Genomic DNA, 57,671 nt, shown 5'->3' on the forward strand with positions numbered 1-57,671 from the left:
GGCTTCTTGCCGACCCACAAACAGCTTATAAGCTGAACAAAAAATAACTCGCACCAAAAGTCTGTTAAAACCAGAATGGTTCGGCTATGCTCAAACAGTTTTTTGTTCCTATCGCTTATCTGCGCTGTGTGGGTACCCCGTCAATTAACCAAATGTCACGTTTATACCCGTCAGGCAGAACGGCTCTGTAGGAGACGCGGCAGTAAAAAACAGGTCGATTAAAAACAACCGATTGATATTATTTATAAAAACAACACAACAAACAACATTAAAAACTTATGAAAAAGAGCAGTTTAATTTTATTGATTTTTTTAGCCGTTACGGCTCTAAAAGCACAGGTGGGTGTGAACACGGAAAACCCGCAGGGTATCTTCCACATCGACGGGAAAAGAGACACAAATGGCAGTACAAATATTGCAGATGATGTGATGGTAGATACTCAAGGTAGAATTGGAATAGGAACGAATGCGCCACAGACCAAGATTGATATTCGAACGACAACAAAAGGTGGAGGCTTTCGTTTGCAAGATGGTTCACAGCAAACAGGAAAAGTATTGACTTCTAGTGCAAACGGAGAAGCTACATGGGAAATGCCGGGATTTAGCAAATTCGAAAAAATACCGACAGCTACCTGCCCTATTTCTACAAGTTATAAAGTAAGTAACGTTTTTAGGACAATAATTAAACTTCCAGGAGGAAATCCATATATAATTCCACTTCCCGAAACAGGAACTTATGCTCTAACTATGGGATTACAATTAAATCTAAGCAATGTACCTAGTGATGGAACTGTCTCAAGGGCTATACTACAGCTTTTACCAGATAATGATATTGAATTATGGAACAATAACACGATTCCAAAGTTTGAAGGTGCATATGAAATTTATGGAACAGTAATTACAGAATCAGATATCAGATTTTATTTAAGTGAAAATATAACAACGACAATATCCACAGGAAATGATGTGTATATAGCATTAGCGGTTGTTATAACTGGTACGAATATACCTACTACACTTACCGGAACAATGAATATAGGGCAAGGAGCTAGCGTTTGCAAACATTGCTCGGGAGGATCATTTGTAAAAATCAACTAGTAAAGTATTAAACAACAAACGCATCAATATAACCAGTATCATGTGGATTATTGATGCGTTTTATTTTAAAATTCTGAAATTTAATCTATCACTTTATAGCCTTTCCAACCATAATAGGCACAGAAAATGAAGCATATTAGAGGTATTATGTAGGCAATTTGATAAATGTGTTCATTTTTGTGCATTATGTATGCCGTAAGTTGAGGCAGACAAGCATTTCCCACTATTGCCATTACAAGGAAAGCCGAACCGCTTTTTGTTTTACTACCCAAACCCTCCAATGCAAGAGAGAATTGAGTGGGATACATGATCGACATGAAGAACGATACACCCAACATGGCATAAAGTCCAACCATTCCGCCGAAAGTCATGATTACGCCACAAAGCAAAATGTTCACAACTGCATAAACAACCAACATGTTCTGAGGTTTGAATTTTACCATCAACATCGTACCTATCCATCTGCCCAACAAGAAAGCCAACATATAAATCCCGAAGAAAGTGGTGGCTGTGCTTTCTGCCATACCTGCATAAGTGCAGCAATATACAAGGAAAAGGCTGTTGATTGCCGTTTGTCCTCCATTGTAGAAGAACTGAGCTATTACACCCCAACGAAGATGAGAGCGTTTGAGCACTCCAAAATCAATAAGTTTTTCTCCTTTTACATCTCCTTCTTCGTGTTCGCCCTCTTTTATCTTAGGAAGATGAGAGAAAATGAAAACAATGGCAATAACGATCAGCAATCCGGCCAAAATCAGATAGGGGAGTTTCATCGAATCGGTTTCGAATTGTATATAACCTTCCCATCCTCCGGGATAGTTTATGGGTAAAGTTTCTCTGGTATAATCGTGTCCGCTCAGTACCAATTTGCTCAGAAACATGGCTGCAATGAACGCCCCCAGGCCATTGAAAGACTGTGCAAGATTGAGTCTGCGAGGAGCTGTTTTAGGATCGCCCAATACTGTTACATAAGGGTTTGCTGCCGTTTCGAGGAAACACATACCTGTGGCAATAACAAAAAATATACTCAAATATGCCCAATATTCTTTGATGATAGCAGCAGGAAAAAACAGCAGTCCACCCATAGCAGCCAGTAACAAACCGAATATTATTCCCGCCTTGTAACTATACCGCTTCATGAACATGGCTATCGGGATAGGAAAAATAAAATACGCCAACCAGTAAGCCGTTTCGGTGAACGAGGCTTCAAATGTGTTCAATTCGCACGTTTTCATCAATTGCCTTATCATTGTGGGCAACAGGTTGCTGCTGATAGCCCAAATAAAAAACAGGCTGAATATTAAGGCCAAGACGATGAAGTTCTTATTGTTTTTCATGGTTCATTTACATTAAGAATTTATATTGAATAATGGTGGACAAGGCAGAAGCCCGGTTCCTGTATAAAATTTGTCTACTCGTAACCAAGCAGAACTACTCTGACATATTTTTAATATAAGGCAGATCAATAAGTTTATCAAATCGATAAAAATTTTTCGCATTCAGTCCTAGGAACATCACCTTTTCTTCTTCTGACAGTAAATTTGATTTTACTACAAAATCGTACGACATCCGATAGGTGATTGCAGTTATTGTTCTCGGATAATCCGACCCCCACATCAGTTTTTCCATGCCAACCAGAGACGCTGCTTCCTTGATAGCCCACACCGCACCGGTGAAGGGATAGAATTCATCATTGAATAGCCAGGTGATTCCACCCGATTCTATCCTGACATTTTCGTTCTCGGCGAGTTTTATCTGTTCTTGCCAATTGGGGCGGGTTACCATACCAAAATGCCCGATAGCAATCCTCAGTTTAGGGCACTCTGCTATAATCTCTTTCATTTCGTCAACCTGTATGTCTCCGTCTGCCAGATCGATGGAAAGGAGAATGTCTTTTTGCTCCATCAATTTGAACATTTGCATCATTTCCCCGTCTGTCAGGTAAATACGTTTATCCGACATTATGAAACGGTTTGCAGGCAGCTTGATGGCATTGAATCCTTGTTCTATAAGCCGTTGTGCGTGTTTGCCGTATTCAGGCAGCCGCACATCTACCATGCCGCAACAAAGAAACCGGTCGGGATATTTACTTTGAACCTCCCACAAATACTCATTTTGAATGCCATCTATATATTCTTGCGTTACAACGGCCGCCGACACTTGGGCGTAGTTCATATTTGACAAGAATATTTCTGCCGTATTTCTCCCATCGGTGATGAAGGGAGGAACCATTTGCCTGACTTCGCCCATAAAAAACGATTTCCCGTTTTCCATAGTCCGGATTTCTTTTCCGTCCACAATGGTATTTTGAGTCAGCCAAAGATGAGCATGGGCATCTATTATTTTGAAGTCCATAAGTTTAAAATTCTACTAATATCCTAAAAACTTTTCCCGGATCGTCGGCCCATTTTTCTAAGGCTTCTTGCACATGTTCGGGTTTGTATATTTTGCTTATAAACTCTTCCGGATAACCGCCTCGTTTTACATATTCCATAACAGCACGGAAGTCTTCGGGCATGGCATTACGCGAACCTCGTATATCGAGTTCCTTTTGTACGAATTTTTTGGTTTCGAATGCTATTTCCGATTTTGCATATCCAATGCAAACTACCCTTCCTGTAAATGCAACTTCATCTATTGCCATCTGGTATGTAGGAGCAGCACCTACTGCTTCAATAATAACATCGGGCCCTTTGTTGTCGGTGAATGCCATCAGGCGCAAGCGTGCGTCTTCAGTTTTAGTGTTGATCGTGTATACCGCTCCGAGACGTTTGGCTAAAGCCAGTTTTTCGTCATCCATATCCACAGCAACAACTTTTGCTCCTCTGACCGCCGAACGTATTATTGCTCCTAATCCGATCATACCGCAGCCTATTACCATCACAATATCAAGATCAGTGATCTCAGCTCTGTCCACGGCATGAAATCCTACACTCATTGGTTCTACCAGAGCAAAATCTTTCGGACTGATTTCCGGATCGGCAATCACCTTTTGCCACGGAACAGATATGTATTCGCACATAGCTCCGTCACGTTGTACTCCGAACGTTTGGTTGAACTGACAGGCATTTGGCCTTCCATTGCGACACGCAGGACAGTAGCCGCAGTTGGTATATGGGTTAACTGTGCACGGCATTCCCACCTGAATGTTTGACGGAACATCTTCTGATACTGCTGCTATCTCCGCTCCAATTTCATGACCCGGTATGACGGGGAGTTTTACCATCGGGTTTTTTCCCAGAAAAGTGTTTAAATCTGATCCGCAAAAGCCTACATATTTTATTTTTATCAAGACTTCACCGGATTTTATCTGTGGTTTTTCTCTTTCTATAAGGGCAGTTTTGTGTTCGCCTAAAATTGCTACAGCTTTCATTTTGTTATTATTCGTAAATATTAAAAATGCGATCCATTTATTTCCACGATTATAAGAAGCTTGTTGCCTGAAAATTTGTCCAGAGCAATCAGCTATTCAACCATGTGTCTCTAAAACGGGGTTCCAATATTTTATGAACCTCATTCAACAGTTTTTCATCGAGAGGGGCATCCGCATAGGCGATGTTTTGAAGTACTGCTTGCGGACGTGAGGAACTAAACAAAGTTGTGGCAATCCGAGGATTGTTGACAGCATATTTCACGGCCAATTGTTCTATCGATTTGCCCTGATCTTTACAATATTGAGCCGCTTTCCGGCATAGTTGCTGCAATGGTTTGGGTGCAGGGTGCCAATCGGGTGCACCTCGCTCGGTCAACAAACCCATCGAGAACGGAGAGGCATTAATGACTCCTATACCTTTTTCTTCAAAATAGTCGAGATAATCGACCAAAGCATCATCATTCAGGCAATAGTGACAGAAAGACAAAACACTCTCCACAGTTCCTTCGGGCACATTGTCTATTATGTATTTGAAATGGCGGAGAGTGAGATTTGTTATCCCCACATGTTTAACAATGCCTTTATCTCGGAGTTCTGTTAACGTGGGAAGTGTTTCCTTACACACCAGCTCCAGATCTGCAAATTCGATGTCGTGTACATTAATCAGGTCAACATAGTCTACATTCAAGCGCTCCATGCTTTCGTACACGCTTTCCGTAGTTTTTTTTCCGGAATAATCCCAATAATTTTTTCCATCTGCGCCGTATCGTCCTACCTTGGTCGACAAGTAATAGCGGTTCCGCTTGATGTGTTTTAAAGCCTTACCTAAAACTATTTCAGCTTTGAGGTGTCCGTAGTAAGGAGATACATCAATAAAGTTTATCCCGTTATCCACGGCTGTGCATACAGCCTCTATTCCTTCTTCTTCTTTGATAGAATGAAAAACACCACCCAATGAAGATGCACCGAAACTTAAATTGGAGACTTTCATCCCTGTTTTTCCGATTTCTCTGTATTCCATGTATTTTCTGGTATTTATAAAATTGTCATTTTCCAAAAATATGTATTGGGTATGTTAATTGAAAGAAGATGAATGTGAAAAACAACGCAAAGGTTTGCGTAAATATCGTTGAGGTTGAAGTGAGAATTATTCCCTCTGTGATTCGTTTTTTGTTATAGCCTAAGATATGGTAACAGGGGCTAACGGAAATCACTTTTTTTGTAACCAATAAAACCAGTTCTCCAAAAACTGTTTATTTATTTGGACTTGTCTCTGGAGGAGCATCCTCTGCAACCTGGCTACATGTAGGTGTGGGAGAACCTTTCATATTTGTGGCATATTGATTTAATGAAAATATTATTGTTTTTAACTAGGACAAAGAGAGAAATTTTTCTTTCTTTGTCCTCTCTTTTTATATAAAATTTAAGGTTGAGGATTTATCTATATTTTTTATGACAGAACCTTTAAAACATGAATGCGGTATAGCAATGATTAGGTTGTTGAAACCGCTTGAGTATTACCAGGAAAAGTATGGAACCTGGCAATATGGACTGAACAAACTATATCTTTTGATGGAAAAACAACACAATCGCGGGCAGGAAGGTGCCGGATTGGCTGTTGTTAAACTAGATGCAAAACCGGGGTCGGAACTTGTTTTCCGTGAAAGAGCCGAGGGTTCGGCCGCCATTCAGGAAATCTTCGGGATTGTGCACAAAAATTTCGAAAAAGTTCCTCCCGCAAGGCTAAACGATGTCTTCTACGCAAAAGACAACCTGCCGTTTGCGGGAGAATTGTTTCTTGGGCACTTACGTTACAGCACCACAGGAAAGAACGGGCTTTCGTACGTTCACCCATTCTTGAGACGTAACAATTGGACTTCACGCACTTTGGTGTTAGCCGGAAATTTCAATATGACCAACGTAGACGAACTTTTCGACGAACTGCTCAGGGAAGGTCAACATCCACGCGTATATGCCGACACGTTTGTTTTGCTAGAATCGTTGGGACATAGCCTCGACAGGGAAGTGCAATACCAATACGACAAAGCCGTAAAAACAGGAGCCAAAGGTCAGGAACTAAATGATATAATCGAGAAAAACCTGGACTTGAATTTCCTTTTGAGCAAAGCCAGCCAAAACTGGGACGGCGGATATGTTGTCTGCGGTATGCTCGGTTGTGGCGATGCGTTCACTTACCGTGATCCTTGGGGTATACGCCCTGCATTCTATTACCATGACGATGAGATTGTTGTGGTGGCATCGGAACGCCCTGTTATCCAAACGGCAATGAATCTTGGTGTTGACGATGTGAAAGAACTTCAACCGGGTCAGGCAATTATTGTTAAGAAAGACGGAACCATTTCTTTGCCTCAAATTCAGGAGAAAAAGCCTAGCTTTGCGCCGTGTTCTTTCGAACGGATATATTTTTCAAGAGGCTCGGATGCTGATATATACAAGGAACGCAAGCAATTAGGACGTTTGTTGCTGCCTCAGATATTGAAATCGGTAAACAATGATATTGATAATACCGTATTTTCATTCATCCCCAATACGGCGGAAGTTGCATTTTACGGGATGACCGAAAGTTTTGACGAATATCTTCAGGAAGAAAAGCACAAAGCAATACAAAGCATTGGGAAAGGAATTAAGGATGAAGATTTGTCGAAAATTCTTGCACGTAGAATACGTACCGAGAAAGTAGCGATAAAAGACATAAAACTAAGGACTTTCATCACGCAGGATAAAAGCCGTGACGATTTGGCCGCCCACGTATACGACATCACTTACAATTCGATCGTACCTCACCAGGACAACTTGGTGGTGATTGATGATAGTATTGTTCGTGGAACAACATTGAAACAAAGTATCATTAAGATACTTGACCGTTTGCATCCTAAAAAGATTGTGATCGTTTCCTCTTCTCCACAAATCAGGTATCCGGACTGTTACGGTATCGACATGTCGCGTATGACAGAGTTTATCGCTTTCCGTGCGGCAATTGAACTGCTGAAAGAAAACAATCTGCAACATATTATCGACAGTGTTTACAAAAAATCGAAAGCACAACAAAACAAGCCGAAAGAGGAAATCGTGAATTATGTAAAAGAAATTTACGAACCATTCACTGACGAACAAATCTCAGCGAAAATTGCCGAAATGTTGACTCCGCAAGGCACTAACGCCGAGGTGGAACTTGTTTTCCAAAGTGTAGAGAACTTGCACAAGGCTTGTCCTAACAATAAAGGGGATTGGTATTTCTCCGGTAATTATCCTACTCCGGGAGGTAACCGTATGGTGAATACTGCCTTTATAAATTATGTGGAAGGTGTAGATCGCAGAGCATATTGAGAATCAGTTACTCTAAAATATCAAGACCCAAGTTCAGATCACATGAGCTTGGGTCTTTTATTTGATATTTAGGCCTACTTTCCTTAATTCTATTTTTGACTGTTCAACAAATCTTCCAATCTTATCAATTCATCCCGGTATTGAGCAGCTTCAAGGAATTCTAGTTTTCTGGCTGCTTCGGTCATCAATTTCTTGGTTTTGGTTATGGCTTTCTGCAAATCTTCTTTGCTTCCATATTCCGCCTGAGGTTCGGCGGCCATTGGCAGATTGTAGTCTGGCTCGAAGTATGGCTGAGGTTCTGTCGCAGCTTTATCTTTGTTCAATGCTGAGGTCTTGGCTTTCTTTATTTGAGTGGGAACTATACCGTGTTCGGCATTATAAGCCATCTGAATTTCCCTGCGCCTGTTTGTCTCGCTTATTGTAAGATGCATACTGTCAGTCATCTTGTCGGCATAGAAAATAACCTTTCCGTTCACATTACGCGCCGCACGACCTACTGTCTGAGTGAGAGAACGGTGTGATCGCAGAAAACCCTCTTTGTCGGCATCAAGTATTGCAACAAGAGATACCTCCGGCAAGTCCAATCCTTCACGCAAAAGGTTCACCCCGATGAGGACATCGAACAAGCCATTGCGCAAATCGTCCATAATCTTCACACGCTCAAGCGTATCCACATCCGAGTGTATATAGTTACACCTGACGCCATGATTGGCAAGGTATGTGGTCAATTCTTCCGCCATGCGCTTGGTCAGGGTTGTGACCAATATCCTTTCGTCTCGTTCTATCCGTTGTTGTATTTCCTCCATCAAATCGTCAATCTGATTCAGGCTGGGACGCACATCAATGGGTGGATCTAACAGTCCTGTCGGACGAATAAGCTGCTCCACAATCACCCCTTCCGATCTGATCAGTTCGTAATCGGCAGGAGTTGCGCTGACATATATCAATTGCTTGGTAAGCGATTCAAATTCTTCAAACTTCAAAGGACGATTGTCTATCGCAGCGGGCAAACGGAACCCGAATTCTACAAGGTTTTCTTTCCGAGAATGGTCGCCGCCATACATCGCCCGTATCTGAGGAACAGTGACATGGCTCTCGTCTATTATGGTGAGATAATCGTCCGGAAAAAAATCGAGCAGGCAGAACGGACGTGTTCCCGCCTCACGATTGTCGAAGTAACGCGAATAGTTCTCAATACCCGAACAATGCCCAAGTTCCCGTATCATTTCCAAGTCATAGGTAACACGTTCATACAGCCGCTTTGCCTCCAAAGGTTTTCCTATCGAGTGGAAAAACTCGACCTGTCTGCCCAAATCTATTTCAATTTCGGCAATTGCCCGCATCGTACGTTCCTTTGTCGTAACAAAAAGGTTCGCAGGAAAGATGCGGTATTCGTCAAATCGTTCAATTCTTACGCCGGATATAGGGTCTATGCTTTCTATGCTTTCAATTTCATCTCCCCAGAATACAATCCTGACAATTATATCGTCGTAAGCCAGAAAAACATCTACGGTATCACCTTTCACCCTGAAATTGCTCCTTTCCAGTTGCATCTCGTTCCGTGAATAGAGACTATCGACCAAATGACGAAGAAAAACATCACGTACAACTTTCTTCCCTACTTTTATTTCGATCAGATTGCTGTGAAAATCTTCCGGGTTACCAATGCCATAGAGACACGAAACGGAAGATACGACAATAACATCCCTTCGGCCCGACAGCAACGAGGATGTAGTTGCCAGACGAAGTTTTTCTATTTCATCATTGATAGAGAGGTCTTTTTCGATGTACGTATTTGTTGAAGGAATATATGCCTCAGGCTGATAATAATCGTAATAAGAGACAAAGTATTCGACCGAATTATTCGGAAAAAATCCTTTAAATTCACTGTAAAGTTGCGCAGCCAATGTTTTGTTATGGCTGAGAATTAATGTCGGTTTCTGCACTTCCTGGATGACGTTCGCTATGGTAAAAGTCTTACCCGAACCTGTCACCCCAAGTAGTGTTTGGTAAGGCACATGTTCATTTACCCCTTCGGCTAGTGCTTTTATCGCAGCCGGTTGATCCCCGGTAGGTTTAAATTGAGAACTGATTTGAAAATCCATTTATTGAAATCCTTTCACAAATATTGTGATATAACGTGATTGTTGCTTATATAGCGTACCAGATATATTCCGTTTTCGTATTGAAAAAATACATACCATTGTGTATTTTTATTTTTTTATAAATTGCCTAATACAATTCGTCACCATACTTATCGAAATATTTGGGAGCTTCCTTTTTATGCTTTCGGGGTAATGAGGTTTCTATTTTGTCGTACAAGTCAAATACATATTCCACAGCAGGGTCTTCAAAATTGAAATAACCTTCGTTGTGTAGTATTTGAATAAGGTCGATAAGATAATCGTTGACCTGCTTGGTTAATAGTACCTTCATCGGTTTATTTTCTGAAGATTTCCCTGATTCGAGGCTCTATAATCCTTTTTGCCTCATCCACAGTCATAGCATCTGCTATATCTTCTTCCGATATTAACGATTGTTTTGTTACAAGTTCAAATCTGTTTTTACCTCTGGTTATAACAATCTTTTCGTTTTGTGCTATATCCAGATATTTAGATACATTTTTTTTTAATTCTAATTCTGTTATGACTGTCATAATTATATCTGTTTAGCTTATAACACAAACATACTAAAAATAATAATACCCCGACATAAATCAGGGTATCATTTATTCATTAATGCCAATCAGTAGTTGAGTTTATTACAATAAAAACGTTCAATTACATTAGTCGTTTTGCGTGACTCGGCATAATCAAAACGAATTTTGCTTCTGCTCTCGCTACTTAAAACGTTCTTTTATATTCGACGTTTTTTTGCTGCCGCGTCTCTTGCAGATGCCGTTTCGCCTGACGGGTGTAAACATGACATTTGGCTAATTGATGGGGTACCCACACAGCGCAGATAAGCGACAAGAACAAAAAGCTGTTTGAGCATAGCCGAACCATTCTGGTTTTAACAGGCTTTTGGTGCGAGTTATTTTTTGTTCAGCTTATAAGCTGTATAGTGGGTCGGCAAGAAGCCTTAGTCACAGAAAGCCTTTTTGATTCCTTTTGCGGCTTAGGGCAAAAGGGATGCAAGTAATCTTTGATTACGCGCAGTGTATTGTATAAAATAAATGAACTCTTTTGTTATTCAATAATGAAAAATATCAGTATAAATAACAAATATACAACTCTTAAAATTAAGAACCAAAGCGTTTTTTAAACATAATAGGTAAAGACAATATGTATACAATATTCTTCACATCCTCCTTTTTTTCTTTTAAATACAACATTTTATTCGCATTTTTCCTTATATTTACGAAATAATGGTAGCAAATTTTCATTTTGTATAATGGGTTATTCTTTAAAACATATCATCAAAGAAAAGGTAAAGAGCTATTACAATGATATAATTTCCGATTATAAGCATTTTCATCAACACCCCGAACTGTCGTTTCATGAATTTGAAACAGCACAATACATTTGTTCGGTTCTCAATGATATTGGGATTCCATATGGAGCTAATATCGGAAATTATGACAATGGCAAAACAAAGATCAGCGGAACCGGAATCTTGGCTTGGATCGAAGGCAAAGAACCGGAATCCAAAACAATAGCCTTGAGGGCAGACATGGACGCTCTCCCGATAAAAGAGGCTAACGAAATAGATTTTGCCTCTCAGAATGAAGGTGTTATGCACGCTTGCGGACACGACGCCCACACAGCCAGCCTGTTGTCAGCTGCTAGGATAATAAACGACTTGAAAGACCAAATCAGAGGAACCATTCTTTTCATTTTTCAACCGGGAGAAGAAAAAGACCCGGGAGGAGCAAAGCTGATGTTGCAAGATGGACTTTTCGACAAGTTTAAACCCGATCTAATAATCGGGCAACATACTTATGTCGATTATCCGGTAGGAACCGTCGGCTTCGAAAGTGGTATCATCATGGCATCGGCCGACGAGGTACATATAAAAATTAAAGGAAAAGGTGGTCACGGAGCCATACCTCACGAACTGAACGACACGGTATTGGCAGCCTCACAAGTCATTGTTTCTATGCAACAAGTGGTTAGCCGGCGTTCAAATCCGTTCAAGCCGATGGTGCTTTCTTTCGGCAAATTTATTGCCGACGGCGCCACCAATGTCATCCCTGATGAAGTTGTTTTAGCGGGTTCGTTGAGATGTATGGATGAAGACGAACGCAACAAGGCGAAACCTATAATCAGAGATATTGCGATAGATGTAGCCAAGGCCTACGGATGCGATTGCGAAATAGAGATAGGCGACGGATATCCTTGTGTAGACAACAATGCCGAGGTAACAGCTCTTATGCGATCGTATGCCGGAGAATATCTGCCGGAAGAAAATGTGAAAGGATTACCCAAAAGAATGACTGCCGAAGATTTTGGTTTTTTTTCTCAGCAATACCCATCAACGTTCTATCGTTTTGGGGTGAAAAGTGAAAAATCCGGAACCGGGTTGCATACATCAACATTCCTGATTGACGAAAAAGCCCTTGAAACATCGGTGGGTCTTTTGTCTTATCTGGCGGTGAGATATTGTTCTTGAGGAACAAAATGTTGATAAGTTTTTATTGTATTGTTAGCTTAGTTTTACATAAAATGTTAAAAAAAGGGTATATATTTGTATTCTAGTTCTTGGCATAAATGTAATTTTAGCTGATGGATTCGATAATTTGTTTTGAATAAAATGTGATTTATATGAAAAACGACCAAATAGACGAATTAGATCAAAGAATATTGAAATTGATAGGAGAAAACGCTCGTATCCCGTTTCTTGAAGTGGCCAGAGAATGTAATGTTTCGGGGGCGGCTATTCATCAGCGAATAACAAAGCTAATGGAAACAGGCGTTATTCAAGGATCGAAATTTATCTTCGACTGGAACAAGATCGGATATGAAGCATCTGCCATGATTGGCGTAAACATTCCAAGATCGAAACCATACAGCGAAATCATTGAGCAATTGAAAGAAATTCCGGAAGTTATTGAGTGTTATTCCGTTTCAGGAGAACATGATTTATTGGTGAAAGTAGTTGCCCATACAAATCGAGACCTTCAGGCAATTATACAAAACAAGTTGTATCAGATAGGATTTGACAAGCTGGAAACAATAATCCTTTTCGAAGAAATATTTTGTCGTCAGATACCCCTTTAACTAACTTATAATCAATTCGATCATCTAACCCGGCGAGGATTTGGCGCACCAAATTCTTTCCCCGTCATAGATTCTATTTCAACAGACCATACCTTTACGTTTTTAATAGCGGGATCGGAATATTCAAATTCACGGTCTGAATAATGTTTCATCAAAATATTTAATGCCTTGATTTTATCTTCCGAATCTTCAGGGAAGACAACCTTTCCCCGGCAAAGAACACTTTTGCTTTTCATCCGATAGCTACAAGCCACTTGTTCGTGCATGTAATCCAACTTTGCATCGGGACAAAAAGCGATACATACATTCGGGTTCATATTCAGAGCTTTGATGCTTGACCCTTCGGGTGCAGAATGCATATACACAATGCCATCCTTATAACCAAAATTCATGGGAATAACATACGGATATCCCTCTGTGTCAACCATGCTGACAAAGCAAATATCACATTTTCGGATTATCTCCTCCAGATGTTCCTTTCCGTCCAGATCAATAGTAACCATATATTCTCAAAACAATTTAGTATAATACGTCAACCGGGCATAAATATTTCGGTGTGCCGACCGTGAAAACACATCGGTTTTGCTGTTTTTATAGATATCGCCCAACCCGAAAGAGTATCTTCCTTCCAACGAAAAATTGCCTATGCCTGTGCGGAATTCAACCCCTAGTCCTCCCATAAGAGCATAGTCGAACTTGATGTCGGTGTTTTTTCCATACTGATAAGTAACCTTGTCTTCGGGCACGTCTTCCGAATCGAGAAACTCCCGGAGGGCATTATTCATTTTTTCCTTTCCCCCGATATTAAACCCGAATTTAGGGCCGAGATTTATTATGAAGCGAACCTTATTTCCTATGTATATGTGTGTAAGTATCGGCAGTTCAATATAGTCGAGTGTTCTGGTATATTCGTACCCTTCAATATTGTTGTCGCCAAAATCTTCTTTCCACCCCAATTGACTGTAATTCAGTTCGGCTAGCAGTCCCACATTCTTGTCCGATATATAACGAACAGCCACTCCTCCCTGAAAACCGTTTGTATAACTCGTGTTCAGATACGTACTTGGTCTGGTAGGGACAAAACTCACCGAGGAAAAAGTGGGTCCGAAACCAATTCCGACATTCCACTCCGGATCGGGTTTGTTTTGCGTTTGAGCATAACCATTCCCAATCAAGAGCAGCGACAATGTAAGCAATAAAATATATTTTCTCATTATTTACTTTTATCTGTTCTTTCCACGCCCAGGCTGTTGAAGTTGACAATATACAACCCGTCGTTCATATACCCATTATTTTTATTTTTCACAAAATGAAATGCCGTTTGTATGGGTATAAACCACATTTTATTCACATTGTCCTCAAAGTCCTTTCCATAGCGCGATATGGCCGTAACAAAGAAGATTCCGGTATCGTACCCCAACATGGCATATTTGGGAAACGTGTTCATCATTTCTTTACCATACGCATTCATATATTTACTGTCGAATTGCTTGGTCTTATCGTTGTTGGGCACAAAGAAAGATGAATAGATAGATGTGTTGAACCTTTGCATATCGGCATACAATTGCTTGTACGCTTGCCAATCGGGATATCCGAACAGACTGATGTCGTACATCGCATCCTGCAAATTTGCAGCCTTAGCCACGGCTAAAGCTCTGGTCAGCATCGAATACGAACTTGATGAAGGTATCAGAATATTCCGTTTGCTGTTCGACAATGCCTGACGCACCGATGTGTCGAAATTTGTGCCGGTTTGCACTTCTTTCACCGCAATGTTTTTTTGTTTGCATTTTGCTTTCAGCAAATTCAACAGGTCGGACTTTTCATTGTTGCTCTTATCATTGATCAAGATAATGTTGTCCGAACTATAAGTGTCGACAAACAAATCCACAATCTTGGGATAAAGGATTGAATGTGATGTGCTTACCTGGTATACATTACTGTTCAATGCCAGAGCATCCGATTTTGCAGGGAAAGGTATAATGTATTTCAGGTCTTTTTCATTTGCATAATTTGCCAAAAGACCGATCTGCTCGTTAGACGAGCCTCCTATAATTATGTGAAGGTCTGCGATATCACTTGTGCTGAGAAGGTCTTTCAATTTTTTAGTGTTATCTTCCGCACCCAAGTCGAAAGTGTAGACCTCAAGCGAATGTCCTTTTTTCTTCAGTTCATCAATTGCCAGAAGCATTCCCTCGTAGTATTCAACATAGCGTTGATTAGGATTTCCCGATTTATCGAGAAAAGAAAGCATGACACCGAGTTTTATAACCGATTCTTTCTTGTTGTTTGTTTTTTCTTTCGTGATTGCTTGCGCTATCTCGGTTGCTGTTGTATTGTTTCCTGCTTGAGGTATATTGATAATCATATCTGTTTTCAAACCCTCGCTTAACTGAGGATTTGCAGCAACCAGTTCGTCGATGGTCACATTATATTCTTTCGAAAGGCTGTAAAGTGTTTCTTTAGGTTTTACCCTATGTGTAGTTGCCTTTGATGCACCGGCTGTTGTGGTTGACGGTTTAGCCGGATTTTTTACTTTTTGATACGAAACAACAGGCACTTTGATAGATTTTCCTTCTTTCAAACCATCTGTTCCCAACTTCGGATTCAGGTTTAAAATTTCTTCCACCGTTGTGTCATATTCTTTTGATATGGAATATACAGTTTCGCTTTTCTTGGGTTTATGAGATTTATACTCCACTTTTTTTATAACAGGGATAACCAGTTCTTGCCCAAGATGTATGCTTTGCTCCGCACTCGGATTTAATTTATACAGGTCTTTCAGGTCAACGTCATATTTTTTTGCTATGGAATATGACGTTTCTCCTTGCGCAACTTTGTGAACAACATACTTGTTGTCATTGGCAAGGGTGCTTGCGTTTGCAACTGAAACTCCCGCCTTGCAGGCGACAGTCATGAAAGGAATGGCAAAGCAAATAGAAAGAATTAGTATCGTTGTCTTAAATCTCGATTTCATGTAGCTTAATCTATTAAAATTATATGTGTATGTGTTATTTGTATTTATCCCACAGGTCGTCATAAATGATCTCCCTTGTTTGGTTCATCAGTTCAGATATTTGTTCTTCACTCATATCTTTGGTTTCAATAGGCTTATGTATCACCAACTCCAACTTTCCCGGGCGTATAAGCAACGATCTGATTTTCAGAACATCATACGAGCCGTTTATTGTCAACGGCACGATGGGCAATTTCATTTCTTCGGCAATTTTGAATGCTCCTTTCTTGAAACGCCCCATTTTTCCGGTTTCTGTTCGTGATCCTTCGGGAAATATTGTCATGGAAATGCCATCTTCCAATTCATCTTTAATTTTGTTAATGGTATTCATTATCGCTTTTGGGCTCGAATTGTCTACAAAAACATGCCCTATTGTTTCGCAGGCTTTGCCCACCAGCGGAATTTTCCGCAGACTTTGCTTTTGCACCCATTTTGTTTTTAACCCCAAATATGCGTAAATGAGGAAAATATCGAACGCTCCTTGATGGTTGGCCACAAAAACATACGACTGATTCTGATCCAGTTCAACTTCCCTTTTCACAGAAACACGGCACAAAGCCAACAGGCATGCCAGCTTAGACCAATATCTGGGAGGAATATATCCCCAGAATTGCCGCTTGCCAAACAATGACCCTAAAATGGCAACAGTAGCCGTTATGATAGTCGCTATCAGAAACAGGGGAACAAATATAAATATTTCATATATAGCTGTTAAGATTGTTTTCATTTCTGAATATTACACATTTTTCATAAATAGGATACTTCTTACAAAAGTAGTTTATTTATTTATTTTAGCCAATGAAGAAAGCCTCTTTATAACTGTTAAATCATTCATTCGAATGAAATGTAGTGAATCAGCATATCCACATCGCGAGGACTGAACCCATCGGCTGAACGAAGGTCGTCTGCTGTGCCTATCTTTTCCCGATCACGCTTTTGGACAATGTTTTGCGCTTGTTTTTCTGAGATATAAGGATGTTTTGAAAGCTGTTCCGCCGAGAGTTTGTTTATCCTCATTTTCCTCACTTTCTTTTTTATGGTGAAATAAGACGAGAAATTTTCCAATTTCTTTTTAGAGATGCCTTGCACTTCCAACAACTGTTCGATATTTAAATAGCCTCCCAACAATTCTCGGTATTCTATGATTCGTTTCGCATAAGCGTCTCCTATTCCCGGCACTTTTTTTAATGCCCCTATATTTGCAGCGTTGAGATCAACGGTTTGGCCTTCTGTCAGTTTGGTGCTATTCGTTTTCGTGTTTTTGGGTGATTTTGTCGCTGCAAATTCTCCATCTTCACCGGGTTCGGTTGCCGATTCGGATTGATAATAAATTGGCTTGAGGTTTTTCTGGAAATCATCAAATTCCGATTGAGCCAATAAATCTTCTTCGTTATTGTTTTGATTGTATGTGTAGATGTCGGAAATAAAATACAAAATGGACGAAAAAACAATCAGTATCAATAAAAAAATTACGGCAATCTTTTCATTTCTACGAAAATAGAACAAATCTTTCCACCCCATCAATTTACACCTTTATTAACAACTTGCTTCAAATATATACATTTTTTGTTATCATGCATAAATAAAAAAGTCCCTGCTATCTCAAATATAACAGGGACTCCTTGCAATTAATATTTTAGCTATACATTTTGGCTTTCAATGCTTTTATATCGTCCGAGAAGATATAATCGTCATAATCCATAATCTTATCAATTACTCCGTTAGGAGTCAGTTCGATGACACGATTACACACGGTTTGGATGAATTCGTGGTCGTGCGACGACATCAAAACATTCCCTTTAAACTGTTTCAGAGTGTTGTTGAATGCCTGAATAGACTCCAAATCGAGGTGATTGGTTGGTGAATCCAGAACCAAGGTGTTTGCGTTCTTCATCATCATGCGGGCAATCATGCAACGCATTTTTTCTCCTCCCGAAAGAACTTTTGCACTTTTCAGGATTTCTTCGCCTGAGAAAAGCATTCTTCCCAGAAATCCTTTCAGGTATATTTCGCTCGTATCGTCCGAAAACTGAGCCAGCCAATCGACCAGATTCAAATCATTATCAAAAAATTCTGTGTTGTCGAGCGGCAAATATGCCTCCGTAATTGTTTGCCCCCATTCAAAAGTTCCCTTATCGGCTTCCATGTTGCCGTTGATAATCTCGAAGAAAGCTGTCATTGCACGGGGATCTTTGGATAGGAAGATAATTTTATCTCCTTTTTCAACATTAAAATTAACATTGTCGAAAAGAACCTTTCCTTCAATAGACTTACTCAGTCCATTCACTTCCAGTATTTTATTGCCCGGCTCACGATCCGGCGTAAAGATAATTCCCGGATATTTGCGTGACGATGGCTTTATTTCTTCTATATTCAGTTTTTCCAGCATCTTTTTGCGGCTGGTAGTTTGCTTCGATTTTGCCACATTCGCACTAAACCGGCGAATAAATTCTTCCAGTTCCTTCTTTTTTTCCTCAGCCTTTTTGTTTTGCTGTGCCTGCTGGCGTGATGCCAACTGACTGGACTCGTACCAGAAACTATAATTACCTGAATATAAATTTATCTTGCTGTAATCTATGTCTACAATCTGCGTACAAACCGAGTCGAGAAAGTGCCTGTCGTGCGAAACCACGAGCACTGTATTTTCAAAGTTAGCCAGATAATTCTCCAACCAGTTAACAGTTTCTATGTCAAGGTCATTTGTTGGCTCATCCAGCAACAAATTGTCGGGTTTACCAAACAGTGCTCTAGCCAACAGGATGCGGACTTTCTGTTTTCCGCTCATATTTCCCATAAGTTGGTTGTGAAATTCTTCGCTTATACCCAAACCGCTCAGGAGGCTTGCGGCATCGCTTTCGGCTGTCCAACCGCCAAGTTCTGCAAATCTCTCTTCCAGTTCCGAAGCTCTCACTCCGTCTTCGTCGTTGAAATCTTCTTTTGCATACAAAGCGTCTTTCTCTTTCATTATTTCGGACAATGTAGTGTGTCCTTGCAAAACTGTGTCCAACACCGTCAGGTCGTCGAAGGCGAAGTGATCTTGCGAAAGAACAGACATACGCTCGCCCGATCCCATGGAGAATGTACCTTTGGTTGCATCTCTCTGCCCGCTCAATATTTTCAGAAATGTAGATTTTCCTGCGCCATTCGCGCCAATGATGCCATAGCAATTGCCATTGGTAAACTTAAGATTCACATCTTGAAATAATACTCTCTTGCCAAATTGATGGGTTAAATTTGAAACTGTAATCATTTTACCTTTTAATAACAAAACGGTGAATGATTGAGCATACAACCATTCACCTTTTTAATTTTATATAAACAACTTATAATTATTACTTAATTTCCACACGTACCGAACTTCTGATTTCGGGAGTAACATTGAATGTTCGTTTTTGCCCCCTGGTTGCTACCTCAAACGATAGTTTGTTAGATGAAGTCGGACTGATATATCTTTCGAAATTATACAAATAAGAAAAATGTGTCATATAGAAATTCTTCTTAAATTCTTTCGCTATTTCGCCATACTGGTATTTGTCCCAGAACATGCAGTCGGGGAACCCGTTAGCATCCGTAAATCGGGTTACAGGATCACGATATACCATCGTTTCCACCAAAAAGCGTTTGTAAGCGTTGGTCAATTCGTCTTTCGAAACATTAAATTTATAATTTCCTATTTTCTGCAAAACATCACCGCCCCTTACTCCTGCAAAATAGGCAGGAGAGTTTTCATCAACATCTGTTATCGTACGCATATTGTCGGACGAAATATGAATACCTGTGTAGTTGTGTTTCTTGTATTTAACCACAAAATCTACGGTAGTCTTATTTGTTGAATACGGAAATGTCATTAGCATCAATGGTGTATGAACGCGTGTGTATTCTTCCAATTGATATTTGTCGGAAAGATACTCCGTAGAATGGCAATCCCATATCTGAGTCAGGTTTTTGCTGTCAATATATTTCTTGTCGAAAAAGCGTATCCCCAATTCCAGAACAAACTGCCCGTTAATTGCCGCATTAGGAGCATCGCCCGGTATTATAGGCAATTTGATCATAATTTTGCGGGTAGGGTCATATCTCCACGAGCTTAATGCCGATGTTGGTTTGGCTGCAGCATTGAATCTTGCGTTTGGCTGATAGCTGTAATATGTTTGCACAATGAAATCAGGGTCTTTTGTGTTTCTGGTCAGACCTTTCTCCACAAGGCATTGCTCTATGATGGCGCTGATTTGCCCGTCGATGGCAGGAGCATCGGGTTCTCTCAAAAAGTCGAATGTGTGATAGTCGGAATAATCAACATCGTTGTTTGTCAAAATTTGCAATGGCATCACAAACTTCCGATCGTTTGTGTTTTCCAAACTATAAAATGAAAAACTGGTTGCCAACTCCGATTCCGACAACGAGGCCATCGCATTGCACTCTCTGCGCAATGTGTATGGAGTGAAATAATTTGTCAGGTTTCTTATCGTAAACGTAGTTTCGGCAGATGTATTGTCAAAAAACTTGCTGGCGATAAGATTGTAGCTGCGCAGATATGTTGCTTCGCCATCTATCTCCATGATAATATCTCCTACTTTTATCCCTGCCTTATCGGCAGCAGAAAATGGCTCCACAGAAGTGACAACAGGCTCTCCATATCCCCAACATGTGTTGTTGCTTATTTCGAAAGTCAACCCGAAATGACATGCACGGTTGTTGGTTTGTGCCTTTACACATAATGATGTGATTAATAATATTAAAACTAAAGACAATTGTTTCATTATATAATATCAATTTGTTAAAAGTTTGCTTCAGGAAATTTAGAAATGCAAAGATAAGTTTTTTATCTTAAAAAGGATAACGATCGGCGAGATTAATATCCCAGACAATCGCTAAATAATTATACATTTCTATCAAAAAGTAGTAACTTTGAGTTCAATTTAAAATCATCGGAAGAATTATGTTCTCAGGCATCGTGGAAGAAGCTGCCCAAGTGGTAGCATTGGAAAGAGAAGGTGAAAATCTGCACCTGACTCTTAGTTGTTCATTCGTGAACGAGTTGAAAATTGATCAAAGTATCTCACACAACGGAGTTTGCCTTACTGTGGTTAAGCTCACTGACGACACCTACACCGTTACTGCAATCAAGGAAACATTGGACAGGTCGAATCTGGGACTGCTAAAAGTGGGCGATAAGGTGAATCTGGAAAGAAGTATGTTGATGAACGGACGCTTGGACGGACACATCGTGCAAGGGCATGTAGATCAGACTGCAACTTGTCAGGAAATTCGTGAGATGGACGGTAGTTGGTATTTCAAATTTGCTTACAAATATGACAAGGATATGGCTAAAAGAGGGTATCTGACTGTTGACAAAGGCTCCATAACCGTGAATGGCGTAAGTTTAACTGTGGTTGACCCTACGAACGATTCTTTCGAGGTTGCTATAATTCCTTACACTTACGAGCACACTAATTTTCATCAGTTCAAGATAGGCTCTGTCGTAAATCTGGAATTCGATATCATAGGCAAATACATCAGCCGGATAATGGCTCAATAATTTTAAGCTGTTTGCTGCTCTTTCGGGGTATGTCAAAAGTCTTTGCAGTTAAACCGAGAGAGCAGTAAAGCTATTCCTCTTAAAGGGATTCACACAAACCTTCGTTTGCCAGAATAGTGTTTGGGAACACCGTTTGGGCCTCTTTCAAAAGGACAGTATTGTCTGTGTAGCGGGAAGAAAAATGTCCGAGTATTAATTTTTTCGCATTGGCTTGCTTTGCTATCATTGCAGCCTGCCTTGCAGTAGAGTGCCCTGTTTTCTTTGCTCTGGAGATGTCACTCTCGGTGAAAGTTGCTTCGTGATACAGCAAATCCACACCTTCTATTATATCTACAATATCTTCTTTGTAGGCAGTATCGGCACAATATGCGTAAGACCGGGGCGTATCCGCAGGACGTGTAAGCTGGCTGTTTGGAATTATTTTCCCTTCATTCGTAACAAAATCGGCTCCTTGCTTGATGTTCACCCTTTCTTTGACAGGCACATCGTAGAAATCTATTTTTTCCCTGATCAAGTGGCGATCTGCTTGCTTCTCCTGAAAAAGAAATCCGGCGCAAGGCACACGATGTTCTAAAGGAATCGTAGTAACTTTCATGGAACGGTTTTCATAGACAACCTCGCTTTTCTTAGGGTCGAAAGTATTGGTCAAAACCTTGTAAGACATATCTTTACAAAAATAATCCAGTTGAGGTTTCAATATCAGCTCCAGATCGGGAACTCCATGTATAACCAGATCACCTGTTCTGCCCAGCAAACCTAAAGTTGAAATCAGTCCTATCAAGCCAAAACAATGATCGCCATGTGTGTGGCTAACAAAAATTTGATTCAATTTCCCGAAACCCAGTTTGCTTTTCCTGTATTGAAGTTGGGAACCTTCGCCACAGTCAACCATAAACACTTTTTCGCACATTTCCACTACCTGGCAGGACGGGTTGTGTTGCAGTGTTGGCAAAGCCGAGCCACATCCTAATATGTTGACGTCAAACTGTTTCATTCAATATCAATCAGTTTGTGCATTTGAAGACTCAACAACCATTCGGGGTGTGTCAGGATATACCCTACTACATATTCCACATTTGCTTTTACAATTTCTTTTCCATCAAAAACAGGACTCAGGAAATACTTTTTTGCTTTCGGGAATATGCTGATATCGGGAATACTATCGCCCGATTTCACAGGAATCCTTATCTCGTCAACTTCGGGCAGAAGTTCTTTTACTTTACCATAGTTTTGCTTCGGACTGCAAGTTATATAATCAATCAGTTCAGGCACACGATGTGTTCCGTTCGTTTCTATGGCTTGTTTGTATCCTTTGTCCCTGAAAAACTGCAAATGCTCGTTTCTCAGTTGAAGAGTTGGCTCGCCACCTGTCCAGATTATCCATTTGGACGGATATTCGCTTATGGCATCAAATATTTCATCCGGATTCATATCCGAACCATTAAGGAAATCCGTGTCACAAAAAGAGCACGACAGATTACATTTTGCCAAACGTATAAAGACAGAGGCTTCACCCATTCTGCCACCTTCTCCCTGCAACGAATAAAATATCTCCTTAATATTCAGCTTCATATATGGCCGAAGTTTTAGGTGTTTCCGATACTTCCACGGCAAACAATTCCGGGATATCCTTTTTAAATATATCGTACAGGTATTTTGCCAGATGCTCGGCTGTTGGGTTGAAAGGAAGTATGTCATTCAAATGCCTGTGATCCAGATTATCATCTATATAATCTTTCACACTTTGCAATGCCCTGTAATCGCGGACAAACCCGACATTGTCCAACTCCCCGGCTTTCAAATGCACCGTCACCACATAGTTATGCCCATGTAGTCGGGAGCAAGGATGCTCGCATGGCAACCCTTCAAGGACGTGAGACGCCGAAAAAGAAAATTGTTTACTTATTTTATACATTAAAGTTTATATTATCGTTATTTTTTATTCTCGTCGGGCGTAAAAATTTATGCCCCTACTTTTACTTATCCTCATCATTAAACCGCAAATATGTCCAAAGCGGATAATGGTCGGAATAATTGACCTTGTCTACGGTGCAATTGTACGACGTAATATTGCGGGTATGGAAAATATAGTCGATTCTGAACCAGAAAAGTCTTTCATTGAAGGTTATTCCCATGCCCGACCCCGTACTGCGGAAAGCATCGACCATATTGCCTTTTATTTTCTTGTACGAATAAGAAACCGGAGGGTCGTTAAAATCGCCGCAGACAATAGTAGCATCACTCTTCTCGTTGGCAATCATGTCTGCTATGATATCAACCTGACCGGCACGCTCCTTATACGCAGTTCCCAATTTTGTGGTGAGGCTGTTTGTCACAATATCCAACTCTTGCATATTCGCATCTTTCAGAAACTTTTTATATAATTCTTTATCCTCACCTGTCAATCGGTTCGACTGCAAATGGTTGATAAACAAACTCACCGTTTTGCTTTTAATGTTCAACGTTAAAAGTGCGCCCCCATTGCCATTGGCAAGAATAGGGATTTTAGTGGTTCTCAATATCGGATATCTGGAGAGACAAACTACTCCATAAATGACATTATTCGAATTTCTGAAATTCACATAACTGTAGTACGGATATTTTGGAAATGTAGCCTTAAATATTTCGTCCATTTTATCTCCAATGGCTCCGAAATAAGTAAATTCCTGTATACAGACAATGTCTGCATCACTTTCGTTGATGTAGTCTACCACATTGTTGCGAACAGCCGTTCCCCGCCATTGGTGGGCAAATCCCCGGATATTGTATGTGAGAAATTTGATAGAATTATCCGGAACCGATTTCGTCCTGAAATTTACAGGAATATAAGTATAAATCGGGTTCCAACACAAAATGAGCGAGACTATGCCAACCACAGCCAACTTCCATTTGAAAAGGATAAACCAAAAAACAATAAAGACTATATTAACGACTAAAAAAACAGGAAACCCAAGACCGATGTAAGCAAAAATAACCAGCTTGCTCGGAGGTATAATCCAAACCAAATAAGACGACAGCATCAAAACCAGAAAGATCAGGTTTATTGAAAACACGATGATTGTCGCATATTGCCTTATCAGTGCAAATATTTGTTTAGTTCTTGCTCGCATCAAATAGTTTTTTCTTTTCATCTTTGCTCAAGCTACTGTATCCCGATGCTTTTATTTTATCCAGAATAGCATCTATTTCTTCTGTCTGACGTGCCCTGCGCTGATTGTATTCATAGTCTGTTTCGTTTTTCCCTCCCGGCTTCACCGTCATTTTCTTTTTCGGAGAAGGTTTGAACAGATTTACAGTCCTATCAATAACATTTGACATCCAACGGGTTATATCTTTTCCCGATATGTACATTTTGGCAAACGCATAACCCACGGCAGCGCCACCGATATGAGAGATATGCCCTCCCAAATTCTCTCCCAGTCCGAAAAATAAAAGATCCATGATGAAGAGAGTTATGGCGACATACAAGATTTTTATCCGTCCAACAAAAAGCATATTGATGTGTAAATCGGGAACATAGAAGGCAACGCCAAACATTATAGCCATAGCCGAAGCCGAAGCGCCCACCATTGTAGCTTCCTGTGCCGAAAAGTATGGAATCAAATTGTATATCAGCAGGTAAAGCACTGCGCCACCCAATCCCCCCAAGATGTAAAGCGACCCGAAGTTTTTAGGGGTAAAGTACATCAGGAACAGCTGCCCGAACCAATAGAGAAAAAGCATGTTGAACAGGATATGGAATATCTCGAAATGCACAAATATATATGTGATGAGCGTCCAAGGCCTGTAAATCAACATCTGCAAACCGGAAGGTATGGCTACATAAGACTCGATGTCAACCTCCAGACCTGCCAGTTTCCTTATCAGTGTCAGCACAAACAATAACAAGAAGACAGCAATGTTAATAAAGATGTACTTTGTCAATATATTGCCTTTCTTGTACTTATTCTTTATGTCGTTAATAATATCGGCCATGTATCTTATTATTTTTCTTCCAATAAAGTATCAGGAATATACCGAAAATCATACCTCCCAAGTGGGCAAAGTGCGCTACATTATCGCCAGGACGGTCTGCTACCCCTGCAAACAGCTCGATAAGTCCGTATCCTATCACAAAATATTTTGCTTTGATAGGAATAGGTATAGGTATCATTATCAGCTCTATGTTGGGGAATAACATACCAAATGCCAACAGGATGCCAAATACTGCACCCGAAGCTCCGACAGTAGTCACATTCAAGAGGAAGTTCAAATTACCCATCGATTGATCAATATAGTTTTTGCCTTCTGCCAGAATGCCTGCGCCATTTGCATACACTTCGCTTATCGTCTCCGGAGACATATCTGCCGTAACATACTGAATCCTGATGTATGTCACCAACATTTGCACCAACGCCGCTCCTACACCCGTTACAAGGTAATAGATGATATATCTTTTTGCACCCCAAACAGTCTCAAGGGTTCGCCCAAACATGAAAACCGCAAACATATTGAAGAAAACATGTGTGAAACTTTCAGTAGAATGGAGAAACATATAGGTCACCACCTGAAATATCTCGAACCTTTCGGACTGAAAATAATGCAGCCCCAAATAATCGGCAATATCAAGATTAAATTTAGACTTTGCCACAACCTGGCACAGCCACATAATAACATTGATTATGAGCAAATTTTTGGTAACTGTCGGAATCGAACTGAAAAAACCGGAGTTATTCTGATTCATACTTAAATATCTTGATTATTATATATAATTCGGCAAAAATACAGATAAATTTTCCTTTTTCGCCTGTTTTATTACCTGTTTAGGATATTTTTTTAATCGTTTGGTGATGTTTTTATTAAATTTACTTGAAATTATTCAAATTATAATTTATATTTGAAGCTAAATAATTAATTGTATAGGAATTATCATATCTATCAACAATAATGTTTAATTAAATTTATTCCATTTAAAATGAACAAAACTGAACTTATCAATGCCATCGCTGAAAAATCAGGATTGAGCAAAGCTGATTCTAAAAAAGCTCTTGATGCGGTTATTGAATCAATTACAGGTGAATTAAAAGCTGGAGGTAAAGTTGCCCTAGTTGGTTTTGGTACTTTCTCTGTTTCTGAGAAGAGTGCGAGAAAAGGTATCAACCCTAGAACAAAAGCAGTGATCAACATTCCTGCTAAAAAGGTAGCGAAATTCAAACCTGGCGCAGACCTTGCCCTTTAAAATCATAAAGATTAAAGACATAAAATAAGGCTTTCTATTGTTTAGGGAGCTTTATTTGTTTATAAAGGACATTAGGTTAATCTATTCTAAAACAAAAAAGATACTGACCGATAACGATCTACACCAAGAATCTCCGAAACTCGTTTGTACTCATTTCCTTTCCAATCTCTGACGAGAAGAGATTCTCCATTACCATTTTTATAGTTTTGCAAAATCACTTATTTGCCTCTACATTTGAATCTATAAATAGTTCATTTATATTCGACGTCTTTTTGCTGCCGCGCCTCTTGCAGAGACTTGCCTTCGTTCAATTGCATTAGTCATTTCTCGTGACTCGGCATAGCCTAAGTAAACTTGGCTCTGCTCTCGCTACTTGAAATGTTCATTTTGTCTTGACACAAAACGAACCAAAAAGTCAAGGCTTAGCTTCTCGGCGACCCGTTACAAGCTCACAGGCTAAATTGAAAGAACTCGCTTCGCTCAAACAGCTTTCAATTTTACACCTTGTTTCGCTTAACGTGTCCCCGCCTGCGAAGCAGATGCCGTTTCGCCTAACGGATGTAAAGTGGGTCGGCACTCAGCCTGAGTCACAAAAAGCCTTTTTGATTCCTTTTGAGGCTTTGGTCAAAAGGGATGCAAGGAATTTTAATTCCGCGCAGTGTATTATATAATATAAACCAACGTTTTAAGTAGCGAGAGCAGAAGCAAAATTCGTTTTCATTATGCCGAGTCACGCAAAACGACTAATGTAATTGAACACTTTTCAACTACTGATTCACATTATTAATTAATTCTTCTCAGATTTAATTCCGGCTCGTTTACTGAATTGCCTGATCCAATGCCTTTTTCAAGGTTTCTATTTCTTTTTCCAACCTGCCTATCGTTTTGGCATCCCTTATTCTGGCATCCACCGATTTGTAGTATTGGATAGATTCCGTATAATTGTTTTGCTCCTCTATTATGTTTGCAGTTGTTACCTGATCAGAGTCTCTAACGTCTACATAATTTGTGAGATTTTCCATTACATCCTTAAAGTTGAACCTGTCGAAAAATTCAACAGGGACTTTAAAATAATCGGCAAATTCATTCAATTCTTTTTCGGGCAACTTTTCCATTACCTCCAAATCGCAAACTCTGGATTGCGACAATCCAAACAGTTTCCCAAAATCTTCCTGCTTAATCCCTAAGCCTTTTCGTAGAAGACCTAATGTCTTACCTTGATTCTTACGCCCCGATCTTTTCTTTACATCTTGTCCTTGTGCCATCTAATCTTCACTTTTTTTTTACAAAGAATTTAATTTTATGTTTTATTTAAGTTTTCTATCTCTTTTATAAATATCATATTCAGGGCAAAAATAAAAAATTATCTTTAATAAACAACTAACGGCTAAAATGAGTTTGTTTATCAGAGAATTAATATGGAAAGAAATGATCTTTTATTCCGTATCAGTATTCTGTTTTTGCGGATAACAAACAGGTTTGTTAAAACCAAAAAAAGATACAAGAAACACAATCGATGAAAAATAATTGTATTCTCCATCAATTGCGAGTAGTAATAATAAAATAAGCAGAGCGCAGATCACCTTCCGTTTTGTGGTTATAACCGGCAGATGTTTTTCATCTACGCTTTCCCGAACCTTACAACAGTCCAATTGTCTTTTTCGGCATGACTCAAATATACAAGTTCGTGGTTGTCACACTCTTGCCTGATCGCAGCTATATCTTCCTGATAAAATCCACTCATAAACAAATCGCCGCCTTTATTCAGAACGGAAGAATATTTACTTATATCTTCAAGCAGAATATTTCTGTTAATATTAGCTAGCACAACATCAAAAGTTTGTTCGCCAAGCAGTTCTGCTCCTCCTATCCGCACTTCTACATTGTTGATGTGGTTCAACTCAAGGTTTTCTATCGCATTGTCGTATGCCCATTTGTCTATATCGATTGCCAGAATCGGGTTTGCGCCACGCATAGATGCCAATATGGCCAATATGGCGGTTCCACAACCCATATCCAACACCGATTTTCCCTTGAAGTCGAAATTGAGCATTTCGCGGATCACCAGTTCCGTAGTCTGGTGATGCCCCGTTCCGAATGCCATTTTCGGGTCGATGTATATATTGTATTTATAGTTCGTTGGTTCGTTATGGAATGTGCTCTGTATGATACATTTATCATCGATAACGAGAGGCTTGAAATAATTTTTCTCCCACTCTTCATTCCAGTCCTGATCTTCTATCTTTTCGAAAACATAAGTTATTTCAACCTCCAGAGGAAAGTCTGTTAAAACTGCATCAATCTTATCTTTATCAAACAGTTCCTCCTTTATGTAGGCCGTTATGCCATCTTCGTTTTCGACAAAGCTATCAAAACCTATTTCAGCCAAATTTGCCGAAAGCACATCACTAGTAGCCTCATTGTTAGGCTTACACGTAAATTTTACTTCTATATAATTCATTTTTATTTTCGATTTAAACATTAAATAGTATAATACCAATCACAACTTTTTATAAAACACAGAGTAAAAGGAATTTATTATTCTATCGGGCGAACTGTATTTGCCTGACTACATGAACCCTGTATCCCTCCGCAGGAAAAATCAAGACGACTCTATTGCTGTGTGTGTAATTAAGTATAACAAATTATCTTGATACAAATTTAAGGTAAATAAATCACAATAAAGAAGTATACTGAATGTATTTGCAATGTCAACAATGGAGCAAAAGGTTGACATTTCGTTTTTTTAACCAAAAAACATGCAACTTTTAAACCCTAAAACATCTCTATATAGTATAGATTAATTCAAATGGTTGTATATTTGTTTATTGGGGAGGTTTTTATATTTTACACCAAAAACGGATTAAACCTTTTTCGATATATGTGGTCTAACAAAATAATGGGAAATTATAAACAAAGAAATTTTATTAACCAAAAGATAGGAAGGGAATAAGCAATGAATAAAACACAAAAGAAAGTCTTGTTAGGACTATTGGCGTTCTTCCCTCTTCTTGGGTTTTCGCAAGGTTGGGACGATGACATCTACGGAGGTTCATCTTCATCGACACAAACTCAAACTAAGAAAGAGAGCAAGAAACCGGCTCAGAATCTGCAACGAAATTCGGGTTCTGCACAGCAAGTAATGGTAGTGAGAGACAACGGAGATGTTGAAATAACAACTCAGGGAAATGTGAATGTTGATGTTGACGCATACAACAGACGGGGAGGAAATGTTGAAGTGTATGCTTCAGATACAATTCCCGAAGAAGAATATGAAGATTACCAATATACAGACAGGATTGTAAAATTCCATAACCCGAAGAACAGTGTAACAATATCTTCCGATAATGATGTAAATGTTTATGTCGTGGACGATGTTTACACAGACTACTACCGCAACCGTGGATGGTCGTTCAACGTAAACTTAGGTTGGGGTTGGGGATCAAGCTATTATGGCTGGTACGACCCATGGTACGATCCTTGGTATTACACATCATGGTACAACCCTTGGTATGGAGGTTGGGGATGGCACAGTCCATACTACTATTCAAGTTGGGGTTGGGGTTGGCACAACTCATGGTATTACGGAGGATATTATGGCGGATACTATGGACACCACCATCACCATCATGGCGGATATTACTCCACTTATAACAGTTCGGGCAGAGGCTCGTCTCGCTATTCATCGGGCAGAGGAAGCACAAGATACAACGATGGCAGGTCGTCCTCGTATTCATCTTCAAGAAACAGCACAAGAAGCACGAGCGGAACCAGCGGACGTAATTCTTCGGTGTCGAGGGAAAGCGGGCGTGTATCGTCAGGCTCAAGCAGAAATAGTTCTACGCGTGGAAGCGGCAGAGTTTCTTCAGGCTCAACAAGAAACAGCGGCGTAACAAGAAGTTCGTCCGGATCATCTACCCGCAACTCATCGAGCGGAAGGGTAAGTTCCGGCAATACAACTCGTACGCGTCCGGCTTACGACAGTAGTTCTTCTTCATCGTCAGGACGTTCGTCAAGCGGCAGCAATGTAGGAACACGTTCGTCTTCTTCAAGTTCAAGAAATAGTAGTGGAACAACATATCAAAGAAGTGAAAGCTCATCATCGAGCCGTTCGAGCGGTACATACAACAGTGGTTCATCAAGTCGTTCAAACGGGTCGTCAAGTGGATCATATAACAGCAGCCGTTCTTCTTCATCCGGAAGCAGCCGTTCAAGTGGATCTTACAGCAGTGGCTCATCAAGCCGCTCAAGCGGAGGATCATATAGCGGCGGTGGTGGTGGAAGCAGCCGTTCGTCTGGTGGCGGAGGCGGTTCCAGCAGAAGCGGTGGCCGTAGATAAAAGCCAAGAAATAAACTAAATAGAAAAAGCTGGGTTAGACCTCTCTAATTCAGCTTTTTAGAAAAAGATAATCAAAACAATAGTATATGAAACGATTTTTTATTTCGGTAATAGCTTTGAGTACAATGACTTATGCTCTTGCTCAAGGAGAGTTTGACGCTATCAAACTGGCTAAGAGTGAACAAACCGGAACAGCCCGGGCGATGGGTATGGGAGGTGCATTTGGCGCATTGGGCGGCGACCCCACAGGGGTTGCGATAAATCCGGCGGGTATAGGTGTTTATACAAAATCGGAGATAGTCACCACCATGAACTTTTCGAATAATAAATTTGAAACAGAACTGAATGCCGGAAAGATAGATCATAGTAAGTTTAAATTTAGTTTTGATAACATTTCGTACGTGGGTGCGCTTCCCCTTAACAGCGGGGATGTTCCATACCTGAATTTCGGATTTGCCGTGAACAGGATAAAATCGTTCGACCGGAAATATAAGATGAATGGTCGTGAACAGAATATATCTCTTACCGATTATATGGCAAACCAGGCAAATGGAAGAGGATTGAAAGATGGTAATTTAGGTTTGGATGCTCCCGGAGTATGGCTCGAAACCATGGGCGCTGACGGAGGATTAATGGATTATCTAGATGATGGAACTTGGGAGTCTTTAGCAGAATATAGAAATTTGAAAGTAAACAATGCTTTGTTTGTGCATGAAAAAGGAAGTATATACAGTTACGACTTCAATATGGGTACAACCATTTCGAATATGCTAAGCATTGGTGTTTCTGTGGGACTTACGGATATATCGTATAGAATGTATAGCAGCTATGATGAATCGTTTGGGATATTTCAAAACTCAAATGACGGGAAGGAGTATGATAACGGATACGAATTAACAAACAACTTGGAAACAGATGGTACAGGCTATCAGGTTAAGGCCGGATTGATCTTCAAACCCGTTCGTGAACTTCGTATTGGTGTAGCATACCATTCGCCCACATGGTACGACATGACCGATTATTATGGAGCTACATTAGATCATGATGTAACAGAAATAGCATCCCGACCAAATTATGAGGCGGGTTATATCAGCACATTTGAATATAATAGGGACAAATATGTGCGCACCGATTACCAATTCAGAACTCCGGATAAGTGGGTGTTCAGTTTGGCTGGTGTTATTGGCAATAATGCTATATTGAGCCTTGACTATGAGTTGACCAACTACGGCAATATGTCGTTGAAAGACGACAATGGCTGGGCATTGAACGATGGCTATACAAATAGCTATATTTCGGAAGATTTCAGAACATCGTCTACAATAAGGGCAGGTGCCGAATTCCGCTTTACGCCACAGTTCTCGGCACGTTTAGGTTACTCGTGGGTTCAGAGCCCGTATAAGAAACATGCCAAAGAGTCTTCATTTCAGATAGAAACAGCTAATTCGACTCCAAACTATAGTATTGACGGAGACATGAACTCTTTCTCTTATGGAATGGGTTATCGGTTTTCTCCGAATTTCTACACGGATATAGCTTTCGTCTACAAGACTCAGAAAGACGACCTTTATTCATTTTACGGATCGGGCAAAGGCGAATTGAAATATAGTCAATTCACGGGTCTGCTTACTTTCGGTTATAGATTCTAAAAAAATAATTAATAAAACAATTGCAAGAAGCCGTTTACGCATGAAGTGAACGGCTTTCTTGTTTTTTATATTTAACTTTGTCTGAAATAAGGTAGCAAACCTACTTTTGTTGCAGAGGTCGTTTAGACTGTTGTGTTGTTTGTCATCCTGAGAGTATTGAAGGGTCTGTTTTAACAGATGTTTGACTGCGATCAACATGACAAAATCTCGAAACAATTGTAATTTTGTAAAAATCCGGATGAATTTTATTAATAACCGAATATAAATTTAACTAACTAATTATGTCTACATACACAGAAGATAACAGAAAGGTGACAACACATCGTTTTCTGGAAATGAAACAAAGAGGCGAGAAAATAACTATGCTGACTGCATACGATTATTCAATGGCAAGCATTATAGATCAGGCAGGCATGGATGCCATTCTGGTTGGCGATTCGGCATCGAACGTAATGGTAGGAAATATCACAACCCTGCCAATGACCATAGACCAGATGATCTATCATGGACGATCGGTTGTGAACGGAGTGAAGCGGGCACTGGTGGTTGTGGATATGCCATTCGGATCGTGCTCGGGAGATCCGCTGAAATCGCTCGAAGCAGCAATCAGAATAATGAAAGAAACAGGTGCAGACGCCCTTAAAATAGAAGGTGGAGAAGAAATAAAAGAAGATGTAAAGAAAATCATCGACGCAGGAATACCCGTTATAGGACACTTGGGTTTGATGCCTCAATCGATAAATAAATATGGCACATACAATGTCAGGGCAAAAGATGAAAAAGAAGCCGAAAAACTGATAAAAGATTGCCATTTATTGCAGGAAATAGGATGTTTTGGGATAGTTTTGGAGAAAATTCCTGCAAAATTAGCCGAAAAAATATCCAAAGAGTTGACAATACCGATTATAGGGATCGGAGCCGGAGGAGGCGTTGACGGACAAGTCTTGGTAATGCACGACATGTTGGGGATAAATAAAGATTTTTCGCCTAAATTCTTACGTCGCTATGCCGACTTGCATACAGCCATAACCAATGCCGTGCGAGGGTATATAGAAGATGTGAAGTCTCAGGATTTCCCCAATCAGAACGAAAGTTATTAATCCTGGGCATCAATACTTAAGACTTAGAACTTAAGACTTAAAACTTAAAACTTAGAACTTAAAAACCTGTTACTCGTATATTGTATGAGCAAAATTTTATTTGTCCACTACCCAAAATGCGGAACATGCCAAAAGGCTGCGAAATGGCTGAGAGAAAACGACATTGAGGTGGAAAGCCGAAATATTGTTGAAAATAATCCGACAAAGGAAGAACTGAGCGACTGGCTGAAACGTAGCGGGTTACCCATAAAAAAGTTCTTCAACACCTCAGGGCGAGTATATAAAGAGAACAATATTAAAGATTTGGTGCAAACATCTGACGACGATAGTTTGTTAACATTATTGGCTACCGATGGGATGTTGGTAAAACGTCCTGTCGTAGTCTCAGAAAATAACATTCTGATTGGTTTTAATGAAGAAGAATGGACTAAGGCACTGAAGTAGTAACCGGCTTGCTCGCGCAACCGGAATTGTTGTATGGATGAAGAAAAAGATAAAAAAGGTTTTGGAAAGGAAACGGATGAAAAGGTAAAAAAGAAAAATATCTTCCGAAAAATTCTCCGGGTCTTATTGGCAATTATATTAGGTTTCGTTGGACTTAATGTATTGCTGTATATCTTGTTATCTATTCCGTGGATACAACAGAAGGCTGTTGATTTTGCTATTAATCAGTTGAAGCCAATAGTTAAAACTGAAATGTCTATCGGCGAAGTCCGTCTTTCTTTGTTCAACAATGTCAGTCTGAAAGACATATACATCGAAGACCAGTTGAGAGACACGTTGCTTTTTGCCGAAGAACTGGATGTTAAACTAAGTTTGTGGGAACTGCTGAAAAGCAATACATTGATGATAAATTCAATATCATTAAGCAATGCAGCCATCAACGTTTCGCAAAAAACACCTGACGCCCCGTTCAATTTTCAGTTCTTCATTGATGCTTTCGCCGGCGATTCTACGGAAACGGATACTACATCATCTTCGTTAAAGATAAATATTCAGGACATCAGGATAAAAAACGCCCGCCTGAGGTACGATATCCTGTCGGAGCCGGATACATTAGGCTTGTTTAATGCCTCGCACATTCACATTTCCAACCTGAATGCCGATCTGAGACTGCCCTCTCTGGACATGAAAAATTTTGAAGGAGAAATCAAGTCATTGTCATTCAACGAAAAATCGGGTTTAAAGGTGAATCAACTTGCCGGAAATGTTTTTTCGGAAGGAGATAACTTCTACACTAAAGGTTTGTTGTTGCAATTGCCCCGGTCTGAGTTGAAGATAGAGTCGGCAAGCTATAACCTTGAAACGAGTGAGTTTTCATTGAAAACGGCAGGTGTAAACATCGAGCCTAAAGATTTGACTATGTTCATGTCTGAACTTCGTTTTCTCAGGCAGCCTTTGGCTATGGATGCGTCTGTCAGCGGGAAATTGCCCGAAGTGAAAATGGAAAATCTGACATTGAATTATGGCGAAACAACTTCTTTAAAGGCTAAAGCAGAAATTACAAATTACAGCAAAATAGATTCCACGTACTTAAATCTGTCTATCGACAAATTGTATGTGGCACAGAAAGATTTGCCGGACTTTATGAAAGTCGGCGATTCTACGATGATTATGCCCGAACCATTGGCTTTGTTGGGCGATATCAAAATAAACGGAGGCGCAGGAGGTTATTTAAATGCTTTGAAATTGAATCTCGAAGCCTCAACCAAACAAGGAAGCCTTGTGCTGTCCGGAACGGGAAGCACGGACACAACTTTTCAGAATTTCAGCGCAGATGCCATTCTTCATACTCAAAATTTTAACCTAAGGCCTTTTGTTGGCGATTCGTTAGGCTTGGGGCGTATTTCGTTAGATATCTCTGTTCAGGCGAAACAGTCGGCAAAACAATCCCTGAGTGTGCAGGCTAAAGGTTTGGTTAATTCGCTCGAATATAAGGACGAAATGTTCAGGAAAGTGCCTTTTACGGCATATTATTCCGCATATAAAATGGGTGGCTGGATAGATGCCGACTTGCCAATTGGGTATGTAAAGGGCGACTTTGAAATGATAGATGGCAAAGAAACAAAATACATTGCCGATCTGGTGGTGAAAAACTTCCGTGTGAGTGAATTTTATAAGGCTGAAAATTGGGACGATCCGTTGATATCGTTCAATCTGACAGGAAATTTGCAAGGGCAGGATATAAATACACTGCTGGGCGACATTGTTTTGGATAGTTTAAAATTCGTTGACACAGGTTTCGATTTCGAACCCGGAACAATAACCTTGCAGGCGGGAACAAACAATCGGGGGCGGTATGTCGCCTTGCGTTCGAGCTTGTGCGACGCCAACTTGTCGGGAGAATATAACTTTGTGAATGTTTACGATGATTTTTCGGAAATAATGCACCCTTTCTTGCCGAAGATGTTTTCATTGCCAAAGAAAAAGAAAGCGAAGACAAATAATTTCAGGATAGATGCTTTCATTGACAATACACAAACGCTGGCAAATATATTTGACCTGCCACTTGTACTGAACGACCCTTTGCAGTTTCATACTTCTGTGAATGCCACAAACAATACATTGCTTGTGAATGTTAATGCGCCCCATTTTACATACGGAGATATGGATTTCAAGTCTACGAATGTGGAGCTTCGGGGAGATTCGTTGTTGAAGCTGGAAGCAGATACCCGCTATATGATGGATCAGTCGTATTTTGACGGGAACCTGAAGATTGACGCAAGTTCGGATACTCTTGATGTCTTGCTCACGGTGAAGAACGGAGGAATGGATACTCCTCTGACCGGGCAGATAAATGCTCTAGCGTATTTTGAGCAAGATGCACGAAATGCTTTGATTTCGAATATAAGGTTGTTACCCACCAAATTAAATATAGGGAAGTTGGAATTTGCCGTTTTGCCGGCAACAATTAAACAGGAAAATGAAAGAATAGATATTCGAGATTTTGGCCTATCACTGAAAGACCGGCGTTTTTTCGGAGTCGACGGGGTAATTTCCGATGAGAAAGATGAGACTCTCAACATATTTTTTGACAAAGCGGAAGTCGGTTCATTCCTCGAAGCCTTTGATGTGAAAAATGTGAATGCAGTTATTGACGGTAGTGTCCTTCTGAATGCCGTAACGGGTGATATGGCTATGACAACCAAAGATTTTTCCGTTTCCGATATTATTGTTTTCAATGATACTCTGGGTACATTGAGTGTGAATAGTGAATGGAGCAATCTGAGAAATACGGTTGATCTGGACTTAGGTTTGGTCAATTCGGCAAAAGGAACAAATACAACGATAAAGGGCTCTGTGAATACAAGTACTGAAAATTTAGACTTGGATGTAAATATCGACCAATTTTCTCTGGCTTGGTTGCAGCCATTCCTGTCTGCAACGCTCAACCGCCTGTCGGGAAGCGTTAGTGCAGGACTGAACGTGAAAGGTTCTACCAAAGCTCCGATAACGAACGGATGGTTGGGTTTGAACGATGCTACATTCGGTATAGATTATACAAATGTGGCTTATCACATAACAGATACAATTCAGGTTTCACCAGACAGAATCGGGTTCGACTATTTAATTCTTCGTGACGATCTGGGCAACTACGGACTGGCAAGTGCCACCCTCACACACAAGAATTTCGAGAATATGCAATATAAACTTGATATGCATCTCTACAATTTGATGGTATTAAATACTGAGAGCCGCACGGATAGTATGTTCTATGGGAAGGTATTTGCCAGCGGAGATGTTAATATTATAGGTAATGATGATAAGATAAATATAGACATGAAGGTAACGAATAGTCGTAACTCAAATATAAGTGTTCTTCTACCTCAATCTTCTACTGCTTCGGAATACGAATCGATAGTCTATATTAATACTCCCGATTCGGCAAAAGTGTCGAAACCGAAAGAAGTACCTCTGCCATTGAATATTTCGGTTGGACTGGCTATTGATCCTCGTATAAACCTTCGGGTTGTTATCGACCCGTTGACGGGCGATGAGATGCAGGTGACGGGTAATGGACATATCGATTTTAGTTATGATCTGCAGGCCGACAGGATGAGCACATTAGGAGAGTATGTTTTGAAGGATGGTTTAGTCAAATATAAGATTCCACAATTGTTGAAGACTCTTGATTTTCAAGTTCAGGAGGGAAGTAAGCTGATTTTTAAAGGAGATCCGCTGCAAACCGAATTTAATATTACTGCATTCAAACGGGTGAGGGATGTTGATCTGAAAACTCTTGATGCTTCCTTTGCCTCGACAATGTCTTCCACTAAGGTGAATGCGGATTGTATATTGAAAATAAGCGGCAATATGAATAAGATGGATCTCTCCTATTCTGTCGGTTTGCCGGACGTTCCCGACGATGTGAAGCGCCGGGCCGAAAGTGTAATGAGTACGGAGGAGCAACAAATCATACAATTTGCTTACCTGGTGGGATTCGGTTCGTTCTATTCTTCATCGGGCAGTAATGCAGACATAGCTGATGGTTTGGTTACAAGCCTAGCGTCGGGTCTGGCCTCGAAGACATTGAATGCAATATTCGGCAATATATTGGGTAATAAATGGCACATAGGTACTAATATTTCGACGAGCGACAGCAATTTTAACGATGTGGATGTTCGGGTAAATGTATCACGTAACTTCTTGGATGATAAACTCAAGTTCAACACAAATCTTGGCTATCGTTCACAGCAATCGAATGTGTCGGACAATCCTTTTATTGGCGATTTTGACGTTGAGTATGCGTTAACTCAGAATTGGAGTATAAAAGCCTACAATCACACAAATGACCAATATTACAAACAAGGTCAGGCGGAAATGACTCAAGGCGTAGGTGTTAGTTATACGAAAGAAGCGAAAACGCTCAGAGGGTTACTCAGCTTTTTTAAGAAAAACAAGTCTAAAAAAGATAAAAAATGAAGTTTTAGATAAAAAAACACCAAATTTATCTTTTTCTTTTCATAACTATTATTATCTTTGTACCCGCTAACACAATGACTGCGGATGTGGTGTAATTGGTAGCCACGCCAGACTTAGGATCTGGTGCTTCACGGCGTGGGGGTTCGAGTCCCTTCATCCGCACTTAAAGAGACAATTTGGTGATTTTTCCATTTTGTCTCTTTTTTTGTTACTGTAATTTGCTATTTCTGTGTTAATTAGATGAAGGAATGAATTGTGCTTTGGAGTTCGATAACCTTCAATTTTTTGGTCATAGAAAACACCCTCAGGAAACACTAAATTCTGCAATTTTTCTTTCTTTACAATATCAAATTCTTTCCATAAACTATCTAATTTACAGGACATTTTCAGTGCGTAATCTACATATGGCTCGTAGTTCGATAAATTTATTTCAGCAATTTCAAGTTTTTGCTTTAAATCGTTCAACTGTGGTGCAAATTCGTTATATACTGCATCATATATATCTTTTTCTATTTCGCCACAACCAAACTTAACTTTGGCTGTTTGTACTTTATTCTCAATCTCTGTAATTCTTGTTTTAAACTGTTTCTGTTGGTTTATAGCAAGTTTATTCCAATCATTAAACAAATCCTTCATCATGCATGAAAGAACAGGTTTAAACTCATTAGGAATGCAGTATGAACGTAACATATTAGAATATTGGTTGTGTATCATTTCACCCGAATAGTTTTTACAGCATCCAATAGTATTACATTTATAATACACAAAACGTCCCTTTGCAGTATATGCTGTTAACGGCTCACCACATTCAGCACAAAAAATATGTCTTTTTAATGGGTATTTATCATTGATTCTTTCATGTTTGTAAGCATATTTTTTTGAAGTGACTATACCGTTTGCTAAATCAAATAGTTCTTCTGATACAAGGGGTTCAAAGTTTGTCGCTTTTACCAATTTATCTCCTAACATTTTATGTTTGATATACCCTTTGTAAAACGGATTTCTAAAAATTTTAGATAATTCTTGTTTGGTTAGATTTAGTCCTTCTTCACTCCTTAATTTAAACAATATCTCACTATTTGCTAAATTGTCATAGGCTTTCCATTCAAAAGCTTTTCTGATAGCTTCACCCTCTTTATTTATTATGATTTTGGTAATTTCCTTACCATTGGTAGTTTCTTTTATTTTTGTATATCCCCTTGCTAGAGATGGAAAAATACATATACCTTTTTCTAATTTGTTCTTTATTCCTGTCAGGCACTTCTTTTTACGTTGCATATTGTCATACTTCCCCATGATAAAGTGTATATCTTGCATGAGTATGCCGGAATCAGTTGAAGTATCTATTGGTTGTGTTACCGAATGGAGATAGATACCTTCCTCTAAAAGTTCGTCTTTCAATACGATTGCACCACCACCACTTCTTGAAAATCGGTCTAAGTCAAAGACTAATATTGTATTAATCTTTTTATTCCGTCTTGCATCGGAAATCATTTTGCTAAACTCTTTCCTGTCATCAGTTTTAGCCGATTCAAAAGTTAATCCATAAGAATGTACTATCTCAATATTATTCCTTGTAGCATAGTCAAGGATATATTTCATTTGTGTTTCTATACTGCAATTATTGTCAAGCTGTTTCTTTGTTGATACCCTTGCATATGTATAAGCAAATAAGCCATCTTCAATTTTGGTTCTATTTTTCTTTTCTTTCTTCATAGTTCGTTTTACTTGTTTTTATGCCGTTTCTTACTCTTTCTCTAAATCTTTCTTTTTCATACTGTTGAATTAATATTCTCAATCTTTCTATTATATTATTATTCTCCATTATTCTATTTTATTTGTTATTTATTTTAAATTGTTCGTATATAATATTAGCATATATATATATTTGGTTAAGAACAGATTTTAGTTCTTCCTTGTTCTCAAATACTACATCATTGTTTTTGAATATTTGCTCATATTGTTTAATTTTCTCATCACAAAACATTTTTAAAGTGTATTGGTTCCGCACATGGGCGGTCTATTTCCGAGAGGATAGTTCTCGTTGTTCTTTATCTTTCCCCTTCCTGCAAGACCCTGTGTTCATTGCAAACCAGATTAAAGTATATAAAGGGTCATCCCACCAAACAATACTATCATTGCTATTAAATTGGTGAGAGAATTTAAGTTTTTGATTAAATCATAAATCCTTCTATTTAAACGCTATAATACAAATATATAAATTTTAATTTACAATTCAAAACGAAATTATACAATAATTAACAACTACTTATTTTTATTTTATTATCCAAATTTTTTGGGAATTTTTTTAGGGCTTATAATGTGAACACAACCATACCTCTGTTTAAGGCGCAGTTTATATTTTTGTACCAAAAGGGCGGATACGTAAGTCAGAGGGGGATGGATACCCCTTCTTCTCAGATTAGTTGTTTAACCTTTTGCAATGTATTTAGACTTGTCCCTGTAATCTTTTGAATGTTCCTGAGAGAGTAACCCTTTTTCAATAGTTTTATATCCTCTGAATACTGAACTTTCATAGTTTCAGCATCTTTTCTGTAACCAACTTTACGACCGACTGAACCACCATTGGCAAGGTGATTTTTGTAGCCGGATTCGACCCTTTCTCGAATGGTCTTGCGTTCCATTCTGGCTACTTCTGCCAAAATAGTGATAAGGAACTGTGACATAGGATTAATATCACCATTTGGTGATAATGTTTCTATATTATAGTTCTGGATATGTAAGGAAATCTTGTTTTGGTTAAGTAGTTCAATGGTCTGTAATGTTTGAAGAGTATCTCTACCTAACCTACTGAGTTCTGTTACTAATACTTTTTCTATTTTGCTAGAATTAATAAAATCAATCATTTTCAACAGTTCTGGTCTATCTGTATTTTTCTTTGCCCCTGAAACCTTTTCAGCAAACACTTTTACTACTTCATAGTTGTTTTGGTTTGCGTAGGCTGTTAAATCGTTTATCTGGCGTTGATAGTCTTGTGTTCCATTTGTACTACTTACCCTTACATACAAAGCTACTGCTACTTTCTTCATCACATTGTTTTGTTAAAAGAGGTGGGGTGCTTCATCCTGTTGCTGCATTTGAGATTTACCAGTTTTCAGGAGAACAGGGTTTCGGCATCCCCACCAATTATTATTACAATACAAATATAGTTGTTATATATGATATATCAAACAATGCAATGTTAAAAATATTTGAAATAACTGTTATATCAAATATTAATATGTAATTTTATGAGAGAATTGTAAATAATGGTACAAACTTATATCTATTATGAATGATAAGAAAGAAAAGAAACCAATAACAGTATATCATGTACACCTCTTTGATACACCAGAGAATGATATAACTCAAAGTGATTATTACTTTGGTTCTATATCTGCTATTTTTGAACACTTCGATAAGTCTGTGATTGGAATACAGGCATCAAGTCTGTATAATTATAACTTTGATGAAATATCTAATCCGATATATGAAAATAGAAAATGTAGGATTCGGAAAAGTGTTCTACTAACAAAATCCAAATCTAAATAGTTGATATAAATAAAATATATCTATTTTTGTAGTGAGCATGTGAATAAGGTGTTATTCCTGCTCAACATATTAGTAAATTAGAGACATTTAGATATTATTCCAATACTCGAAATCTGGTAAATTTCAACTTGCAGCGGAATAATAGGCAAAGTGTTCCATGTCTTATATAGAGGCATGGAACTGTTGTCTATCTGCTGCATGCGCATACCAGAGCGTCGAGGTTGGGTAGATTTACGGTTCCTATGCCTCTTTCTTTTTTTATTACTGCTCATTTGGGGAATTGGTGAGTGCAATAACTATTTTATGAAAACAAAATTACTTCTTGTGTTACTAGTTATTTTTATGAGTAGCACCATTTATTCACAAACTTACAGCGGTGGCACAGGTACAGAAACAGACCCTTACCTCATTTCATCTAAAACAGATTTAGAAACATTAGCCCAAACCGTAAATAATGGTAGTGGAAATATGTATGCTGGGAAGTACTTTTCTTTGACACAAGATTTGTACGGAATAACAACGGTTATCGGCACTTCTGCCAATTTTTCTGGTGTATTTAACGGTAATGGGTATGCTATTGATTTGAATATAAACACATCTACAAACGCAGGTCTATTTGGTAATGCTGTTAATGCAACTATTGAGAATTTAGGAATAACAGGCAATGTGACTTCGAGCAAAAGTACTGGAGGTATTTGTGGATGGGCTAACTTATGTACAATAATGAATTGTTATAATGAAGCTACTATTTCAAGTACAGCAAGCGATGCCGGTGGTATATGTGGTTATGGAGGCTCATGCAATATATCTAACTGCTATAATATTGGGAATATAACTTCTGGTGGGTCTTATGCCGGAGGCATTTCAGGTTGTGGTTCAAGTGCAATTATCGCTAATTGTTATAATACGGGCAATGTATCTTTGTCAAGTATAAACAATACTTCTTCTGTTTATGTTGGTGGGATTGCAGGGAGTAGTGGGTCTTATACAGTAACCGTTTCAAATTGCTTTAATATTGGTGAAGTAACATCGTCACTTAATCCTTCTGGTTATACAGAGTTCAAATCTTATGCAGGGGGTATAAGTCCTATGGGCAATATTAGCAATAGCTATAATATTGGTAATGTAACATCTCTACTTAAAGGAGTTCCCTCTAACGTTGGTAGAATCAGCACATGGGATATGAGTAATAATTGTTATGCGTCTCCCTCTGTATTAGTTAATGGAAATGCTATAAGTAGCTCAAATTCCAGTAGTAAAGATGGACAAGATTTAGACTTATCTATTTCGGTATTTCAAAATCAATCTTGGGTTGAAACTAATTTAGGATGGGATTTCAGTAATGTCTGGAAAATGTCAGAGACAACCTCATCTAAGGATGGGTTACCCATTTTTATCTATCAAATAGAAGATATATCAACAGGTGTTGATAATATTAAATCAAAAAATGAAATTACTATTTATTCTCATAGTGGCATTTTGTATATAAATACAGAAGATAAAATTGAAATGATGAAAATTTATAATCAAAGTGGGGTTTGTGCCGGAAGCTACATCAATCCTACCAATCAAATAAATCTTTCATCCTTACCAAATGGTGTTTATATAGTTTATATATCTTTTGGTAAAAAATCGGTATCGCAAAAGGTGATTATAAGCAAATAACCTTTTAAATTAAATCAATACAAATAGGAATGTATCAATAAGTCTATTTATAGATTATATTGATACATTTTTATATTCATACAAAACTATAATTTATCCAACGGTTCGGGTTTATAAAATCAGACCCTAAAATCTCTGGGTCAAGTAGGGTTTGGTCTGGCTCTATAAACTTCCATCACAGACCTATTAATATATCAAATCCGATAAAAAGTCTTCAAAAAACACACAACCTTAAAATATTTTATTGGACTTGCCCGAATTACACCAAATTATTTAATAGTTTCCCAATACTTTATCATAGATTGACGAATCTTGTCTTTGTGTCGGGGTGAAAGGGGTTTGCCAAAATTGGGATTCTTTGAGCCTTTTAATGAGTTGCTGATTTTTTGTTTGGTTGCTTCTGATAAGTTTCTGTTTTTTCTCATAACTTGAATTATTATAAAATTGATTATTTACTCTTATTGGTTTACTATAAATAGTATCATTTTCATATATTTCTTTTTCAAAATCATTATTGGAAATAAAATTATTAACCTCTTTATTTTCCGATATTTGATTATCATACCCTACCTCCGGGAGGGGCAGTGGTAATTTACCCTCCCATGATTCTAAACATGGGATTGGGTATAGGTCAATTTTGCGTTTCTTATTATCCCTAACAACAATTATTCTATCCACGTATTCACAGAACATAGCATAAAGGAACTTTTTGTCTAGTAAATCAAATAGGGTAATAGGTTTTTTATGTTTCTTCTCATACCTTTTTAGTTCTTCCGATTCTAGCCGAATTTCTGCTCTATGAATATTTTTGAAATTGGGGTTATGGGCTTTATGATAATCCAGAATATATGTCTTATATGGGGAGAAATCCTTTATTTCCTCTAACTTATTATATGCAGCCAATTCTATCGTAGATTTCTTTTCATTGGTCTTCTTTTTTTTGTTTGGCTCGGTATCTATATTTCTGTCATCTTCTTTCTTCTTGGGATAGTTTACCAGCCTTTCATTTTGAATGTAAATAGTACGAACTTGAAAGGGATTATCTGGGCTGCCATAGTGCCAGTATTTGATTTTTGAAGTGCGGTTTTTTCGGTCTTTCACATTCTTGCCCATTATTTTTAACAGGTTATCTGCATTTCGTATGTTTCTTCTTAGTACCTGTTCATGGTTATGATGATAGCTGTCATGTGCTATTTCCATTCTGGTGATATTATTTAGTTTTAAATTGAGGTCTGAGAAAATTTGAGGTAGGAACTGTAAAGTTCCGTTATAGAAAGTTTTGTTGCTTATGGTAAACCAGATTTGTTCATCTCTATGGGGTTGTCCGAATACACAAAAATCTAATCTTCCTATATGATAATCGGCATAGCAAACATTATAGCTATATTTATATCTTCTACTTTTATCTATTGTTTGTGTCAGTACTGTTTTTCCAAATGTGTGGATAGGTTTAAGCGATTCTTCAGGATAGTATTTGATAGCATCATTAAAATTGTCTTCTAGTGTTGAAAGACAACACATGACAAGCTTATCAAGTTGAAGTGTAGCTTTGGGGTAATTGTTCTTTTTTCCATTTCTCATAAAATTAGTTGTTACTTACTATTTAATCGACAAGTACAGTATAGTACGGTCGTTATATAAATAGTAATAGTATCTTGTGAGAATGTGAATAGATAATTTATTAAATAAGAAATGCGCCGGTTGGCGCATTTCAATAACTAAACGATATAGTTGGAATCTTTTGTTATAAACTTGTCTGTTCTTTTTCTAATTCTGTTTGATACAAATCCCTATGTTTACAAAATTCTCCTATTGATGAAATTTTAGGAAAAACTTCGTCAAACAGGTAATCGAACGTTTTCGATTCAAACTCGTCTACATCAAATTCATGGCTCATATTTTCAGATTCAAGGGAGAAAGTTTGAAAATGTTCACATTTTCCATTTTGAAACCTCCAAAATGTATAGGAATGCACATCACTAGAAATACATATATAATTTAATTTCGGAAACATCTTGCTGGATTCTAGTATTTCATCAAACACTTCGATTTTGGGAGCCTGAATATGAAGCAGAGCATTGTATGTAATTATATTAGATTTTCTATCCAACGATTCATCATGGAAGAATTGTTTTACATGCTCAAAAAATCTATTAGTTTCTTGTTCTTCACCAATCACTTTAATTTTAATAGTGTACATTACTTTACTCATACTTTTTTTAATTTATTTATTATTATTATTTTCATACGTATGCTATTCTCTACCATTGATTTTTGTATTATTGCAAACTTCATTTTCTTCAACTTTTTCATTTGTTTTGTTTAATCATCAAAAAAGAAACATTCTCGGGGTATTTCTGTTTCAATACCATTTTTGATAAAAAGATGAACTTCGTCATCCGGCAAATAATAAATGTAAAGAAACATTACATAAGGAAATTTACAACTCAATTCATTAATAAGGAATGGAACAGGGTCATTTATCGTAATAAATATAATTTGATTTGGTTTCGGGCTTTTCTGTGAAAATGCATTCCATTTTGTCTGCCAATTCTCATAACTCCAATCAACACATTGTACTGATTCATCTGGACTTGGAATAATTTTATTAAAATCAATGAACATATTAGGCTCACGTTTAGAAGGTTTTCCTTTAAGAAACTCCCTCACTTCTTTTACTTGATTATCATCACCAATGATTTCAAGTTGGTTATATAGCATCTCTGGCATAATTTATTATATTATATTATTTTATTATAATTCATAGTTCAGCATAACTTATGCTTTTATTTAAAACATAATGTTAATGTTGAAATAGTAAATAGAATTTGAAAATATTTTGTAGAAAAGTTACTATCCGGCAACTTTCAAATTAGGAGTTATGGTTTAGGAATCCATTCCCTCAATTCATAAATTAAGTCTAAATCTTCAAGAAATTGGTTCGAGAATAGAACGGTTAAGGGTAGGATAATTCTTTTATACTTCATCGAACCATACCCATAAAGTTAATGTACTTCATAAAATCAATAACCTTTACAAAGTCCTCTATAAGGGTTCGATAATTTGATACCCCTTCGCACTTAAAGAGACAATTTGGTGATTTTTCCATTTTGTCTCTTTTTTCATTCTTGTAACTCCTTATTTTTCCGTTAATTAAGGGGTCATGGGATCATGCCGAAAAATTGTGGAGAGCTAATTTTTTTCTAGCTTTGTTCTATGGAAAGCGGTTATGAATTATTATTACCCGAAGGGTTAAAAGACAAAACTGTAGCTTTGACTCGATTAGCCAAATGGTATGAAGCAGTAGAACAAGCAGGATTCAAAACTTTTGATACGGTAAAAAGAAGTATAGCGGCTCACTACAGAACAATACTTAACTATTTTGATAATCGTTCCACCAATGCTGCTAGTGAATCTTTTAATGCTAAAATTAAAGCTTTCAGAGCTCAATTCAGAGGAGTTAGAGATAAAGCATTCTTCTTGTTGAGATTAGCTAAATTATATGCGTAAAATCAAAATCCCTCATATTATTTACGTTGATCCAATTTTTACATTGATCCGTTTGTTCCTTCATGGCTCTTCTAAGTGCAAAAAAAAGAAACAGCCACTTACATTGTATTGTAAGTAGCTGTCTCTCTTGCTCTTCCTCTTGGACTTGAACCAAGGACCCTCTGATTAACAGTCAGATGCTCTAACCGACTGAGCTAAGGAAGAATGTCTATACTTTTACTCTCAAAAGTGAGGCAAAAGTAGGGTATATTTCCGAATTATGCAATATCTTTACGCAAAAAATAACAATAAATTGAGAAAATAATGAAAATATTAGGAATAGGCAATGCCCTTGTTGATGTATTGGTGCTACTTAAGAATGATAATATACTAGAAGAAATGAAATTTCCTAAAGGTAGTATGCAGTTGATAGATGATTATATGTTCACAAAGTTGAATCTGTCGATTGCTAATTCCGAGAAACTGATCGCTTCGGGAGGTTCGGCGTCAAACACAATCGCGGCAATGGGTAGACTAGGTGTTGATACAGGCTTTATCGGCAAGGTCGGAACAGATTTTTATGGAAATTATTTCAAGGAAGACTTGGTGAGATGCGGAACAAAATCGCACCTGATTGTGGAAGATGCCGTTTCGGGTGTTGCTACAACACTTATCTCGCCCGACGGTGAGCGTACTTTCGGCACCTATCTGGGAATAGCAGCCAATCTGAAACCCGAAGACTTGAAGCCGGAGCAGTTTGAAGGATACGACTATTTCTACATAGAGGGATATCTTGTCCAAAATCTTGATCTTATCCGAAAAGCCATTGAATTGGCTAAAAAAGCAGGAGCAAAAATAATCTGGGATATGGCTAGCTACAATGTTGTGGAGGGTAGCCGTGATTTTCTTTTCGAAATAATACCGGAACATATCGACATTATTTTTGCCAACGAAGAAGAGGCCAAGGCTCTGCTGAACGTAGAAGTTGAAGAAGCCTTATCTATATTGAGCAAGCAAGTGGAATTGATAATTATAAAGGAAGGCGCAAAGGGATCGTGGATTCAGAGAGGTGACGAGAAAATATCCATAGCAACTAACAAAATCAGCCGCATAGACACTACGGGAGCGGGCGATTGGTATGCAGCAGGGTTTCTATACGGACTGGCCAACGACTTTTCGTTGGAATTGTGCGGAAAAATCGGTAACTTCCTTGCGGAAAATATTATACAGGTGGTTGGAGCTAGATTTAGTGAAGACCAATGGCTTAAAATCGATAATGAATTAAAAAAGATGTTATGATTTACGATGTTGCTATAATCGGGGGAGGCCCCGCAGGATATACTGCTGCCGAAAGGGCATCTTCGCATGGATTGAAAACAATCCTTTTCGAAAAAAATGCAATAGGAGGTGTTTGCCTGAATGAAGGATGTATTCCGACAAAAACACTGCTTTATTCGGCAAAAACACTCGATAATATCAAGTCGGCGCAGAAATATGGCATAAATGTTGACGGAAATGCCGATTTTGACTTGTCAAAAATTATAGCACGGAAAAATAAGGTTGTAAGAAAACTTACGGCCGGAATAAAAATGAAGCTCACAGCCCACAACTCGGTCATTGTTTCGGGAGAGGCTTCAATCTCAGGCAAAGACAATGAGGGGAATATCGAAATCACTTCGGCTGATGAGGTTTATAAAACGAAAAAACTTATACTGTGTACCGGTTCCGAAAGTATCATTCCCCCTATAAAAGGACTGGCGGGAACTGAATACTGGACTTCACGGGAAGCCCTCGACTGCAAAGAGTTGCCTCAATCGCTGGTGATTATCGGAGGTGGAGTTATCGGAGTTGAGTTTGCTTCATTCTTCAACAGCATGGGAGTGAAAGTAACTGTTGTGGAGATGATGCCCGAAATACTGGGTGCGATGGATAAGGAATCGTCAGCTATACTGAGAGCGGAATACACAAAAAAAGGAATCATCTTCCATCTGAATACAAAGGTGACGGCAGTTTCTCCCCAAGAAGTAACGATCGAAAAAGACGGAGAAACTCAGAGTATAGAAACAGATAAGATATTATTGAGTGTCGGTCGCAGACCGATTATTGACGGTCTAGGATTGGATAAACTCAATATAGAACTTCACAGGAACGGAGTAAAAGTTGACGAAAATATGCAAACTTCTTGTGCCAACGTTTATGCTTGCGGAGACATTACCGGCTATTCGCTATTGGCTCATACAGCCGTCAGGGAAGCAGAAGTTGCAGTAAACCATATTCTTGGCAAGGATGACAGAATGAGTTATAAGGCAATTCCGGGAGTTGTTTATACTAATCCGGAAATTGCAGGTGTAGGAAAAACCGAGGAAGAACTTCTTGAAAAAGGAATCATCTATAAAGTACATAAACTGCCAATGGCATTTTCGGGGCGGTTTGTCGCCGAAAATGAAATGGGAAACGGCATCTGCAAGCTAATAGTGGATGCGGAAGATACGATAATCGGATGCCACATGCTGGGAAATCCGGCTTCCGAACTGATTGTAATTGCCGGAATTGCCATCGAGAAGGGATATTCGGTGGAAGAATTTCGTAAGATTGTCTTCCCTCATCCTACTGTGGGTGAGATCATTCACGAGAATTTAATTTAAATAAACCTTAAATTATAAAACTATGACTAAATATTTTAGTGATAAAATCAGATGTATCTCCTTTGTTTCAATGGTGATGGTTGTTATCCTTCATTCTTACAATGTTATTTTGAATACATTGAGTGGTTCGATAACTATTACCAAAGGATACAATTACTTCATTCAAACATTTATTTCACAAGGTATTGTCAGAGTTGCCGTCCCCTTGTTTTTTCTGATTTCCGGATACCTGTTCTTCAGAAACATCAATACCGGAGCTTTTAATGAGTTTCTTCAGAAATATAAGACCCGATTTAAATCATTGGTGATCCCATACCTTTTTTGGTCTATTTGGTGTATTTTTCTTTACTTAATCTTACAATCAATACCGGCTTCTAAGCCCTTTTTCACAACCGACCTTATTCGTGATTATTCATTTTCCGATTTATTAAATAGAATTTTTATAACACCGTTGCCGTATCAATTTTGGTTTGTGAGAGATTTGGTTATTTGGGTTATCTTAAGTCCTTTGGTTTATAGAATATTGAAATACACAAAAGCGTTATTTCTAATTATCGGTTTTATAGCATGGTCTTTTGAGTTTGATTTTGTCATTTTCACAAACATAAGTTTTTTCTTTTTCCTTACAGGCTCATATTTAGGAATAAACAGAGTGAAGTTTGACCTACTTTTACAGAAAGACTTCAAATATACTTATCTATTTGTTTGCTTGTGGCTAATAACTGTTACTGTTTTTACTTGTTTAACCTATATAGATTATGCACATGAGTGGGTATTGGTTCTTTTCTACAAAACTTCCACATTGGTGGGGATTGTTGCTCTTTGGTTTGGCTATGATAAAATTTATAGGAACAAGGATATTTCAAAAAAATGGTATTTTCCCATCTTCAAATATTCTTTTTTCATTTATGTGATACACGAACCAATGATGGTGATGATGAGAAAAGGTTTATATTCCTTCTTAGGATTTAACCAACTCAGTTCATTCATAATCTATTTCGCAGCGCCTTTAATTGTAATAACATTCGCAATATCGGTCGGAGCATTGATGAGAAGATTTCTTCCCAAAATATATGCTTTTGTAACAGGAGAAAGATAATATTAAAGTGTATATTCCGCTTTATCTGACAATTTTCGGAGTGGTGGTAGCTATGTGAATAAGAATTTAAATTACTCTAAATTTTAACTGTATCTCGCTTTTATATTGAGAATTCGTTTAACTTCGTGAGTTAATTTAAACATTATTATAGGGATGAGGCTCTACTTCACCCGACAGACAAATATTTCCGGACAGAGCAGATACCTGTCCCTACATAAATTAAATTGAAACAATCTTGTAGCTAATATATTACAAATGAAAGTAAAAATAATAAACAAATCGCATCACCCTCTGCCCGAATATGCAACTGAATATTCGGCAGGATTGGATTTGCGTGCAAATATCAGTGAAGATATAACTCTGAAACCTCTTGAACGAACACTTGTGCCAACAGGTTTGTTTATAGAATTGCCCGAAGGATATGAAGCCCAGATCAGGCCTCGAAGCGGATTGGCGTTTAAACATGGGTTGACGGTATTAAATTCTCCCGGAACGATTGACGCAGATTATCGGGGAGAGATAAAGGTAATTCTGGTCAACTTGTCGAACGACGAATTTGTGATCAAGGATGGGGAGCGTATCTGCCAAATGGTTGTTGCTCAGCATGCGCAAGTAGAATGGCAAGAGGTCGAAATCATTGACGAAACAGAACGTGGCGCGGGAGGATTCGGCCATACAGGAAAATAATTTGTAAAGTGAATTATGCGGAATAGTAGAACAAAGATACTGGTTATACTTTTATTGTTTTTAGGAGTAAATACTACGATATATGCCCAAAAAGGCAAAAAAAAATCGTCCGAAAAGAAAGCCATTCCTGAAAAAGTGCATCTTTCGGAAGAGGAAAGACGTTTGTTCGATTACTATTTTTATGAAGCGATGAACGCCAAATCGTTGGATAATTACGACTCGTTCTATGATTATCTGAGATATTGTTATGATACGGATTCCACCAATTCGAACGTATTGTACGAACTGGGTAGCTTCTATACCATGCTCAACAACAAGAATAAGGCTCTGGACTATCTTCGTAAGGCAGTAGCATACAATCCTGACAACTACTATTATGGCATGTCGTTGGGGTCGCTTTCGCTCGAAATGCAACAATATGAGGAATCCATAAATATTTTCAAAGATCTTGCTGCCAAGAACCCCGATAAAATAGACTTATACCTCTACTTGTCAGAATCGTACAGGCTGAACAAAGATATACCCGAAGCGGTTGACGCACTGAATACCCTCGAAAAAATAGTAGGACTGAACGAAAGGATAAGTTTGCAAAAATATCAGCTTTATTCGATAATGGATAAAAAAGCTGAGGCGTATGCAGAAATACAAAAATATGTGGACAAATATCCCCGTGAACCTAAATACCTGATCTTGTTGGGTAATTTATACATGGTGGATAAGAAAGAGAAAGAGGCATTGACCTTGTACGAAAAGGCAAAAGCCATAGACCCCGAAAACCCTTCGTTGGTTATATCAATGGCTGACTATTACGAGCAAACGGGTAACAAAGAGGCTGTTGAGCAAATTATGCACAGCGCATTGTTCAACCAGAAGATAGACGTTGACACCAAAATGGGCATTTTGGGGCAATATATAGGATCGCTTCAGCAGCGCAATCAAAATACGGAGAATGCCAATGCGTTGATGGATAGTTTGATAACCCAGTATCCGCAAGAGGCTCGTATAAACCTGATGTACGGGAACCTGTTGTTGCTTCAGGAAAAGAAAGACGATGCCCGTTTTCAGTTTCAACTATTCACCGATTCGGACCCTTCCAATCCGGTGGGATGGGAGCAATTGCTGAAAACAGCTTTTCCCGATAGCATACAAGAGGCCATAAGCGTTTGTGAAAGAGCAATTTCGTTTATACCTGACAATCCCATTTTTTATTTCTATCTGGGAGTTTCACATTATATTGAGAAAGATTATACTAAAGCCCTTGAGGCTCTTAATGGCGGAGTTCAATATATAGATGAAGAAAATCCCTATCTGAAATCCGAATTTTACGGACAAATGGGTGATTTGTTTCATCAGCAGGGAAACATAGACAGTGCCTTTGTGAAATATGAAGAAGCATTGAAATACAACCCTGAGAATCTGGGTGTACTGAACAATTACAGCTACTTCCTGTCTCTTCAAAAAAAGGACTTGGATAGAGCCGAGAAGATGAGTAGTGTCACCATAAAGGTAGAACCGATGAACCCGACCTATCTCGATACTTACGGGTGGATATTGTATGAGCAGGGTGCATATACAATGGCTCGTATCTACATCGAAAAAGCAGTGAAATACAGCGAAGAAAAGAAGGACGCAAGTTCGGAAGTTTATGAGCATTATGGCGATGTGTTGTATAAGCTGGACGAAAAAGATAAAGCCTTGGACTATTGGAAAAAGGCGAAAGAAGTGAAGGAAGAGGGTGACGATTCGGAAACATTGGATAAGAAAATAGAAACAGAAACTCTTGTAACAGAATAAAAAATCAAACCGATAATGAAACAATCTACACGGAAGAATATTCAATTTATTGTTATACTTTCTTTTATTGCCTTTTTTGTATCGTGTAAATCGAAGAAAGACGCATTATCTTCGGGCGAATTTAAGAAGAAATCGCAGAACGAACTGCTGTCGGATGTTTTGGATAAAGAATTGAACTTCAAAAATGTGAGCGGAAAAATCTCACTCCAGCTGATGCTTCCGGGTGGACCAAAGAACTCGAAGAAAGTGAGCGGCGTAGTAAAAATCGTCAAAGACGAAGCTATGCAAATCTCGTTCCGCATGTTTGGCATAGAAGGTTTCCGCATGACGGCAACGCCCGATAGTATTTACATAATCGACAGGATGAATAAAAACTATGCGGTTGAAAACATCAGCGCATTGCAGAAGAGCTTGAACTTCAATTACTATAATCTGCAAGCACTTCTTACCAATTCGATCTTCATTCCGGGAAAAAAAGAAGTGGAGAAATCCGATTTCAATAAGTTCAAAGTAAATATGTCTTCCGATATGTACATGGCATCGGTCGACGATAAGAATATGAAATACAATTTCGCCATTGATGCCAACGACCGGGTAGCTTCTACTCTCATTTTCAGACAGGAAGACAAACAGGCGATACAATGGTCGTACCGTAATTTCGTTGTCGACAATAAGTATGTTTACCCAACCGAAATGCAGACTCAGGTTGAATTTAACGACAGGCGTTTTGATGTGGGCATTACCTATGGCAGTCTTGATTTTGACAAATCGTCTCTGGATATAGACTTCTCTATGCCCGGAAAATATACCCGGATTTCCATTAAAGAACTGATGAAATCGTATATAAAATAATGAGAATCTGGTTATCCATATTTATCTTTAGCTTGTTTGCTGTTTTCACTTATTCACAGACCAAGAAAGTAACAGGTCTGAAAAATAAGCGGGAACAGTTGCTTAACGAAATAAAACAAGTGGAGATTGATATCAGTAATCTGAAAAAAACTACTGCCAATATCCTGAATCTTATCGGTTTGAAAAAAGACATCATTGATAAGAGGAAACGGAGCCTGGCATTGTTGGAGCAGGAGATAAATGAGATAACCCAAGAACAGTTGAAGATAGAGCAAGACATTCCCGTTCTGGAAACCGAACTGAAAAAGCAACAGCAGGGGTATAACAAGGCTGTGGAAGGTATGGTGAAAAGAAGGATGTATCAGAGCAAACTTTTGTTTGTGCTGTCGGGCAGATCGTTGGGTGAATCATTCAGGCGATTTATGTACCTGAAAGATTATTCGAAGTGGAGAAACAAACAAATTGATGAAATAAGAGTTCAGAAAGAAGAACTGAACGCTAAAAAGGCTTTGCTGGAGAAAACCAAAAAAGAAAAGATGTCTTTGTTGGCGACAAGGGAATCTGAACAGAAAAAGTTGCAATCGGAAGAAGTATCCCTCAATTCTGAATTGGCGGAAGCTAACGGCAAACAAAAAGAACTTCAGGGCGTTGTGGCAAAAAAACAACAGCAAGCCAGAGAGTTGAACAGCCAGATAGAAAAACTAATAGCAGAAGAAATAGCCCGTCAGGAGAGAGAAGCCAAGCGTCAGGCAGAGGCAGAAGCAAAAAGAAAGAAAGAGGAAGAACGGAAAAATACAGCAAAAAATACCTCGAAAACAAAAAGTAAAGACCGGTCTGCAACAACAAAAAAATCCGGAACAACCAAAAATCGGGAGATAAAAACCACCAAAGAAAACCAAATATTGTCTAACAATTTTGAAGCAAATAAAGGGCGGCTAGCAGTGCCCGTGACAGGCAGTTATCGGATTGTTGGGGAATATGGAGAGCACACCGTAGGAGGAATAACAACGGCAAATCTGGGGATAGTTATACGTGCCAATGCGGGTGCTGAGGCAAAATGCGTATTTCCGGGGGAAGTTAATGCCATTGTGTTTGTTCCGGGAGCTCCGGTGAGCATTTTAGTCTCGCACGGAACATATTTCACATTATACACCGATATTCAATCAGCCTATGTGACTAAAGGACAGAAAGTAGCCGCAGGACAACTGATAGGGAAGATATATACCGACACCGAAACAGGCTATGCCATTATGAAATTTCAGGTATGGAAAGGTGGCACAAAGATGAATCCGAGGCCTTGGTTAAACTTATAAATTCTAATATACTATGGAAAAAGAAAGAATCTTGGAATTGCCTAAGATACAAGATCGCAGAGGGAGTCTTTCTTTTATTGAAGAAGGATTGCAGGCTCCATTTAAGATAGAACGGACCTACTGGATATATAATGTTCCGGGAGGACAGAAAAGAGGAAGCCATGCCTTCAAAAATCAGGAGGAAATAATCGTCGCTCTATCCGGTAGTTTTGATGTGGTTCTGGACGACGGATACGAAAAAAGGGTTCATCAACTGAACCGTTCGTACAAAGCCATTCATGTGCCCAAAATGATGTGGCGTACCCTCGAAAATTTTTCAACAAATTCTGTTTGCCTTGTTTTATCGTCTTCTGCCTACGACGAAGACGAGTATATCCGCAACTATAAAGACTTTCATAAAATGGTGAGGGAGGGCGCTAAATCACAACCTCAACCGGAACGTCGTAAGGACGAAAACACTGTGCAGCGCGAAGATGTGAACGAAATAAAGAAAAATACGGTATTCGACTGTTCTTTCATAAGACTTCCGGTGATAGAGAATAAAGCAGGAAACATTACGCCTGTATTGAACAATGTTGATATTCCGTTCGAGATGAGACGTGTTTTTTACATCTACGACATTCCTGCTGGAGAAACCCGTGGAGTTCATGCCCACAAGTATTGCCACGAAATATTGGTTGCCGCCACAGGTAGTTTTGAGGTAGAGTTAGACGATGGAAAAAATATACGCACGGTAACTCTCAACCATCCGATGTATGCCCTACATATTCCTCCCGGCATTTGGGCTACCGAGAAAAATTATTCGTCGGCAACAGTCTGTTTAGCTCTGACCTCGGATGTTTACGAAGAAGAAGACTATATAAGAACCTATGCCGAGTTCAAGAAATTCCGTTCCGAATGATTGAAATAAAGCCATATAATACCGCTCTGAAGGAAGAATGGGACAGCTTTGTCTCAGTCTCAAAAAATGGAACTTTCCTTTTCAAACGTGATTTTATGGAATATCATTCCGATCGTTTCCGAGACTTTTCCTTACTTTTTTATAAAGAGGGAAAACTCTTGGCTCTGTTACCCGCAAACAAAGTGGAAGATGTTTTGCATACCCATCAGGGATTGACCTATGGCGGATTCGTCCTGTCCGAAAAATGCGGGATAATTGTCTTGATGGAGATATTCGAACGGCTTATTTCTTTTTTGAAAGAACAGGGAGTCAAGAAAATGATTTACAAAACCGTGCCACACATCTATCATCGTTTAATGTCGGACGAAGACCTTTATGTCTTATTCAGGCATGAAGCACAATTGATTGCACGGAGTATTTCGAGTTGTGTCACTCTTCCCAATACGGTCAAATATTCCGAGAACAGGAGGAGAGCCTTGAAACGTGCGGTCAAGAATAACATTATAGTGCAAGAATCGGACGATTTTTCAGGTTTCTGGCTGTTGTTGGAGTCAAATCTACAGGATCGTTTCGACGTGAAACCGGTACATTCGCTCGAAGAGATAGAACTACTGAAATCAAAATTTCCACAAAATATAAAACTATTTGAAGCCAAAAAAGATGGGCAAGTGCAGGCCGGATGCGTTGTGTTTGAGATGCCGCAAATTGTTCATGTGCAATACATTTCATCTTCCGAAAATGGGAAAATGACAGGAGCGTTGGATGCTGTCTTCGATTACTTGATAGGTGAGTATTATCAGGGTAAGCGCTACTTTGATTTCGGAATTTCCACAGAAAAGGGAGGGGAATATCT

48 protein-coding genes, 2 tRNA genes and 1 pseudogene (1 of these 51 running past the window's edge) are annotated in these 57,671 nt (G+C 38.8%); 23 read left to right on the forward strand and 28 right to left on the reverse strand.

The window, feature by feature from the left end:
* The first annotated feature begins 278 nt into the window (after positions 1 to 278).
* Positions 279 to 1,097: a hypothetical protein gene (locus tag D0T56_RS11980; protein WP_163320401.1), complete on the forward strand. Its 819-nt coding sequence runs from the start codon at positions 279 to 281 to the stop codon at positions 1,095 to 1,097.
* An 80-nt stretch (positions 1,098 to 1,177) separates the two neighbouring features.
* On the opposite strand, the gene fucP is transcribed toward D0T56_RS11980, so the two are convergent.
* From fucP to D0T56_RS12000, 4 genes are all read right to left on the reverse strand, one after another.
* A complete protein-coding gene (gene fucP, locus D0T56_RS11985; protein ID WP_163320402.1) occupies positions 1,178 to 2,434 on the reverse strand; it encodes an L-fucose:H+ symporter permease in 1,257 nt (418 codons plus the stop codon).
* 94 nt (positions 2,435 to 2,528) lie between these two features.
* Positions 2,529 to 3,452: an amidohydrolase gene (locus tag D0T56_RS11990; RefSeq protein WP_163320403.1), complete on the reverse strand. Its 924-nt coding sequence runs from the start codon at positions 3,450 to 3,452 to the stop codon at positions 2,529 to 2,531.
* Positions 3,453 to 3,456: 4 nt separating this feature from the next.
* Positions 3,457 to 4,470 carry a zinc-binding alcohol dehydrogenase family protein gene (locus D0T56_RS11995; protein ID WP_163320404.1) on the reverse strand — a complete coding sequence of 338 codons (1,014 nt, stop codon included), beginning with the start codon at positions 4,468 to 4,470 and terminating at the stop codon, positions 3,457 to 3,459.
* Positions 4,471 to 4,558: 88 nt separating this feature from the next.
* Entirely contained in the window at positions 4,559 to 5,491 is a 933-nt protein-coding gene (locus tag D0T56_RS12000) for an aldo/keto reductase (protein WP_163320405.1), read from the reverse strand.
* 431 nt (positions 5,492 to 5,922) lie between these two features.
* Here D0T56_RS12000 and D0T56_RS12005 point away from each other — a divergent pair, with 431 nt between their 5' ends.
* The gene (locus tag D0T56_RS12005; RefSeq protein ID WP_163320406.1) at positions 5,923 to 7,818 is read left to right on the forward strand and encodes an amidophosphoribosyltransferase; all 1,896 of its coding nucleotides are present in this window, start codon (positions 5,923 to 5,925) and stop codon (positions 7,816 to 7,818) included.
* 89 nt (positions 7,819 to 7,907) lie between these two features.
* On the opposite strand, the gene uvrB is transcribed toward D0T56_RS12005, so the two are convergent.
* The 3 genes from uvrB to D0T56_RS12020 all read right to left on the reverse strand — a co-directional run bounded on the left by uvrB (position 7,908) and on the right by D0T56_RS12020 (position 10,474).
* Positions 7,908 to 9,923: an excinuclease ABC subunit UvrB gene (gene uvrB, locus D0T56_RS12010; RefSeq protein WP_163320407.1), complete on the reverse strand. Its 2,016-nt coding sequence runs from the start codon at positions 9,921 to 9,923 to the stop codon at positions 7,908 to 7,910.
* A gap of 127 nt (positions 9,924 to 10,050) precedes the next feature.
* Complete coding sequence (locus D0T56_RS12015) at positions 10,051 to 10,254, reverse strand: hemagglutinin (RefSeq protein WP_163320408.1); 204 nt, start codon at positions 10,252 to 10,254, stop codon at positions 10,051 to 10,053.
* Between the two features lie 4 nt (positions 10,255 to 10,258).
* The gene (locus tag D0T56_RS12020; protein WP_163320409.1) at positions 10,259 to 10,474 is read right to left on the reverse strand and encodes a hypothetical protein; all 216 of its coding nucleotides are present in this window, start codon (positions 10,472 to 10,474) and stop codon (positions 10,259 to 10,261) included.
* Positions 10,475 to 11,211: 737 nt separating this feature from the next.
* On the opposite strand from D0T56_RS12020, the gene D0T56_RS12025 reads away from it, so the two are divergent.
* On the forward strand, positions 11,212 to 12,429 hold the full coding sequence (locus D0T56_RS12025; protein WP_163320410.1) for a M20 family metallopeptidase: 1,218 nt from the start codon (positions 11,212 to 11,214) through the stop codon (positions 12,427 to 12,429).
* Between the two features lie 152 nt (positions 12,430 to 12,581).
* A complete protein-coding gene (locus tag D0T56_RS12030) occupies positions 12,582 to 13,037 on the forward strand; it encodes an Lrp/AsnC family transcriptional regulator (protein WP_163320411.1) in 456 nt (151 codons plus the stop codon).
* A gap of 20 nt (positions 13,038 to 13,057) precedes the next feature.
* Here D0T56_RS12030 and D0T56_RS12035 read toward each other — a convergent pair whose 3' ends face one another.
* From D0T56_RS12035 to D0T56_RS12065, 7 genes are all read right to left on the reverse strand, one after another.
* Entirely contained in the window at positions 13,058 to 13,540 is a 483-nt protein-coding gene (locus D0T56_RS12035) for a pyridoxamine 5'-phosphate oxidase family protein (RefSeq protein ID WP_163320412.1), read from the reverse strand.
* A 6-nt stretch (positions 13,541 to 13,546) separates the two neighbouring features.
* Complete coding sequence (locus tag D0T56_RS12040; protein WP_163320413.1) at positions 13,547 to 14,251, reverse strand: porin family protein; 705 nt, start codon at positions 14,249 to 14,251, stop codon at positions 13,547 to 13,549.
* Entirely contained in the window at positions 14,251 to 16,014 is a 1,764-nt protein-coding gene (locus D0T56_RS12045; protein ID WP_163320414.1) for a LysM peptidoglycan-binding domain-containing protein, read from the reverse strand. Before D0T56_RS12045 ends, D0T56_RS12040 begins: the two co-directional genes overlap by 1 nt.
* A gap of 34 nt (positions 16,015 to 16,048) precedes the next feature.
* Positions 16,049 to 16,780, reverse strand: a complete 732-nt coding sequence (locus tag D0T56_RS12050) for a 1-acyl-sn-glycerol-3-phosphate acyltransferase (RefSeq protein ID WP_163320415.1) — start codon at positions 16,778 to 16,780, stop codon at positions 16,049 to 16,051.
* A 104-nt stretch (positions 16,781 to 16,884) separates the two neighbouring features.
* Positions 16,885 to 17,574 carry a helix-hairpin-helix domain-containing protein gene (locus tag D0T56_RS12055; RefSeq protein ID WP_163320416.1) on the reverse strand — a complete coding sequence of 230 codons (690 nt, stop codon included), beginning with the start codon at positions 17,572 to 17,574 and terminating at the stop codon, positions 16,885 to 16,887.
* A 115-nt stretch (positions 17,575 to 17,689) separates the two neighbouring features.
* Positions 17,690 to 19,303: an ABC-F family ATP-binding cassette domain-containing protein gene (locus D0T56_RS12060; protein ID WP_163320417.1), complete on the reverse strand. Its 1,614-nt coding sequence runs from the start codon at positions 19,301 to 19,303 to the stop codon at positions 17,690 to 17,692.
* An 82-nt stretch (positions 19,304 to 19,385) separates the two neighbouring features.
* Positions 19,386 to 20,813 carry a PDZ domain-containing protein gene (locus tag D0T56_RS12065; RefSeq protein ID WP_163320418.1) on the reverse strand — a complete coding sequence of 476 codons (1,428 nt, stop codon included), beginning with the start codon at positions 20,811 to 20,813 and terminating at the stop codon, positions 19,386 to 19,388.
* A gap of 179 nt (positions 20,814 to 20,992) precedes the next feature.
* Between D0T56_RS12065 and D0T56_RS12070 the strand changes: the two genes are divergently transcribed.
* Entirely contained in the window at positions 20,993 to 21,592 is a 600-nt protein-coding gene (locus D0T56_RS12070) for a riboflavin synthase (RefSeq protein WP_163320419.1), read from the forward strand.
* 79 nt (positions 21,593 to 21,671) lie between these two features.
* On the opposite strand, the gene D0T56_RS12075 is transcribed toward D0T56_RS12070, so the two are convergent.
* The 6 genes from D0T56_RS12075 to D0T56_RS12100 all read right to left on the reverse strand — a co-directional run bounded on the left by D0T56_RS12075 (position 21,672) and on the right by D0T56_RS12100 (position 26,315).
* Positions 21,672 to 22,586 carry a ribonuclease Z gene (locus D0T56_RS12075; RefSeq protein WP_163320420.1) on the reverse strand — a complete coding sequence of 305 codons (915 nt, stop codon included), beginning with the start codon at positions 22,584 to 22,586 and terminating at the stop codon, positions 21,672 to 21,674.
* A complete protein-coding gene (locus tag D0T56_RS12080; protein WP_163320421.1) occupies positions 22,583 to 23,164 on the reverse strand; it encodes a 7-carboxy-7-deazaguanine synthase QueE in 582 nt (193 codons plus the stop codon). Before D0T56_RS12080 ends, D0T56_RS12075 begins: the two co-directional genes overlap by 4 nt.
* Positions 23,148 to 23,507 carry a 6-carboxytetrahydropterin synthase QueD gene (gene queD / locus D0T56_RS12085; protein WP_163320422.1) on the reverse strand — a complete coding sequence of 120 codons (360 nt, stop codon included), beginning with the start codon at positions 23,505 to 23,507 and terminating at the stop codon, positions 23,148 to 23,150. Before queD ends, D0T56_RS12080 begins: the two co-directional genes overlap by 17 nt.
* 61 nt (positions 23,508 to 23,568) lie before the next feature.
* Positions 23,569 to 24,702 (reverse strand): endonuclease/exonuclease/phosphatase family protein, encoded by a 1,134-nt coding sequence (locus D0T56_RS12090; protein WP_221412353.1) that lies wholly within the window; start codon positions 24,700 to 24,702, stop codon positions 23,569 to 23,571.
* Positions 24,686 to 25,567 carry a rhomboid family intramembrane serine protease gene (locus tag D0T56_RS12095; RefSeq protein ID WP_163320424.1) on the reverse strand — a complete coding sequence of 294 codons (882 nt, stop codon included), beginning with the start codon at positions 25,565 to 25,567 and terminating at the stop codon, positions 24,686 to 24,688. The genes D0T56_RS12090 and D0T56_RS12095 overlap by 17 nt, the downstream gene beginning before the upstream one ends.
* The gene (locus D0T56_RS12100; RefSeq protein ID WP_163320425.1) at positions 25,551 to 26,315 is read right to left on the reverse strand and encodes a rhomboid family intramembrane serine protease; all 765 of its coding nucleotides are present in this window, start codon (positions 26,313 to 26,315) and stop codon (positions 25,551 to 25,553) included. Before D0T56_RS12100 ends, D0T56_RS12095 begins: the two co-directional genes overlap by 17 nt.
* A 231-nt stretch (positions 26,316 to 26,546) precedes the next feature.
* On the opposite strand from D0T56_RS12100, the gene D0T56_RS12105 reads away from it, so the two are divergent.
* Positions 26,547 to 26,810, forward strand: coding sequence for an HU family DNA-binding protein (locus D0T56_RS12105; RefSeq protein WP_163320426.1), 264 nt, complete (start codon positions 26,547 to 26,549; stop codon positions 26,808 to 26,810).
* Positions 26,811 to 27,628: 818 nt separating this feature from the next.
* On the opposite strand, the gene D0T56_RS12110 is transcribed toward D0T56_RS12105, so the two are convergent.
* Both D0T56_RS12110 and prmA read right to left on the reverse strand, forming a co-directional pair.
* Entirely contained in the window at positions 27,629 to 28,075 is a 447-nt protein-coding gene (locus D0T56_RS12110; protein WP_163320427.1) for a helix-turn-helix domain-containing protein, read from the reverse strand.
* A gap of 356 nt (positions 28,076 to 28,431) precedes the next feature.
* Complete coding sequence (prmA, locus tag D0T56_RS12115; RefSeq protein WP_163320428.1) at positions 28,432 to 29,271, reverse strand: 50S ribosomal protein L11 methyltransferase; 840 nt, start codon at positions 29,269 to 29,271, stop codon at positions 28,432 to 28,434.
* Positions 29,272 to 29,766: 495 nt separating this feature from the next.
* On the opposite strand from prmA, the gene D0T56_RS12120 reads away from it, so the two are divergent.
* The 6 genes from D0T56_RS12120 to D0T56_RS12145 all read left to right on the forward strand — a co-directional run bounded on the left by D0T56_RS12120 (position 29,767) and on the right by D0T56_RS12145 (position 38,983).
* Complete coding sequence (locus D0T56_RS12120; RefSeq protein WP_163320429.1) at positions 29,767 to 31,149, forward strand: hypothetical protein; 1,383 nt, start codon at positions 29,767 to 29,769, stop codon at positions 31,147 to 31,149.
* Between the two features lie 86 nt (positions 31,150 to 31,235).
* Positions 31,236 to 32,798 (forward strand): OmpP1/FadL family transporter, encoded by a 1,563-nt coding sequence (locus D0T56_RS12125; protein ID WP_163320430.1) that lies wholly within the window; start codon positions 31,236 to 31,238, stop codon positions 32,796 to 32,798.
* A gap of 281 nt (positions 32,799 to 33,079) precedes the next feature.
* Positions 33,080 to 33,898 (forward strand): 3-methyl-2-oxobutanoate hydroxymethyltransferase, encoded by an 819-nt coding sequence (panB, locus tag D0T56_RS12130; protein ID WP_163320431.1) that lies wholly within the window; start codon positions 33,080 to 33,082, stop codon positions 33,896 to 33,898.
* Positions 33,899 to 33,982: 84 nt separating this feature from the next.
* On the forward strand, positions 33,983 to 34,342 hold the full coding sequence (locus D0T56_RS12135; RefSeq protein ID WP_163320432.1) for an arsenate reductase family protein: 360 nt from the start codon (positions 33,983 to 33,985) through the stop codon (positions 34,340 to 34,342).
* Between the two features lie 33 nt (positions 34,343 to 34,375).
* Positions 34,376 to 38,821, forward strand: coding sequence for a translocation/assembly module TamB domain-containing protein (locus D0T56_RS12140; protein WP_163320433.1), 4,446 nt, complete (start codon positions 34,376 to 34,378; stop codon positions 38,819 to 38,821).
* Positions 38,822 to 38,901: 80 nt separating this feature from the next.
* Positions 38,902 to 38,983: transfer RNA gene (locus D0T56_RS12145), tRNA-Leu, on the forward strand.
* On the opposite strand, the gene D0T56_RS12150 is transcribed toward D0T56_RS12145, so the two are convergent.
* Together D0T56_RS12150 and D0T56_RS12155 are read right to left on the reverse strand one after the other, a co-directional pair.
* A complete protein-coding gene (locus D0T56_RS12150; RefSeq protein WP_163320434.1) occupies positions 38,975 to 40,537 on the reverse strand; it encodes a recombinase family protein in 1,563 nt (520 codons plus the stop codon). The two genes, D0T56_RS12145 and D0T56_RS12150, sit on opposite strands and share 9 nt — an antisense overlap.
* Before the next feature lie 701 nt (positions 40,538 to 41,238).
* Positions 41,239 to 41,871, reverse strand: coding sequence for a recombinase family protein (locus tag D0T56_RS12155; protein WP_163320435.1), 633 nt, complete (start codon positions 41,869 to 41,871; stop codon positions 41,239 to 41,241).
* Between the two features lie 805 nt (positions 41,872 to 42,676).
* On the opposite strand from D0T56_RS12155, the gene D0T56_RS12160 reads away from it, so the two are divergent.
* Entirely contained in the window at positions 42,677 to 44,038 is a 1,362-nt protein-coding gene (locus tag D0T56_RS12160) for a T9SS type A sorting domain-containing protein (protein WP_163320436.1), read from the forward strand.
* A gap of 269 nt (positions 44,039 to 44,307) precedes the next feature.
* On the opposite strand, the gene D0T56_RS16910 is transcribed toward D0T56_RS12160, so the two are convergent.
* From D0T56_RS16910 to D0T56_RS12175, 3 genes are all read right to left on the reverse strand, one after another.
* Entirely contained in the window at positions 44,308 to 44,463 is a 156-nt protein-coding gene (locus tag D0T56_RS16910) for an NUMOD3 domain-containing DNA-binding protein (protein WP_163320437.1), read from the reverse strand.
* 1,319 nt (positions 44,464 to 45,782) lie between these two features.
* Positions 45,783 to 46,250 (reverse strand): hypothetical protein, encoded by a 468-nt coding sequence (locus D0T56_RS12170; protein ID WP_163320438.1) that lies wholly within the window; start codon positions 46,248 to 46,250, stop codon positions 45,783 to 45,785.
* A 110-nt stretch (positions 46,251 to 46,360) separates the two neighbouring features.
* Complete coding sequence (locus D0T56_RS12175) at positions 46,361 to 46,768, reverse strand: hypothetical protein (RefSeq protein ID WP_163320439.1); 408 nt, start codon at positions 46,766 to 46,768, stop codon at positions 46,361 to 46,363.
* Between the two features lie 486 nt (positions 46,769 to 47,254).
* On the opposite strand from D0T56_RS12175, the pseudogene D0T56_RS12180 reads away from it, so the two are divergent.
* Positions 47,255 to 47,548: pseudogene (locus tag D0T56_RS12180) on the forward strand (transposase); the annotation flags it as partial.
* A 130-nt stretch (positions 47,549 to 47,678) separates the two neighbouring features.
* Here the strand turns inward: D0T56_RS12180 and D0T56_RS12185 are convergent.
* A tRNA-Asn gene (locus D0T56_RS12185) sits at positions 47,679 to 47,752 on the reverse strand.
* Between the two features lie 96 nt (positions 47,753 to 47,848).
* On the opposite strand from D0T56_RS12185, the gene D0T56_RS12190 reads away from it, so the two are divergent.
* The 9 genes from D0T56_RS12190 to D0T56_RS12230 all read left to right on the forward strand — a co-directional run.
* Positions 47,849 to 48,826, forward strand: coding sequence for an adenosine kinase (locus tag D0T56_RS12190; protein ID WP_163320511.1), 978 nt, complete (start codon positions 47,849 to 47,851; stop codon positions 48,824 to 48,826).
* Entirely contained in the window at positions 48,823 to 50,172 is a 1,350-nt protein-coding gene (lpdA, locus tag D0T56_RS12195; protein WP_163320440.1) for a dihydrolipoyl dehydrogenase, read from the forward strand. Before D0T56_RS12190 ends, lpdA begins: the two co-directional genes overlap by 4 nt.
* 22 nt (positions 50,173 to 50,194) lie before the next feature.
* Positions 50,195 to 51,271, forward strand: a complete 1,077-nt coding sequence (locus tag D0T56_RS12200) for an acyltransferase (protein ID WP_163320441.1) — start codon at positions 50,195 to 50,197, stop codon at positions 51,269 to 51,271.
* 255 nt (positions 51,272 to 51,526) lie between these two features.
* Positions 51,527 to 51,958 carry a dUTP diphosphatase gene (gene dut / locus D0T56_RS12205; protein ID WP_163320442.1) on the forward strand — a complete coding sequence of 144 codons (432 nt, stop codon included), beginning with the start codon at positions 51,527 to 51,529 and terminating at the stop codon, positions 51,956 to 51,958.
* A gap of 15 nt (positions 51,959 to 51,973) precedes the next feature.
* Positions 51,974 to 53,752 (forward strand): tetratricopeptide repeat protein, encoded by a 1,779-nt coding sequence (locus D0T56_RS12210; protein ID WP_163320443.1) that lies wholly within the window; start codon positions 51,974 to 51,976, stop codon positions 53,750 to 53,752.
* 15 nt (positions 53,753 to 53,767) lie between these two features.
* Complete coding sequence (locus D0T56_RS12215) at positions 53,768 to 54,604, forward strand: DUF4292 domain-containing protein (RefSeq protein WP_163320444.1); 837 nt, start codon at positions 53,768 to 53,770, stop codon at positions 54,602 to 54,604.
* A complete protein-coding gene (locus D0T56_RS12220) occupies positions 54,604 to 55,917 on the forward strand; it encodes a murein hydrolase activator EnvC (RefSeq protein WP_163320445.1) in 1,314 nt (437 codons plus the stop codon). Before D0T56_RS12215 ends, D0T56_RS12220 begins: the two co-directional genes overlap by 1 nt.
* Positions 55,918 to 55,930: 13 nt before the next feature.
* Positions 55,931 to 56,818 carry an FdtA/QdtA family cupin domain-containing protein gene (locus D0T56_RS16795; RefSeq protein WP_255491169.1) on the forward strand — a complete coding sequence of 296 codons (888 nt, stop codon included), beginning with the start codon at positions 55,931 to 55,933 and terminating at the stop codon, positions 56,816 to 56,818.
* Positions 56,815 to 57,671 carry the 5' portion of a GNAT family N-acetyltransferase gene (locus D0T56_RS12230; RefSeq protein WP_163320446.1) on the forward strand. The gene runs 82 nt beyond the window's last position, so the window shows 857 of its 939 coding nt (coding positions 1–857); it begins with the start codon at positions 56,815 to 56,817; its stop codon lies off the right edge, out of view. Before D0T56_RS16795 ends, D0T56_RS12230 begins: the two co-directional genes overlap by 4 nt.

Origin of the sequence: Dysgonomonas sp. 520 (genome assembly GCF_010501095.1) — a bacterium.
Taxonomy (GTDB): domain Bacteria; phylum Bacteroidota; class Bacteroidia; order Bacteroidales; family Dysgonomonadaceae; genus QVMP01.

Excerpts from the sequence above, each read along its gene's own strand:
- D0T56_RS11980 (WP_163320401.1), top strand. The coding sequence starts at position 279 with ATGAAAAAGAGCAGTTTAATTTTATTGATTTTTTTAGCCGTTACGGCT.
- D0T56_RS12095 (WP_163320424.1), bottom strand. The coding sequence starts at position 25,567 with ATGGCCGATATTATTAACGACATAAAGAATAAGTACAAGAAAGGCAAT.
- fucP (WP_163320402.1), bottom strand. The coding sequence starts at position 2,434 with ATGAAAAACAATAAGAACTTCATCGTCTTGGCCTTAATATTCAGCCTG.
- D0T56_RS16795 (WP_255491169.1), top strand. The coding sequence starts at position 55,931 with ATGGAAAAAGAAAGAATCTTGGAATTGCCTAAGATACAAGATCGCAGA.
- D0T56_RS12110 (WP_163320427.1), bottom strand. The coding sequence starts at position 28,075 with ATGGCACAAGGACAAGATGTAAAGAAAAGATCGGGGCGTAAGAATCAA.
- D0T56_RS16910 (WP_163320437.1), bottom strand. The coding sequence starts at position 44,463 with ATGAGAAAAAACAGAAACTTATCAGAAGCAACCAAACAAAAAATCAGC.
- D0T56_RS12100 (WP_163320425.1), bottom strand. The coding sequence starts at position 26,315 with ATGAATCAGAATAACTCCGGTTTTTTCAGTTCGATTCCGACAGTTACC.
- D0T56_RS12040 (WP_163320413.1), bottom strand. The coding sequence starts at position 14,251 with ATGAGAAAATATATTTTATTGCTTACATTGTCGCTGCTCTTGATTGGG.
- panB (WP_163320431.1), top strand. The coding sequence starts at position 33,080 with ATGTCTACATACACAGAAGATAACAGAAAGGTGACAACACATCGTTTT.
- D0T56_RS12155 (WP_163320435.1), bottom strand. The coding sequence starts at position 41,871 with ATGAAGAAAGTAGCAGTAGCTTTGTATGTAAGGGTAAGTAGTACAAAT.
- D0T56_RS12050 (WP_163320415.1), bottom strand. The coding sequence starts at position 16,780 with ATGAAAACAATCTTAACAGCTATATATGAAATATTTATATTTGTTCCC.
- D0T56_RS12200 (WP_163320441.1), top strand. The coding sequence starts at position 50,195 with ATGACTAAATATTTTAGTGATAAAATCAGATGTATCTCCTTTGTTTCA.
- D0T56_RS12170 (WP_163320438.1), bottom strand. The coding sequence starts at position 46,250 with ATGAGTAAAGTAATGTACACTATTAAAATTAAAGTGATTGGTGAAGAA.
- D0T56_RS12000 (WP_163320405.1), bottom strand. The coding sequence starts at position 5,491 with ATGGAATACAGAGAAATCGGAAAAACAGGGATGAAAGTCTCCAATTTA.
- D0T56_RS12105 (WP_163320426.1), top strand. The coding sequence starts at position 26,547 with ATGAACAAAACTGAACTTATCAATGCCATCGCTGAAAAATCAGGATTG.
- D0T56_RS12090 (WP_221412353.1), bottom strand. The coding sequence starts at position 24,702 with ATGCGAGCAAGAACTAAACAAATATTTGCACTGATAAGGCAATATGCG.
- D0T56_RS12030 (WP_163320411.1), top strand. The coding sequence starts at position 12,582 with ATGAAAAACGACCAAATAGACGAATTAGATCAAAGAATATTGAAATTG.
- D0T56_RS12025 (WP_163320410.1), top strand. The coding sequence starts at position 11,212 with ATGGGTTATTCTTTAAAACATATCATCAAAGAAAAGGTAAAGAGCTAT.
- D0T56_RS12135 (WP_163320432.1), top strand. The coding sequence starts at position 33,983 with ATGAGCAAAATTTTATTTGTCCACTACCCAAAATGCGGAACATGCCAA.
- D0T56_RS12075 (WP_163320420.1), bottom strand. The coding sequence starts at position 22,586 with ATGAAACAGTTTGACGTCAACATATTAGGATGTGGCTCGGCTTTGCCA.
- D0T56_RS12120 (WP_163320429.1), top strand. The coding sequence starts at position 29,767 with ATGAATAAAACACAAAAGAAAGTCTTGTTAGGACTATTGGCGTTCTTC.
- D0T56_RS12140 (WP_163320433.1), top strand. The coding sequence starts at position 34,376 with ATGGATGAAGAAAAAGATAAAAAAGGTTTTGGAAAGGAAACGGATGAA.
- D0T56_RS12020 (WP_163320409.1), bottom strand. The coding sequence starts at position 10,474 with ATGACAGTCATAACAGAATTAGAATTAAAAAAAAATGTATCTAAATAT.
- D0T56_RS12005 (WP_163320406.1), top strand. The coding sequence starts at position 5,923 with ATGACAGAACCTTTAAAACATGAATGCGGTATAGCAATGATTAGGTTG.
- D0T56_RS12065 (WP_163320418.1), bottom strand. The coding sequence starts at position 20,813 with ATGAAACAATTGTCTTTAGTTTTAATATTATTAATCACATCATTATGT.
- uvrB (WP_163320407.1), bottom strand. The coding sequence starts at position 9,923 with ATGGATTTTCAAATCAGTTCTCAATTTAAACCTACCGGGGATCAACCG.
- D0T56_RS12045 (WP_163320414.1), bottom strand. The coding sequence starts at position 16,014 with ATGAAATCGAGATTTAAGACAACGATACTAATTCTTTCTATTTGCTTT.
- D0T56_RS12150 (WP_163320434.1), bottom strand. The coding sequence starts at position 40,537 with ATGAAGAAAGAAAAGAAAAATAGAACCAAAATTGAAGATGGCTTATTT.
- D0T56_RS12160 (WP_163320436.1), top strand. The coding sequence starts at position 42,677 with ATGAAAACAAAATTACTTCTTGTGTTACTAGTTATTTTTATGAGTAGC.
- D0T56_RS12175 (WP_163320439.1), bottom strand. The coding sequence starts at position 46,768 with ATGCCAGAGATGCTATATAACCAACTTGAAATCATTGGTGATGATAAT.
- D0T56_RS12035 (WP_163320412.1), bottom strand. The coding sequence starts at position 13,540 with ATGGTTACTATTGATCTGGACGGAAAGGAACATCTGGAGGAGATAATC.
- D0T56_RS12125 (WP_163320430.1), top strand. The coding sequence starts at position 31,236 with ATGAAACGATTTTTTATTTCGGTAATAGCTTTGAGTACAATGACTTAT.
- lpdA (WP_163320440.1), top strand. The coding sequence starts at position 48,823 with ATGATTTACGATGTTGCTATAATCGGGGGAGGCCCCGCAGGATATACT.
- D0T56_RS12210 (WP_163320443.1), top strand. The coding sequence starts at position 51,974 with ATGCGGAATAGTAGAACAAAGATACTGGTTATACTTTTATTGTTTTTA.
- queD (WP_163320422.1), bottom strand. The coding sequence starts at position 23,507 with ATGTATAAAATAAGTAAACAATTTTCTTTTTCGGCGTCTCACGTCCTT.
- D0T56_RS11995 (WP_163320404.1), bottom strand. The coding sequence starts at position 4,470 with ATGAAAGCTGTAGCAATTTTAGGCGAACACAAAACTGCCCTTATAGAA.
- prmA (WP_163320428.1), bottom strand. The coding sequence starts at position 29,271 with ATGAATTATATAGAAGTAAAATTTACGTGTAAGCCTAACAATGAGGCT.
- D0T56_RS12055 (WP_163320416.1), bottom strand. The coding sequence starts at position 17,574 with ATGGGGTGGAAAGATTTGTTCTATTTTCGTAGAAATGAAAAGATTGCC.
- D0T56_RS12070 (WP_163320419.1), top strand. The coding sequence starts at position 20,993 with ATGTTCTCAGGCATCGTGGAAGAAGCTGCCCAAGTGGTAGCATTGGAA.
- D0T56_RS12015 (WP_163320408.1), bottom strand. The coding sequence starts at position 10,254 with ATGAAGGTACTATTAACCAAGCAGGTCAACGATTATCTTATCGACCTT.
- D0T56_RS11990 (WP_163320403.1), bottom strand. The coding sequence starts at position 3,452 with ATGGACTTCAAAATAATAGATGCCCATGCTCATCTTTGGCTGACTCAA.
- dut (WP_163320442.1), top strand. The coding sequence starts at position 51,527 with ATGAAAGTAAAAATAATAAACAAATCGCATCACCCTCTGCCCGAATAT.
- D0T56_RS12220 (WP_163320445.1), top strand. The coding sequence starts at position 54,604 with ATGAGAATCTGGTTATCCATATTTATCTTTAGCTTGTTTGCTGTTTTC.
- D0T56_RS12080 (WP_163320421.1), bottom strand. The coding sequence starts at position 23,164 with ATGAAGCTGAATATTAAGGAGATATTTTATTCGTTGCAGGGAGAAGGT.
- D0T56_RS12060 (WP_163320417.1), bottom strand. The coding sequence starts at position 19,303 with ATGATTACAGTTTCAAATTTAACCCATCAATTTGGCAAGAGAGTATTA.
- D0T56_RS12215 (WP_163320444.1), top strand. The coding sequence starts at position 53,768 with ATGAAACAATCTACACGGAAGAATATTCAATTTATTGTTATACTTTCT.